Raw genomic sequence first — 56516 nt, forward strand, 5'->3', positions numbered from 1 at the left:
ACGTAGGCCGCGCGCTCGGCATCGAAGCGGTCCAGCGCGTTCTCCGCAGCCGCGACCTCGGCATCGGCGCGCTCCAGGGCGGGCTGCAGCTCGCGGACCGCGGCCTCGAGCTCGCGCAGCCGGGCGCGGTTGGAGAATCCGAGCACGTTCGCCCGACCGTGACCGCCGTGCGCGCCCTGGTCGCCGCGTGACATCTGCCCCGTGATCGTGAGCGCCTGATCGTACCGGGCGAGATCCGCCGCAGTGTTCACGCACACGAAGTCGAACCGCTCGCCGAGACGCACCTGCAGCCAGCCGGTGAACGGCGTGTCGGCGTAGTCGAGGCGACCCGGCATCCGGTCCGCCGCTCCCCCGCCGCTGGCGCGCATCCCGGTGTGCACGCCCTGGTAGGTGAGCCGGCGCGGCGTTCGCACGCCGTCGATCGCCGTGCGGAACCGATCGAGGTCGGCCGTGTCGATCAGCACAGTGGTGGCGAAGCCTCCCAGCGCAAGATTGAACGCCTCGCGCCACGGCTCGTACTCGGTGCGCACCTCGATCAGCTCGCCGACGAACGGCAGCTGGTGCGGCTCGAGTCCGGCGGCCTCGGCCAGCAGCTCACGCGAGCGGTACAGGTCGGCGGGGATGTTGCCGGAGAAGGCGGACGCCTCGTCGAGCGCCCGTTCACGCTGCGTGAGCTCACTGCGCAGCCCGTCGCGGGTGCGCCGGGCCTCGGCCCAGGCTTCCCGCGCGCTCCCCTTCGCATCGGCATCCGCCAGTACCGCACGGCCGCGCGCGACGATCTTCTCGAAATCGCCTCGGCTGCCGGCTTCGACACCGAGCACCCGCAGGTCGTCCTCGAGCCGCTCGCGCTGAGCACGAGCCTCGCCCAGCCGGCGCTCCACGCCGCGCAGCTCGCGCTGAGCCGTCTCCAGCCGGTCACCGCCGCGCTCCCTCAGCAGGTCGCGCAGACCGTCGTGCTCGGTCTCAGCGGCATCCGCCTGCACGCGCTTCTCGCGCACCTGGGCATCGAGCTCGCGGCGGCGATCGCGCAGCTCGTCCTCCACCTCGCGGAGCAGGTCCATCCGCCGCTCCGCCTTCCACAGCGAGGCGATCGACGACGGATCATCGAACACGCCGACGGCGTCGATCAGCGTCATCCGCTCGGCGGCGTCCTCGATGCGCCGTCGCAGGTCGCGGATCGGCTCGAGAGCGGCGACCTGCTGGCGTGCGACCAGCATCCGCTGCTTCGTGCTCTCCAGCTCATCGAAGTGCTGCACCACGGCATCCGCGGTGCGCATGGTCTCGGGCTCTTCGAGCACGAGACGCTTGTAGAGGTCGTCGACGGTGGTGATCTGCTGGCCGGCCTGGATGCGGGCGAGCAGGCTCATCGCGTTCGCCCCGGCGCCCGCGGCGCCGATGCCCAGCACCGAGTGCAGGCGTGCGGAGAACTCACGGTCGGTGCCGACCGGCTCGAGGCCGGCGGCCCGGACGGCAGCGTCGGTGAGGCGCTGCGCGGCTGCCCTCTCGAGCTCCGCGAGGTCGAAGGCGCTGTTCACTGTGGCTCGCACGCGCACGGTGTCTTCGAGCACCCGGGCGCCGGCGGGGATGTACCAGGCGCGCACCGCGGTGAAGCGGGAGTCGTCGTGGTCGCGCCAGGTCATCGCGATCGCGGTCCACGTGTCCTCCCCGTCGCCGCGGAGAACCTGCACCTTGGTGCCCTCCTCGGTGCGGGTCTCGTCGAGCTTGCCGCGACCGTAGGAGAGCACGTTGCGCTGCTCGTCGCCGCGCGGACGACCGGTGACCCCGCCGTTGGATGCGCCGTTGAACGGCGTCGTGTGCGGCATCATCAGCGCGATGTAGGCGTCCATGAGCGTCGACTTGCCGGAGCCGGACCCGCCGCAGAGCAGTGTCGCGGCGGGCGAGAACCGCACCCGGTGCGGGCCGCCGTCGTAGCCGCCCCAGTTGACCAGCTGCAGGTCCTCGGCGACCCACTGCTGTCCACGGGAGGCCTCCGGGATGAGACCGAAGAGCGTGTCGATCATCGTCATGAGTAGACGTCCTCCAGCGCCTCGGCAGCATCCGCCGCAGCATCCGATCCTGCGAGCCGCTCGGCGGCGGTCTCGCGCAGCCAGTCGCGCAGCTCGGTGAGCTTCTCGGCGCTGAGCACGACCTCGACGAGCGGCCCGATCCGGTAGCGACCGGTGGTCTCCTCGCTGATGATGCCGTCGTTGGACAGCTTGCGCATCGCGTCGCGCACCGCCTTCTGGCGGCGCGAGATGTCGCCGTCGGCGTCGGTGAAGTAGCTCAGCACGGTCTGCTCGACGTCCTCGATGTCGATGCGCGGCGCCGCCTCCCCGGCGACATTCTCCCGCTCGTAGACGGTGCGCAGATGCACCAGCACGAGGGTCTCGGAGCGCGTGTAGGGCGTGTCGCGCAGCAGGATCGGGATGTCGAGCTCCTCGATGCGGATCTGCTGCTTGTAGGCCAGGCCGTGCTCGTGGTCGACGACCAGCCGGATGTAGAGGTCGTTCAGCCGGGACTCGATCACCGTCTGGTTGTCGAGCAGCGTGCGCCACTCCTGGCGGTTGCGCTCGGCCAGCAGGAACCGCCGGTGCAGGACGAGGGCGAGCGTGCGGCGCACCTCGGGGTCGAGCACGCCCCTGTCGCCGGGGAACAGCTCGGCGAGGTCGTCCTCCATGGCGACGGGAGCGATGAAGCCCGCTTCCTCTGTGCTGTCGCTGGTCATTCCGAGTCCTTCCTCGCGTGCGCGGTCACGGCCTCGAAGGCGAACCGTCGCGCGGTGCCGTCCGGGCGTACTGCCTCGACGATCGAGATCCCCTCTCCGCTGGAGAGGGCTCCGCGGTGTGCGATCTCGAGCAGGCCGAGCAGGTCGACCGGACGGCGGGTGATGTCGGCGGCGCCCTCGAAGGCCTCACCGAGGTCGAAGGTGTCGCCGAGCCTTGCGACGTAAGCCTCGAGCTCCGCATAGTGCGGGCCACCCCAGGCGCGGGTGTCCGCGTCGAGGAACTCGACATCCTGCCCCTGAGACGCGAGCGCCGCGGGTGCTCCGGGCGGGCGGATGTCGCCGAGCGACTGCCTCAGGTGCCCGATGTGCGCGACGGGCAGGCGGCGCAGCGGCTCGACCGGCGTCTCCGGCGCGCGAGTATGGGTCCACGCCTGGAGGCCTGCGATCACGTCGCGCAGCAACTCGTCGACCTGGCGGTCGCGCGCGGGATCGTGCGTGCGCACCTGCCCCGCGATGACGTGCGAGGCACGCCGCTGCGCCGTGAGCACCTCCTGCACGCCGAGTTCCATGCGACGGCCGATCATGTCGAGCTCGGTGCGCTGCGTGGCGTCGAGCATCTCGGCGAACGGTCGCGAAAGCAGGCCGTGCAGCTGCGCGGTGAGGGCGTCGATGCGCTCAGGGTCGCCGATCAGGCGGAGCGCGCCGGCGAACGCCTGGCCCTCACGGGTCGACTGCATCACCTGCTGACCACGCAGCAGGTATTCGCGCAGTACCTCGCCCGTGGGGCGCTCGTCGCGGCGCAGGTCGCGGATCACGTCGCGCTGCATCGCCTTGATCGACTCCGCGACCCGGGTGAAGTCCGCCGGGAGCCCGCGCGAGAGATGCAGAACGTTCTCGGCCTCTTCGAGCAGCTCGTCGTCGGGGACCGGGTCGGCGGCGCCGCTCTCGAGGGCGGCGATCTGGGCGTCGAGCGCATCGCGCTCGGCCTTCAGTCGCCTCAGGCGCCTGGCCGGATCGCCGTCGGCGTTGCCGGCCAGCCGCTCGACGGCCTCGAGCAGGGTGCGAACGCGCGAGTTGGAGACGCGCGACCCGCCGCCGGTGAGGTCGGCGATCTCGAGCGCGCGCACGGCGTGCGCGGTGAGGCGGTACACCTCGGTCTCGCCCTCGATCTGCTGACCGAGCCAGCCGACCTTGACCCAGTAGCGGCACACCTCACGACCGGATGCGGCAGGCAGGCGCCTGCGGTCGTCCTCGTAGCCCTCGGCGCGGAGCTGGTCGAGCATCTCGCCGACCTCGACATGCGCGTCGGCGACGGCCACGGTGGGCCGGTCTGCGGAGAACATCAGACTCAGAGCTGAGACGACGAACGGCGCGTAGCGCCCGTGCAGCAGGTCGAGGGTCGGGGTCTTGAACGCCGCGAGTGCGCGCAGATAGGCAGCCTCTGCTCGAGTACCCGTCACGCTGCTCCCGAAGATCCCTGAAAACCGTGCCGATCCCGCGTGGTCCCGCGTAGAGCAGCACCCTCCAGCCTAGCGGGGCGGTGCCAGGCGCCGAACTCCCCGGCGTCTTCGCGAACACCATCGCACCGGGTGTCGAAACGCCGGGTCGCCGTTCGTGGTCTTGATAGCCGGGCCACAACGGATCCGGCCCGACCGGAAGGGCTTCTCACATGTACATCGATCCGATGGGTCTGCTCCTCATCCACACCGCCGAGACCGAGCAGCGCCTGGCCAGGGCTGAGCTTCGTCGCGTGATCGCCGAACGCGTCGCGCCCGACGAGCGCGAGCAGCCGTCGGCGAAAGCGGCGGCGCACCCGCGGAGCCGCCACTTCTTCCGGAAGACTGTCGAAGCACGCTGACCCTGCTCATAGAACAGATGAGACGACGCATCACACACCCCCGACTCGAAGGATGATCGTGACCTCACACCAGGACGGCATCACGGATGTGGCAGCTGTGATCACGCGAACGCATCGTGAGGAGTGGGCGCGGATCGTCGCCGGCCTGACACGGCGGCTCGGCGACCTCGATCTGGCTGAGGAGATGGCGGCGGACGCGTTCGCAACCGCCGTCGAGCACTGGCCGGCGCACGGCGTGCCACCGAATCCGCCCGGCTGGCTGACGACCACCGCGAACCGCAAGGCGATCGACCGTCTGCGCCGCGAGGCGCGGCGGGAGGACAAGCACCGGGAGGCTCTCATGCTGCACGATCCGGAACCGGCTGAGCCCACCGGGGCGGTCGAGGACGACCGGCTGCGGCTCCTGTTCATCTGCTGCCACCCGGCGCTCCCGCTGGAGGCCCGGGTCGCGCTGACCCTGAGGATGCTCGGCGGGCTCACCGTGGCCGAGATCGCACACGCATTCCTCGTGCAGGACACGACGATGGGTCAGCGGATCAGCCGGGCGAAGGCGAAGATCAAGACCGCCGGCATCCCGTTCTCCAACCCCGAGCCGGACGATCTCCCCGCCCGTGTCGACGGCGTCCTCACGGTGCTGTATCTCGTGTTCAACGAGGGATACCTCGCCTCCGCCCCCGACGCTCCCCCGATTCGGCGCGACCTGACCGCGGAGGCGATACGTCTCACCCGCCTCACGCGTGAGCTCCTGCCCGACGACGCCGAGGTGACCGGCCTGCTCGCCCTGATGCTGCTCACCGAGGCCCGCGCTCGGACGCGCCTCTCCACCGACGGGGAGCTGGTGCGGCTGGATGAGCAGGATCGCGGCGCCTGGGACCGGGCGCTCATCGCCGAAGGCCTGCAACTGTTGGAGACATCCGACACGACGGATGCTCCGCCCGGCCGCTACCGGCTGCTCGCCTCGATCAACGCCGAACACGTCTCGGCCCCGCACGCGCGAGACACGGACTGGGCACGCATCGTGACTCTCTACACCCGGCTCGAAGAGATCGACCCGAGCCCGATCGTCACGCTCAACAAGGCGATCGCCGTCTCAGAGCACGATTCACCGGATGTCGCGCTCGCGATCGTCGATCGACTCGCGGACAGCCTCGATGGCTTCCACGCCTTCCACGCCACCCGTGCGGAACTGCTCCGCGCGACCGGCCGATCCGCCGATGCGCGGATCGCCTACGACCGCGCGATCGACCTCGCAGGGAACACCGCCGAGACGGCACACCTCAGCCGCAGACGCAATCAACTCGCCGCACCGAATGGAGCACGCTCATGAGCAGCAAGTACCTCGTCATCCACATGTCCGACCCGACCGGCGCCGACCTGCCGCAGTCCGAGGATCAGACGATCCTCGAGAACTGGGCCGCCGAGGGCAACGCCGCCGGCCGCCTCGAGATGGGCGCCCCGGTCGCCGGCCCCGAGTCGGCGAAGTCCGTCGCCGTCCGCGGCGGCCGGACCCTCATCACCGACGGGCCGTTCCCGGAGTTCAAGGAGTGGTTCGCCGGCTACGACCTGATCACCGCCGAATCGATCGAGGAGGCCGCGGAGTTCATGGCGAAGCATCCGATCGCCCTCAGCGGACGGATCTACATCCTGCCGCTGGTGAAGCTGCCGTGGGACCAGGACTGACAGGCGAGGCTGTGCGACCGCGACGCCCGCAGGTCAGTCGCGGTTCGGCCCGTGCCACCGAGTTGAGTGCGACCTTGTTCCGATTCTTCCGGCGGGAGCGTTCGGCGTGCAGGTCACACGAAGCCCTCCTCGACCAGCACGCATCCGCTCTCGGTGATGACGTGGGCCTGTCCGGAACCCCCGACGACGCGTGACCAGCTCTCCACGAAGAGACGGCCCCGATGAATCGACATGCCGAAGCCGCCGTACATGCCGGGATAGCCGAACCACAGGGTCTCGAACGTCTCGAGGGCGATGACCTCCGTCGGCACCGCCCGGAATCCGACCGGATCGAGCCTCTCGGTGCGCTCGGCGATCAGCGCGGCCAGGTGCCGATCCCACGCGGCGAATCGTCGCCTCTCCTGATCGCTGGGTGTGTGCGTGGCAAGGGCTTCCCGTAGGTGATGATGCCCGTTCCTCTCGGCGAGGTCGATCGGGCGATCACCGTCGGCGGTCGGGAGCGATCGCCACGCCCCGCGCCGCACGAGCTCCTCGACGACATCGACCGGTGCACCGAGAAATGCGGCCTGATGCAGCGGCGTGAACCAGGACTGACCGCCGATCCGCCACTGATTCACCGTCGGGCGGCCTGCGTCCAAGAGCCCGAGCACCGCGGCCCAGTCCCCTGCCTTCGCCGCATCCGCGAGTCGCTCGCCATCATCGAGGTGGGTCGGGTTCAGCACCTCGGGGTCGAGAATGCCGGGCCACTCAGCGTTCAGCATCGGCTCCTCCCTCGCAACCAACGGAAAAAGCCCCCGGATTCCGGGGGCTTTCTTGGTGGACCTGAGGGGACTCGAACCCCTGACCCCCTGCATGCCATGCAGGTGCGCTACCAGCTGCGCCACAGGCCCATCTTCGTCTCGGATCTCTCCGCGACAACTCATTCAGCTTACAACACCGATCCGGACGATCGCGAATCGTGCCCGCATCCCGGGTGTTTCGCGCTCAGGCGCCGGGACGCACCGTGAGATCGGTGATCTCCGCGTCGCGCGGAAGGTCGAGAGCGGTGAGGATGCTGGTGACGACGGACTCTGGGTCCATGAACCGCTCAGGGCGGTAGTCCTGCCCCTCCTGCTGGTGCACCCTCTCCTGCATCGGCGTCGCCGTGCGTCCCGGGTACACCGACGTGACCCGCACACCGTTCTCGCGCTCCTCGGCTCTGAGTGCGTCAGCCAGCGCCTTCAGCCCGTGCTTCGAGGCGGCATAGGCCGCCCAGCCGGCGTGCGCGTGCAGGCCTGCGCCCGAGTTCACGAACACGACCTGTCCGCGCGAGACGCGCAGCACCGGCAGAAGCAGCCGGGTGAGCTCAGCGGGGCCCGTGAGGTTCACGGCGAGCTGCTGCTCCCAGAGCGCCACAGGCAGATCGCCGACGGAACCGAGATCGACGACGCCCGCCGCATGCACGACCGAATCGATCCGCTCGGGGAGGTGCTGTTTGGACAGCGCCCACGACAGCCTGCCCGGCTGCGCGAGGTCTCCGACGAGCATCGAGGCGTCCGGAAAGTCGTGCGCGATCTGGCGCGCCCGGCCGGCATCCCGTGCCAGCAGGACCAGTTCGTCACCGCGGTTCTGCAGTCGTCGCGCGAGCGCCGCACCGATGCCGGATCCGGCGCCGGTGATGAGGTGGACGGCCATCCTCAGCTGCGCTCGGCCGTCTCCGCGACCTCGATCGGAACGATCGGGCAGTCCTTCCAGAGCCGCTCCAGGCCGTAGTAGGTGCGCTCCTCGGAGTGGAACACGTGCACGATCAGATCGCCGAAGTCCAGCAGCACCCAGCGCGCCTCGGCACGGCCCTCACGGCGCACGCGTCGATGACCGGCCTCGAGCAGGCGATCCTCGACCTCGTCCGCGATCGCGGCGACGTTGCGCTCGCTGTTACCGGTGACGAGCAGGAAGATGTCGACCAGCGGCAGCGGCTGGGAGACGTCGAGGGCGACGAGGTCCTCACCGCCCTTGTCGACCGCGGCCTCGGCTGCGACCTGCAGCATCTGCACCGAGTTCTCGAACGCCTGCATCAGCCGAACACGTTCGTGCTGAAGGCGATGACCAGCGCGGCTCCCAGCAGGAGCGCGAGACCACCGGCGACGATCGCCAGAGTCATCATGAGGCGGTTGCCCTTCTCGGGTGCCGGGGGTCGGATGACCTCGCCGGCAGGCTTGGACGTGCTCACCGCGGCACTCGCGGCGATCGGAGTCGGCGACGACGTCGGCGGCAGTTCGCCGTCGATCAGCACGACGTCGACCTCCTTGCCGTCCGCGGTGCCGGCGTGGCCCTGCGAGCCGAGGCCGCGGGGAAGGTCGTAGGTGCCCGTCACGAGCACCTCGCCCGTCGAGGCCACCGGCCCCGACAGCGACGCCTCGGTCGGCTGGGTGTAGATGAGGGCGCTCGGTGCAGAGTGCTGCGAACCGGCGGAATCACCGACGATGTCGTCGAACGTGCCGGAGAACGCCGGGATGTCGGACGCCTGCTCCGCCACGGCGCGACCGAAGTCGGGGTTCACCTGCGGGCGCACGTTCTCTGCGGGCGCCGCCTGCGGGGCGGGAGCCTGCTCGGCCACGGGGGTCTGCACGGGCGCGGCCTGCTCCACGTACACCTCGACCGGGGCGGGAGCATACTCCTCGACCGGGGCAGGCTCGACCGGGGCGGGAGCGACCGGAGCCGCAGCGGCGGGCGCGTCGAACATCGCGGCGAGGGCATCCCTGTCCCCCGCATAGGCGGTGCGAGCGGATGCCGCGGAGGTCTCGGCCACCGGGAACAGCGGAACGTCCGAGACCAGCTCCGGCATCGGCTCGCGGATCGGCGCGACCGGCACGGGAGCGATCGGAGCGGGTGCGACCGGCGCGCCGCCGGCGGCGATGGTGGCCGGCACCTGCGCGGCGACCGGCTGGACCGATGCGATGACCGGCACCGATGCTGTTCGGATGCGCTCCTGATCGCGCATCTGCCGCCGGGTCAGCGGCGCTGCGGCGAGGTCGACGGCGGCATCCGGCACGGGTGCCGGCGGCAGCGGCACCGGCTCGGCCGCGCGCGGCAGGACGGTCGTGACAGGCGCCGCGGGCGCGACAGACGCCTCTTCGATGACCGGCGTCGAGCCGGTCAGCCGGAGCTCCCGCATCTGCTTGCGCGTCAGCGGTGCCCCTCCGTTCTGATCCGATGTACTCATGCCCTGCTCCGATACAGATGATGCTTCGCGATGTATTGGACGACTCCGTCGGGAACGAGGTACCAGACGGGTTCGCCGGAGCGCACCCGTTCCCGGCAGTCCGTCGACGAGATCGACAGCGCCGGAACCTCGAGCTGGCTCACGTCGTCACTCGGGAGTCCGTCCGTGCTCAGAACGTGTCCTGGGCGCGAGACGGCGACGAAGTGGGCCAAGTCCCACAACTCATCATGGTCTCTCCAACTGAGAATTTGCGCTACGGCATCTGCACCAGTGATGAAAAAAAGCTCGGCATCAGGTCTTTCGCGCTGGAGATCCTTCAGAGTATCGATGGTGTACGTCGGTCCGTCGCGGTCGATGTCGACCCTGCTGACGGTGAAATCAGGGTTGGAGGCCGTCGCGATGACGGTCATCAGGTACCGGTGCTCGCTGGGCGAGACATCCTTCTTCTGCCACGGCTGCCCGGTCGGCACGAAGACCACCTCGTCCAGATCGAACGAGTGCGCGACTTCGCTGGCCGCGACCAGGTGGCCGTGATGGATCGGATCGAACGTTCCGCCCATCACTCCGATGCGCGAGGCGCGCCGTGTGGATGTCTCCATGCGGAAGGTGGCCTCAGTGGCCGTGCCCTGCCTTGTGACCGTCCTTGCCGTGGCGCTGCGCGTAGGCCTCGGCCTTGGCCGAGTGCCGGTTCGCGACGTTCTTGTACGAGAGGGTCACCAAGCCGAGAGCGGCGAACACCACCGCGGCGATGATGCCGTAGATGACGGTCTCGGCAGCGATGTTCCCGCTGTGCTCCGCCTCTGCTGCTGCCATCGCGACCTGTGCGACGAGATTCATCGTGACTCCGTTTCTGACCGGGTTCCCCACCTCGGGGAGAAAGACCACCCCAGTCTAGTGCTCAGGCGCGGATCTGACCCGCCCCGCGGGCGAGCCATTTCGTGCTGGTCAGTTCGGCGAGCCCCATCGGCCCCCTGGTGTGCAGCTTCTGCGTGGAGATGCCGACCTCGGCGCCGAACCCGAACTCCGCACCGTCGGTGAACCGCGTGGAGGCGTTGGCCATGACCACGGCCGAGTCCACCTCGGCGAGGAAGCGCTCCGCGTTGCGGGCATCGGTGGTGATGATCGACTCGGTATGCCCGGTGCTGTAGCGCCGGATGTGCTCGAGCGCGCCGTCGAGATCGTCGACCACGCGCATCGACACGTCCAGGCTGAGGTACTCCGTGGCCCAGTCCTCCTCGGTGGCCGGCACGACGTCAGCGGCCAGTGCCGCGACCGCGACATCGCCGTGCACCGTCACTCCCTGCGCCTGCAGGGCGCCCGTGACCACGGGGACGAGCCGCTCCGCGGCATCCTTCAGCACCAGGACCGTCTCGACGGCGTTGCACACGCTGGGACGCTGCACCTTCGCGTTGACCACGATGTCGCGCGCCCAGTCCTCGGGAGCCGTGCTGTCCAGCACGATGTGCACCACGCCGGCGCCAGTCTCGATCACGGGCACGGTCGATTCGGTGACCACCGTCTGGATGAGCGCGGCGGAGCCGCGCGGCACCAGCACGTCGATGAAGCCGCGGCCGTGCATGAGCGCCTTCGCGCCGTCGCGGCCGAAGTCGTCGACGGTCTGGATCGCCTCCGGCGTCACACCCGAGGCCTCGAGGGCGTCGCGCATGACCTGTACGAGAACCGTGTTCGAGCTGCGCGCCGCGCTGCCGCCGCGGAGCACGACGGCGTTGCCAGCGCGCAGTGCGAGCGCTGCGATGTCGACCGTGACGTTCGGCCGGGCCTCGTAGATCGCGCCGACCACGCCGAAGGGCACCCGCACCTGCTCGAGGGCGACGCCGTTCGGCATCCGGTGGCCGCCGACCACCTGGCCGATCGGGTCCGGCAGGGTCGCGACATCCCGGACGGCGGATGCCAGGGATGCGACGCGCTTCTCGTCCAGACGCAGCCGGTCGATGAGAGCGTCGCCGATGCCGGCATCCGTGCCGCGTGAGATGTCATCGCCGTTCGCCGCGAGGATCCGCGGCGCCTGCGCCTCGATCGCGTCGGCGATCGCGTGCAGGACGCGCGCCTTGTCGGCGCTGGTCAGCCGGGCGACCTCTCGGGCGGCCTCCTTGGCGCGCGCCAGGCGATCCTGAGCGGTGTCGGTGAGGGTGTCGGCACTCATCCGCTCAGTCTAGGACCAGGCGGATGCGGCGAAGGCCGGTGTGACGCCGGGCTACGCCGGCTCGAACCAGGTGCCGATCGGGTCGCCCTGAAGCGCCTGCGCCACGAGGTCCGCGCTCGTCACGAGCACGCCGATCCCGGATGCCGCGGCGAGGCGTGCCGCGGAGACCTTGGTGGCCGCTCCCCCGGTACCCACGCTGTTCACGACGGTCGCACCGAACTCGAGACCGGTCAGATCCGCCCCCGCCGCGATGACGTCGATCGGCTCGGCGGAGGGGTCCGTGGGCGGCTTCGTGTACAGCGACTCGATGTCGCTGAGCAGGACCAGCGCATCCGCCTGCACGAGCTGGGCGACCAGCGCCGCCAGTCGGTCGTTGTCGCCGAACCGGATCTCCTGGGTCGCCACGGTGTCGTTCTCGTTGACGATCGGCAGCACTCGCAGACCCAGCATCCGCTCCACGGCGCGACGGGCGTTGCTGCGCGAGGTCGGAGTGTCGAGGTCGCCGGTGGTGAGGAGCACCTGCCCTGCCACGATGCCGAACGGCCTCAGCGCCTCCTGGTAGCGGTACACCAGGATGTTCTGGCCGACGGCCGCGGCGGCCTGCTGAGTGGCGAGGTCGGTGGGACGCGCATCGAGGGAGAGGAACGGGATGCCGCTCGCGATCGCCCCCGAGGAGACCAGCACGATCTCGGCGCCGCGACCATGCGCCGCTGCGAGGGCGTCCACGAGCATCGGGATACGCCAGGACGCCTCACCGCTGATCGATGACGAGCCGACCTTCACGACGATGCGCTCGGCCGTGGCCAGCCCGTCGCGCGTACGGACCGTCATTCGTCTTCGCTGCCGGAGTGCGCGGCGTTTTCCTTCAGGGCGATCCGCTCGGCCTCGAGCTCGGCGCGGGCGGCGGCCTTCGCATCCATCCGCTCGTGATAGCGCTCGCGGCGCTCGCTCGTCGTGCGGCGGGTGTTCGGATCCAGGCGCGCGTCCAGGCCACGCGGCGTGGTGATCAGCTCGGCGGCGGAGGCGATCGACGGCTCCCAGTCGAACACGACGCCGTCGCCCTCTCCGATGACGACCGTCGCGCCGGCGGTCGCGCCGGCCTTCAGCAGCGCGTCCTCGACGCCGAGACGCTCAAGACGGTCAGCCAGGTACCCGACCGCCTCCTCGTTCTGGAAGTCGGTCTGCTGCACCCAGCGCCACGGCTTCTCTCCGACGATGCGGTACAGATTGCCGTAGGTGCCGCCCTCGACGCGTACCTTGAACGCGGCCTCGGACCCCTTCGGACGGATGACGATGCGCTCGGCGGGGACCTCGACGGCCACCTCCGCGCGGTGCTTCTCGACGATGTCGGCGAGAGCGAACGTGAGCGGCCGCAGGCCCTCGTGCGAGACGGTGGAGATCTCGAAAACGCGGAAGCCCCGCGCCTCGAGGTCAGGACGCACCAGCTCTGCCAGATCGCGCGCCTCTGGCACGTCGACCTTGTTCAGGGCGACGAGCTGCGGACGCTCCAGCAGCGGGATCTGCCCCTCCGGCACCTCGTAGGCTGCGAGCTCGGCGAGGATCACGTCGAGGTCGCTGAGCGGGTCACGGCCCGGCTCGAGGGTCGCGCAGTCGAGAACATGCAGCAGCGCCGAGCAGCGCTCGACGTGTCGCAGGAACTCCAGTCCGAGCCCCTTGCCCTCACTGGCACCCTCGATGAGACCGGGCACGTCGGCGACGGTGAAGCGGCTCTCGCCGGCCTGCACGACGCCGAGGTTCGGGTGCAGCGTGGTGAACGGGTAGTCGGCGATCTTGGGCCGGGCGGCCGAGATGGCGGCGATGAGGCTGGACTTGCCGGCGGACGGGTAGCCCACCAGCGCCACGTCGGCGACGGTCTTCAGCTCGAGGACGACCTCGCCCTCGTATCCGGGAGTGCCCAGCAGGGCGAAGCCCGGGGCCTTTCGCTTCGGCGAGGAGAGCGCCGCATTGCCCAGGCCGCCGCGGCCGCCCTCGGCGACGACGTAGCGCTCGCCCGGCACGATCATGTCGTGCAGAACCTCGCCGGACACGCTCTTCACGACCGTTCCGACGGGCACCGGCAGCTCGAGGTGCTCCCCCGCTGCGCCCGAGCGCATGTCGCCCATGCCGAAACCGCCGTTGCCGGCGTTGCGGTGCGGGGCGTGGTGGTACGAGAGCAGCGTGGTCGTCTGCGGGTCGGCGACCAGGACGACGTCGCCCCCGTCACCGCCGTTCGCGCCGTCGGGGCCGGCGAGCGGCTTGAACTTCTCGCGGCGCACCGACACGCAGCCGTTGCCGCCCTTGCCGCCCTTGACGTGCAGCGTCACGGTGTCGACGAACGTGACCATGGGGACTCCTCTGCCTGAATACGCGGACGGGGCGAGCCGAAGCCCGCCCCGTCCGGAATGCCTGCTGCGATTACTCGGCAGCGGCGACGATGTTGACGACCTTGCGGCCGCCCTTCGCACCGAACTCCACCGAACCGGCGGCGAGGGCGAACAGAGTGTCGTCCCCACCACGGCCGACGTTGACGCCGGGGTGGAAGTGCGTGCCGCGCTGGCGGACGATGATCTCGCCGGCGTTGACGGCCTGGCCGCCGAAGCGCTTCACGCCGAGGCGCTGTGCATTGGAGTCACGACCGTTGCGGGTCGAGCTCGCACCCTTTTTGTGTGCCATTTGTCAGCTCCTCTTGGTGCTTACTTGATGCCGGTGATCTTGACGCGCGTGAGCTCCTGACGGTGGCCCTGGCGCTTCTTGTAACCGGTCTTGTTCTTGTACTTCTGGATGACGATCTTCGGGCCGCGCAGGTTGCCGATGACCTCAGCGGTCACCTTGACCTTCGCCAGCTTGTCGGCGTCGGTGGTCACCGTTGCGCCGTCGACGAGCAGCACAGCCGGCAGCTCGATCTTCTCGCCCTGGGCAGCCTGAACACGGTCGAGCTGAACGATCGTGCCGACCTCGACCTTCTCCTGCCGCCCACCGGCGCGCACAACTGCGTAAACCACTTCGTACCTGTTTCGTCAGGGAGCCCAACGGGCTCCGGAATCTCTCACGGGAAGACTGTTGCCTGCGATCGTCGCGCTGCGACGGATGCGGATGCAGGACTTGCCCCTGTCATGCGGGGCGCAGACAGGGATCGCGCACCAAGGGACTACTTTACCGGATGCCGCACCCTGTCGCAAAGCGAGCCGGCGGGTGTGTCTCCGCCGAGCCCGCGCCGGCCATCCGGTCCTAGGATCGCGACATGGCTGTACTCGTCGACGACCCCCGCTGGCCTGCGCACGGACGACTGTGGGCGCACCTGGTCAGCGACAGCAGCCTGGACGAGCTGCACGCGTTCGCGCTCGCCAACGGCGTTCCTGCACGCGCGTTCGACCGCGATCACTACGACGTCCCCGAGGAACTCGTGCCGAAACTCCTCGCCGCCGGCGCGGAACACGTCGGCGGCAAGGAGCTCGTCAGGAGGCTTATCGCGTCAGGACTGCGCGTCCCCGCCCGCGACCGGCGCTGACGTATCGGCGACGGGCTCGGGGCGCACCACCGGCGTGCCGGAGAGCGCGGCGGTCGTCACGCGACGGCGATTGCGGCCCTGCCCTGGTGCCTTCGGCTCCGGCAGCGCATCGAGCACAGAGTCCAGCAGCTGCTCGGCTTCGGACTTCGGGCCCTTGCGCTCGGAGGAGCGCTTCTTGCGCTTCTTGCGCTCCGGTGCCGGCTCGGCGGCCTGTTCGCGTGCGGGTTCGACGTGCACACCTTCGGCGTTCGGCGCGATCGTCGAGGCGGCGATGGCCGCAAGGGCGGACTTCGCGCCCTCGGTGATGCTGTGCGTGCCGCCGCTGACAGCAGCAGGAGGCTGGGAGGACTGGCCGCCGTTGCCGCCACCACCGTTGTTGTTGCTGCCGCCGCCGTTGCCACCGCGGGAGCGACGGCCCTGGCCGCCGCCACCGGAGGCGCTGCCGGCCGAGCGGTGCTTGACGACCGGATCGTGGTGCACGATGACGCCACGGCCGGCGCAGACCTCGCAGGCCTCGCTGAAGGTCTCCAGCAGGCCGAGCCCGAGCTTCTTGCGGGTCATCTGCACGAGACCGAGCGAGGTGACCTCGGCGACCTGGTGCTTCGTGCGATCGCGGCTCAGGCACTCCACCAGACGGCGCAGCACGAGGTCACGGTTGGACTCGAGCACCATGTCGATGAAGTCGACGACGATGATGCCGCCGATGTCGCGCAGCCGCAGCTGGCGGACGATCTCCTCAGCCGCCTCGAGGTTGTTCTTGGTGACCGTCTCCTCGAGGTTGCCGCCCGAGCCGACGAACTTGCCCGTGTTGACGTCGACGACGGTCATCGCCTCGGTGCGATCGATCACCAGCGAGCCACCCGAGGGCAGCCAGACCTTGCGGTCGAGGGCCTTCTCGATCTGCTCGGTGATGCGGAACGCATCGAACGGGTCGATCTCGTCCTCGTAGGCCTCGACGCGCTCGAGCAGGTCGGGTGCGACGCTCTCGAGATACGCCCGGATCGTGCGCTGCGCGTCCTCGCCCTGGATGAGCATCTTGGTGAAGTCCTCGTTGAAGACGTCACGGACGATCTTGACCAGCAGGTCGGGCTCTGCGTGCAGCAGCGACGGGGCCGACTGCGACTCGACCAGCTTCTGGATGTGCTCCCACTGCGAGGTCAGGCGCTGCACATCGCGGGTGAGCTGCTCCTCGGTGGCGCCCTCGGCCGCGGTGCGGACGATCACGCCCGAGGACTCCGGCAGCACCTCCTTGAGGATGCGCTTCAGTCGCGCCCGCTCGTTGTCGGGCAGCTTGCGGGAGATGCCGTTCATCGAGCCGCCGGGCACGTACACCAGGTAGCGGCCGGGCAGCGAGATCTGGCTGGTCAGGCGGGCGCCCTTGTGTCCCACCGGGTCCTTGGTGACCTGCACCAGGACGCGGTCGCCGGGCTTGAGTGCGAGCTCGATGCGGCGCGGCTGGTTGCCGGTCTCTACGCCGTCCCAGTCCACCTCGCCGGAGTACAGCACGGCGTTGCGGCCGCGGCCGATGTCGACGAACGCCGCCTCCATGCTCGGCAGCACGTTCTGCACGCGGCCGAGGTACACGTTGCCGATCAGCGACGCGTCCTGGTTGCGGGCGACGTAGTGCTCGACGAGCACGTTGTCCTCGAGCACGCCGATCTGGGTACGGCCGTTCTTGGCGCGCACGACCATCATCCGGTCGACGGCCTCTCGGCGGGCGAGGAACTCCGCCTCGGTCACGACAGGGCGACGGCGACCGGCGTCACGGCCGTCGCGGCGCCGTTGCTTCTTGGCCTCGAGCCGGGTGGAACCCTTGATCGCCTTCGGCTCGGTGATGTACTCGACGACGCGCTGACGCTGACGCGGCTCGGAGCGCTCGTCGTCACCCTCTCCGCGGCGGCGACGGCCACGACGACCGCCGGACTCGGTGTCCTGCTCGTCGTCGCGACGTGCCGGCAGCGGGACGATCTCGGGCGCGTAGAAGTGCAGCTGCGTCGACACCTTCGACACGAAGACCTCGGGCAGCAGCCCCAGGCTCACGGCCGTGACGGGCTGCGGCTCGGTCTTCTCAGGCTCGGAGGCCTTCTCGGGCTCGGCCTTCTCGGACTCGGCCTTCTCAGGTGCCGCCGTCTCGGACGCCGGAGCCTCGGACGCCGGAGCCTCGGATGCCTCGTCCGCGGACGCCGGCTTCCCGGTCTGCTCCTCGGAGGCGGTCTGCTCGGCCGCAGGCGCCGGCTCTGCGGCATCCTGTGTCTGCTCGGTCGCAGGCGCCGGCCCGTCAGCGGGCGCGCTCTCCTCGGCCGCGGGCAGGGTCTCCTGCCCCGCAGCATCCGCCTCGATCGCGGAGTCGGCCGCTACCGGCTGCTCCGGCCGTGCGTCGAGGATAGGGGTCTGGTTGTCATCGTTCTCATCGGCCATCTCTGGCGTACTCCCTGCGCAGAGCACTGCGTGCTCCGCGAAAACTCGTGCGGCACTGGCTGCCGCGAACTCACAGACGGTCGGCGTGTGCGCGGACCGCGTTGGGGCTGTGCCCCGAAGTCTCTTCGATGCGAGTGTGTCGCATCTGCATGTCATTATCGCACTTCGGCGCGCCGGCCGCGGCATCGGACGATTCGCGCGTCATCGACGATTCACGCCGCGGCCATAGCGACCGCTGAGATAATCGCGACATGACCGAGCAGCGCACCCGATACACGGGCTACGGCATCTGGCTGATCATCGCGAGCGTCGTGGGGTGGTGGGCGGCGTTCCAGCTCACGGTCGAGAAGATCGTTCTGGCGGAGAACCCGGAGGCCGATCTCAGCTGCGATGTGAGCATCATGCTGCAGTGCGGCAAGAACCTCGACTCCTGGCAGGGTTCCGTGTTCGGGTTCCCCAATCCGATCATCGGCCTCACCGGCTGGATGGCCGTGCTCGTGATGGGTGTCGCAGTCGTCGCCGGCATCCGCTTCCCGCGCTGGTGGTGGGGCCTGTTCGGGCTCGGCATCGCCGGGGCCTTCGTCTTCATCTGCTGGCTGATGTACCAGAGCATCTACAACCTGCACACGCTGTGCCCGTGGTGCATGGTGACCTGGTCGGTGGTCATCCCGACCTTCCTCGCGACGCTGGTGCATCTGCTCCGCAACGGCACCCTGACGCGATCCGCCGGCGCCCAGGAGCGCGCGGGCCGTCTCATGGTCTGGGTGCCGCTCGCGACGATCGTCGCCTACGCGATCGTGATCGCGATGGCCCAGCTGGCGGGTCTCGACTTCCTCGGCGAGATGAGCGGCATCCTGTTCGGCTGAAGATCGCGGAGAGCATGAAAGAGGGCGCCTCCGGCAGGAGGCGCCCTCTTTCATCACGAGATCAGCCGAACCAGATGCCCAGCTCGCGCGCAGCCGACTCGGGGCTGTCCGAGCCGTGCACCAGATTCTGCTGCACCTTCAGTCCCCAGTCGCGACCGAAGTCACCACGGATGGTGCCCGGGGCCGCGGTGGTCGGGTCGGTGGTTCCCGCGAGCGACCGGAAACCCTCGATGACGCGGTTGCCGGCGAGGCGGATCGCCACCGACGGACCGGACATCATGAACTCGATCAGCGGCTCGTAGAACGGCTTGCCCTCGTGCTCGGCATAGTGCGCGGCCAGCACGTCACGGTCGGGCTCGACCAGACGGAGGTCGACGAGCGCGTAGCCCTTCGCCTCGATGCGGGCGAGGATCGCGCCGGTCAGGCCGCGGGCGACGCCGTCGGGCTTGACCAGGACGAGGGTTTCTTCGGTAGCCATGTCATTCGCTCTCTGTCGGAGTTTCGGCTTCGGCCCGCGCTGCGCGGTTGTCGATGCGGGCCCCCACGATCGTCGCATACGCCCACATCCCGCCGAAAATCAGCACGACGAACAGGATGGCCGGAACGAGGATCGCCGACAGCGCGACGACGCCCTGCAGCACCCAGCCGGCGGCGATCGCCCATGGGCGCGTGATCATGCCGGCGAGGGCGATCATCAGCACAGCCATCACGGCACCGAAGACGATCCCCCACCATGCGGGAACGCCCGGCGGAAGGGCGTTCAGGCCGAAGATGGTCAGTCCCGCGAGGAACACGACGATCGCCTCGAAGCCGAGCACGATCGGCGCGAGCTTCTGGACGAGCGTGCGCGGAGCTCGTGCCATCACGCGGTCCACCCCGACTTCCAGTCCTCCGCCTCGGAGAGTGCGATCGCCTCTCCGGCCAGAACCACGGACCCGGCGATCACGACGGCGCGACGGTCGGACGACGCGGCCCACTCCCGTGCAGCATCCGCGGCCTCGGCCAGGGTCGGATGCACGCTGGCGCGACGTCCGCGTTCCTCCACCAGATCGGCGATGGCGTCGGCGTCGTTCGCCCGCTCCGAGTCGGGTGCGGTCGCGAACACCTCGGACACGGCGGGAAGCAGCACGTCGACGATGCCCGCGGCATCCTTGTCGCCGAGCACGCCCAGCACCAGACCCCACTCGTCGAAGTCGAAGCTGTCCGACAGCGCCTGCGCCAGCGAGCGGGCGCCGTGCGGGTTGTGCGCGGCGTCGACGACGACGGTCGGTGCGATGCCGAGCAGCTGCAGGCGGCCGGGCGAGGTCACGTTCTGCAGGGCGTCCGAGAGGATGTCGCCGGCGATGCGCTGCGTGGCGTCGCCGATCAGCGACTCGACGGCGGCGATCGCGAGGGCGGCGTTGTGTCCCTGGTGCGCGCCGTACAGCGGCAGGTACTCGTCGGCGTACTGACCGGCGAGGCCCCGCACCGTGATCAACTGCCCGCCCACCGCGAGCTTCTGCTCGGCGAGACCGAAATCCGATCCCGCGAACGAGATGCGCGCGCCCCGGTCGGCCGCCACGCGGCGCAGCACGGCCTCGGCCTCGGCGGGCTGCTCGGCCGACACCACGGAGGCACCGTCCTTGATGATGCCCGCCTTGACCTCGGTGATCGCCGCGATCGTGTCGCCCAGCCGGTCGGCGTGGTCGATGTCGATGGGGCTGAACACCGCGACATCGCCGTCGGCGTTGTTGGTGGAGTCCCACTCGCCGCCCATGCCCACCTCGAGCACGAGCACGTCGACCGGAGCATCCGACGCCGCGACGAAAGCGAGCACGGTGAGCAGCTCGAAGAACGTCAGCGGCGCGTCGTCCGCGGCTTCGAGCTCGGCGTCGACCATGCCGATGAACGGCTCGATCTCCTCCCAGGCGTCGGCGATCGCGGCATCCGCGATCGGCTCGCCGTCGATCATGATCCGCTCGGTGAAGCGCTCCAGGTGCGGGCTGGTGAACAGTCCGGTGCGCAACCCGTGGGCGCGCAGCAGACCCTCGATCATCCGCGCCGTCGAGGTCTTGCCGTTCGTGCCGGTGATGTGCACCACGCGATAGTTGCGCTGAGGGTCGTCCAGCAGCGTCAGGATGCGCGCCACGCGCTCCTTGCGGGGCTGCACCCAGCGCTCACCGGCGCGCTCGAGCAGCTGCTCGTAGACCCTGTCGGCCCGCTGCCGATCGCTCATGCCCCTGCTCCGATCCGGGTGACCGCGACGGTGAAGTCGGCGGTGTTCGCATACGTGCCCTTGGGCACGGTGGTGTCGAACTCGGACTCGCCGGGGAGGATTCCGAAGTCCGTGTAGACGGCGCTGCCTGCGCGCACCTCGTAGGCGAGGGCGAGGGTCTCCCCCGCGACGTCCGCGGTCTCGAAGGCGGATGCCACGGCCTCGGCCTCGGCCGCCTCGGCGAAGTCCAGCACCAGGCTGATCCGGTCGCTCACGTCGAAACCCGCCTTCTTGCGGGTGTCCTGCACGGCGCGGATCACGTCGCGGGCCAGGCCCTCGGCCTCGAGCTCGGGCGTGGTCGTGGTGTCCAGCAGCACGAAGCCGCCGGTCGGGACGACCGCCAGCGCCTCACCCTCGGGACGACCGGTGGTCTCCAGGGCAAGTTCGTACTCGTGCGGCTCGAGCACGATGCCGTCGGCGGTCACGACGCCGCCGTCCTCGGTCCAGAAGCCGTCCTTCGCGGCCCGGATCACGCGCTGCACCTCCTTGCCCAGGCGCGGGCCGGCGGCACGGGCGTTCACGCTGAGGCGGTGACTGATGCCGTACTCGGCGGCCGTGCCCTCGCCCTGCGCGACGAGCTCGACGCTCTTCACGTTGAGCTCCTCGCGCAGGATGTCCTCGAAGGGCGCGAGCGCCGCGGCATCCGGGGTGACGACCGTGAACCGCGCGAGCGGAAGGCGCACGCGCAGCTTCTCCTTCTTGCGCAGCGCGTTGCCCACGCTGGACAGCTCGCGGACGGCGTCCATCGCGTCGCGCACGTCATCGGCGTGCGGGAACGCCTCCGCATCCGGCCAGTCGGTCAGGTGCACGCTGCGTCCGCCGGTGAGACCCTGCCACACGCGTTCGCTGATCAGCGGCACGAGCGGAGCGGCGACGCGGCAGAGCGTCTCGAGCACCGTGTAGAGCGTGTCGAACGCCTCGGTCGCCGTGCCCTCCCAGAACCGGTCACGCGAACGGCGGATGTACCAGTTCGTCAGCACCTCGGCGAAGTCGCGCAGACGCGCAGACGCCGTGGTGGAGTCCAGGCCCTCAAGATCCTGCTTCACGTCGCGGATGAGATCGCCGGTGCGGGCGAGGATGTAGCGGTCCAGCACATCGGTGGAGTCCGTGCGCCACGTCGCCTCGTACCCGTCGGCCGCGTTCGCATAGGTGGCGAAGAAGTACCACGAGTTCCACAGCGGCAGGATGAACTCCCGCACGCCCGCACGGATGCCCTCCTCGGTGACCGAGAGGTTGCCGCCGCGCAGCACGGAGCTCGACATCAGGAACCAGCGCATCGCGTCGGAGCCGTCGCGGTCGAACACCTCGGACACGTCCGGGTAGTTGCGCAGCGACTTCGACATCTTGTAGCCGTCGGAGCCCAGCACGATGCCGTGGCAGCTCACCCCGGTGAACGCCGGGCGGTCGAACAGCGCGGTGGAGAGCACGTGCATCACGTAGAACCAGCCGCGCGTCTGCCCGATGTACTCCACGATGAAGTCGGCGGGGGCGTGCGTGTCGAACCACTCCTGGTTCTCGAACGGGTAGTGCACCTGCGCGTAGGGCATCGAGCCGGAGTCGAACCACACGTCGAACACGTCCTCGATGCGGCGCATCGTGCTCTTGCCGGTCGGGTCGTCCGGGTTCGGACGGGTGAGGTCGTCGATGTACGGGCGGTGCAGGTCGATCTCACCGCTCTCGTTGCGCGGCAGCGTGCCGAAGTCGCGCTCCAGCTCCTCGAGCGAGCCGTACGAGTCGACGCGCGGGTACTCCGGGTCGTCGCTCTTCCAGATCGGGATCGGCGAGCCCCAGTACCGGTTGCGGCTGATCGACCAGTCGCGGGCGCCCTCGAGCCACTTGCCGAACTGACCGTGCTTGACGTTCTCGGGCACCCAGGTGATCTGCTCGTTGTTCGCGAGCATCTTCTCCTTGAGGTCGGTGACGCGGATGAACCAGCTCGACACGGCCTTGTAGATCAGGGGGTTCCGGCAGCGCCAGCAGTGCGGGTACGAGTGCACGTAGCTCTGCTCGCGCAGCATCCGGCCCTGCGCGCGGAGCAGACGGATCAGCGGGGTGTTCGCGTCCATCCACAGCTCGCCGGCGACATCCGTCACCTGCGGCAGGAACCTGCCGCCGTCGTCGAGCGAGAGGATCGTCGGGATGCCGGCGGCGCCGGTGACGCGCTGGTCGTCCTCACCGTAGGCGGGCGCCTGGTGCACGATGCCGGTGCCGTCGGTGGTGGTGACGTAGTCGTCGACGAGGATGCGCCACGCGTTCTGGGTGCCCCACGTCTCGGCGTCTGCGTAGTAGTCGAACAGGCGGTCGTAGTGCACGTCCTCGAGGTCGGCGCCGCGGACGGTCTGGTCGACCGCGGCGAGCGCGTCGTCGGCCGACTCGTAGCCGAGGTCCTTGGCGTATCCGCCGAGTAGGTCACGGGCGAGCAGGTACCGGTGCGCGGAGGCCTCGACGGGGTCGTCCCCGTTGTGCACGTCGGCGGCGCCCGCGGGGCCTGCGGGAAGCACGACGTACTCGATCTCGGGTCCCACGACGAGGGCGAGGTTGGTGGGCAGCGTCCACGGCGTGGTGGTCCAGGCGAGGGCGCGGACGGCGGTCAGACCCAGCGACTCGGCCTTCACGCCGGTCAGCGGGAAGGTGACGGTGACGGACGGGTCCTGACGCTCCTTGTAGACGTCGTCGTCCATGCGCAGCTCGTGGTTGGACAGCGGCGTCTCGTCGCGCCAGCAGTACGGCAGCACGCGGTAGCCCTCATAGGCGAGGCCCTTGTCGTGGAGCTGCTTGAACGCCCACAGCACGCTCTCCATGTAGCCGAGGTCGAGCGTCTTGTACCCGCGCTCGAAGTCCACCCAGCGCGCCTGACGGGTGACGTACTCCTCCCAGTCGCGGGTGTACTTGAGCACCGATGCCTTCGCCTTCGCGTTGAAGACGCCGATCCCCATGTCCTCGATCTCGCTCTTCTCGGTCAGGCCGAGCTGCTTCATCGCCTCGAGTTCGGCGGGCAGACCGTGCGTGTCCCAGCCGAACACCCGGTCCACCTTCTTGCCGAGCATGGTCTGGAAGCGCGGGAACAGGTCCTTGGCGTACCCCGTCAGCAGGTGGCCGTAGTGGGGCAGGCCGTTGGCGAACGGCGGGCCGTCGTAGAACACCCACTCCTCTGCGCCGTCGCGCTGGGCGATGGAGGCGCGGAAGGTGTCGTCGGCCTTCCAGAACTCGAGCACCTCGCGCTCGATCTCGGGGAAGCGCGGGCTCGGGGAGAGGTCGGCGGCGGGGCCGAAGGAGGAGGTGCGCGGGTAGGTCATGTCGTCTCGCAGTGATCGTGTCGGATGCTGCTGCGAGGACGACCTGTCCGGATTGTGACCTGACGGGCCGCGGTACCACCTCACTTACTCGCCTCACGGCGAGCCTCTTTCACTGCGGCGATGACGGGCCTGCCCCGCTCGGTTCTAATGAGTCTTGCGACGGTTCTTCCGAGAGCTCCCCGGTGATGGCCGGATCACAGCTGATCGAGCCATTCTACGCGAGTTCAGGGGGCGCGGTGATACCCGTACAGATCGGTCTGGGTGCCGTTGATCCAGACATCCGGATCGGCGATCCTGATCGTGCGGCCGTAGGACTCGTCGATGACGGATGCGGCGAATCCGGCGTGCCTCAGCCTCGCGGCGAGCGCGTCGAGGTCGCCGCGCGCCTCGAAGGACAGACCGAAGCCCTGCCCCTCGCCCTCCGCGCGCCCGGAGGCCGAGTGCACCCCGACCGAGCCCCCGCCCGGAGCCCGCATCTCCGCCCAGCCGCCGCCATCCGACAGGATCACCGCCTGCAGGCCGAGCGCCTCGAGGATCGCGCGCGCCTCGTCGACGTCGTCCTGGAACCAGATCGGCTGCACGGCGACATCACCGGCGCCGGCTTCCCGCGCTCCGGCGAACACCGCGATCGAGAGCCCCGATGCCGCCCGCACCGTGAGCATCTCCCCCACCCCGTCCATGTCTCCGCGCGTGACATCGCGCCCTTCCAGCGCGCGCTCCGCGGCGTCGAGGTCGGCGACCAGCAGGTTCAGGTCGACGCCGCCCGAGGGGTACTCATCAGTCGCATGATGCACGGCGAGCACGCCGTCGCCGTCGAACTCCGCCCACTCGGGCGTCGGCGGATAGGGCGGGACGAAGCCGAGCGCTGCGGCGAGCGCGTGCCAGCGCTCCGGAGCATCCGTGTAGACGATCTGCTGGACGGTGGTCATGCCTTCTCCTCCACATGGGCGCGCAGCGCCGCCTCGACCAGAGCGGACAGGCTCAGGCCGTCGTCGATGGCCCGGTGCTTCACCGCCCGCACGAGATCGGGCGGAAGGTACACGTTGAACTGCACCTTCGCTTCCTTTGCTTGCATGCTAGCAATATAGCCGGGCAAGTGGTGTCGGCACCATCCCGTAGTCTCACGACGTGCCTGTCATCCGCCCTGTGCCTCCCCGCGTGTCCGCTCCCGATCTTCCCGACCACCTGACTCCGGCCCGCGCGCAGCGCCGTGCCGATCTCCTCGAGGCATCCGTGGAGTGCGCAGGCGAGATCGACCTCGCGCACAGCAGTCTCGAGCAGTGCGTGCTCACCGGCTCCGCCGATCGCGTCGACCTCACCGGGGCGACGCTGCTCGACGTGCGCATCGAGGATCTGCGGGCCCCTGTCGTCTCGCTGCGGGATTCGACGATCCGGCGCCTGTCCATCGAGCGCGGACGGATCGGCACGCTCGACCTCTCCACCGCCCGCATCGGCGAACTCGAGATCCGCGGCGCGAGGATCGACTACCTGTCTCTCGGCGCCGCCAGAGCAGAGGACGTCCTGATCGCCGACACGATGCTGCACACCCTCGACGTTCCGCAGGCGACGCTCACCAGGGTCCGCTTCGACGGCAGCCGTGCCGACGAGGTCGACACCCGCGGCCTCACCGCGAAGGACCTCGATCTGCGCGGGCTCGACGCGCTCGCCTACCTCGACGTTCTCTCGCTGCGCGGCGCGACGCTGAGCTCGCGTCAGGTCGAGCTGCTCGCCACTGCCTTCGCCGCCGCGGCCGGCATCGACGTACAGGATTGACGGGCTCAGCGGGCCGCGAGCAGTTCCCTAGTGAACGGGTGCCGCGGATCCGTGAACACGTCCGCGACGGCCCCCTGCTCGACGATCGCACCGTCCTGCATCACCAGCACGTCGTCGCAGACGGCTCCGACCACACCCAGATCGTGCGAGACGAACACCATGGTCAGGCCGTGGTCCTGCTGCACGCGCCGCAGCAGCGTGAGCACCCGTTCGCGCACGGTCGGGTCCAGCGCCGACACCGGCTCGTCGAGCACGAGCACCTGCGGGTCGGCGGCGAGCGCCCGGGCGATGGCCGCACGCTGACGCTGGCCTCCGGAGAGCTCCCTCGGACGGCGGGCGCCCAGCTCGGGCGCCAGCCCCACCTCGCCGAGCAGTTCTGCGATCCGCCCCCGGCGCCGCGCGCGCGGGACACCGGCCGCTTCGAGCGCCTCGCCGAGCGAGCGGGCGATGGTCCAGCGCGGATCGAACGCCCCGAGGGGATCCTGGTGCACGAGCTGCACGCGCTGCGGCGTCACCCAGTCCAGCGTCCCGGCATCCAGCCTCGTGACGCCGACGATCATGCGCGCAAGCGTCGTCTTGCCCGAACCCGACTCGCCCACGACGCCGAGCGTCTGCCCCATCCCCAGCGTGAACGACGCGTCCCGCACTGCGGGGCGGTCGAAACTCTTCGAGACCGCTGACGCGCGCAGCAGTGCGGGCCGCTCCGTGCGGACGACGTCGGCGATCTCATGCCGGGATGCCGCGACGAGATCCTTCGTGTACTGCTCCTGCGGCTGCTCCATGACCTGCACCGTCGTGCCCTGCTCGACGATCCGGCCGTCGCGCATCACGACCACCCGGTCGGCGACGCGTCGCACGGCGGCGAAGTCGTGACTGATGAACAGCACGGCCGTGCCCGCATCGGCGATCTGACGCAGCAGCGCCAGCACCCGCGCCTGCACCGTGGCATCCAGCGCGGTCGTCGCCTCATCGGCGACCAGCACCGCAGGGGCCGTCGAGACCGCAGAGGCGATCAGCGCCCGCTGTCGCAGACCTCCGGAGAGCTCATGCGGGTACTGCCGCGCACGACGCTCGGGCTCCGGCACCGAGACCTGGCGAAGCAGCGACAGCACCCGCGCCTGGTCGGCGGGCATCCCGTGGATGTGCAGCGGCTCAGCGACCTCGGCGCCCACCCTCCGCAGCGGATCCAGCGCGGCGAGCGCATCCTGCGACACCAGCGCGATGCGCCGGCCGCGCAGCGGCCGCCATCCGTTCTCGGTCAGCCCCGCGGCATCCATGCCGTCGATCACCAGCGTCGAGGCGGAGACGGATCCGGGGGCAAGCCCCAGCAGCGCCCGCGCCGTCAGCGACTTGCCTGCCCCGGACTCGCCGACGATGGCGAGGCATTCACCCGGTTCGACCGCGAACGACACGTCGTCGACGACGAGCCTGTCGCCGAACGCTATCCGCAGCCCGCGCACTTGAACCGCGCTCATGACCGGACCCCATCCGCTCTGGCGCGCAGGGTGCGCCCGATCACCGTCGCGCTGATCACCGTCAGCGTGATCGCCAGGCCGGGGAACACCGAGATCCACCATGCCCGGCCCAGCACGTTGCGTCCGCCCGACAGCATGAGTCCCCACTCGGGCTGCGGCTCGATCGGGCCGAGGCCGAGGAAGCTCAAGCCGGCGGCGGCGAGGATGCTCGAACCGATCCCGATGGTCGCGAGCACGCTCAGCGACCCGAGCACGCCGGGCAGAACGTGCCGCCGGAAGGCGCGCACCGGCCCGACCCCGAGGATGCGGGCTGCCTCGACGTGCTCCGCGCCCCGCAGCGTCCGCGTCTGCGTACGTGCCAGCCGGATGTACACCGGCACGGCTGCCAGAGTCACCGCGATCGCGACGTTCACGGGCCCCGGGCCGAGCACCGCCACCACGATGAGTGCGATGAGGAACTCCGGGAAGGCCAGCAGGATGTCTGTGAGCCGCATCGCGACAGCGTCCACCGGCCGCGGCGCGACGCCCGACATCGCCCCGACCGCGAGCCCAGCGACCAGCGCGAGCGTCGTGGCGAGCAGGCCGATACCCGCAGAGCGGGCGGCGCCGTAGATCACCCGCGAGTACACGTCCCTGCCGGACTGGTCTGTGCCGAACAGGTGCTCCGGCCCCGGCGGCAGCAGCGCGCCGCGCACGTCGGTCTGCAGCGGGTCGTGCGTGGCGAGCAGCCCTGGAAGCAGCGCCGCGACCGCGACCAGCGCCAGGAAGGCGACGGCGAACCACATCCCCATCCGGCCCCTCATCGCCGTTCCCCGATCTCGGGAGCCGGAATCGCGGCGGGTACCGCGCGCAGCCGCGGATCGAGCAGCGGATGCAGCAGCTCGACGATCACATTCACGACCACGAACACCAGCGCGCTGAGCATGATCACTCCTGCGACCACGGGCACGTCCCGGTCGACGATCGCCGTGAGCGTCACGCGCCCGAGCCCCGGCCTGGCGAACACCGTCTCGACGAGCACGGCACCCCCGAGCAGCGAGCCGACCAGATAGGCGGCCAGGGTCAAGGCGCTCGCCGCCCCGTGACGCACCGTGTGGTGCAGGGTCAGACGCACCTGTCCCGCGCCACGGGCCCGCACCGTCTCGGCGAACGGCTGCCGCTCGGCCTGGTCCATTCCGTCGCGCAGCACCTGACCGATCAGCGCCGCGATCGGCAGCGCGAGCGTCACTGCAGGCAGCACGATCGTCGCAGGGCTGCGGGTGCCGGCGACCGGGAACCAGCCCAGTCCGAACGCGAACACACCCAGCAGCACGAGCCCGATCCAGAACACCGGTGACGACAGCACGATCAGTTCGGCGGTCACGATGACGCCTCGCGCCACGCCACGGCGCGCGAACAGCGCGACGACGAATGCCAGCACCAGCGCGATGAGCAGCGCGACCGTGGTGAGCTGCACCGTCGGGCCCAGCTGCCGGCCGATCACCTCGGCCACCGGCAGCCGCAGCTGGTACGACGTGCCGAGATCGCCGCGCAGCAGACCGCCGAGGTACGAGAAGTACTGCTCCAGCGGCGGGCGATCCAGACCGAGCTCGGTGCGGATGCCCGCCTTCACCTCTTCGCTCACCTGGGCCTGCGGCCCGAGCATCACCGACACCGCGTCTCCAGGGATGATCCGGAACGCGAGGAAGGCCAGCGTCGCGGCGCCCCAGAGGACGACGAGGACGGATGCCGCAAGCCCGGCGATCCTCGACAGCGCGCGACGGGTCACGTCAGTGAGCGTACGTCAGCGGGCGACGCTCACGCCGTAGAACAGCGGACGGCCGTACAGGTCGTAGGCGAGCCCCTTCACGTCGTCGTTCTGCGCCGTGATCGCGGAGTTCACGTAGAGCGGCACGATCGCGACGTGCTCGGCGTTCCACTGCTGCACCTCGGTGTAGATGCCGTTGCGCTGCGCGGGATCCGACGACGCCAGGCCGTCGGCCAGCAGCTCGTCGACCGCCGGGTCGCTCACCTGCGAGGCGTTCTGGAAGCCGTCGGTGCCCAGGTGGCTGCGCAGCAGGTCAGCGTCGACGCCCGAGAAGTCCCAGTCGGTGATGTCGTAGGTCTTCGGCCCGTACTGCTCGTTGTACGCAGCGGGCTCGAGCGCCTCGCGGGTGATCTCGAAGCCGACCTTCTTCAGGTCCGACTGCACCGCATTGGCGAGCGCCGTGCGGTCTTCGGGGATCGGAGTCCAGGCGATCCAGCGGGCCGACAGGCGCTTCCCGTCCTTCATGCGGATGCCGTCGGCGTCGCGCTCGGTCCAGCCCGCCTCGTCGAGCAGCGCGTTCGCCTTGTCGGCGTCGAAGGCCCAGGTGCCCTCGAGACTCTCGTCGTAGCCCGGCGTCGTCGGTCCGAGAATGCTCCACGCCCGCGGGAACTCGCCGAAGAAGATCTGCTCGACAGCGGCATCCACGTCGATCGCGAGGGAGAACGCCTCGCGCACCTTCTGGTCGGCGAAGACGCCGTACTTCTCGTTCAGGAACAGCGAGTACGGCAGGCCGGGGTACTCCTTCGCCTCGACCGTGATGTCATCGCCGAGGTCTCCGACGGCGTTCGGCGGCAGCTGGCTGGCGACATCCGCCTCGCCGGACGAGACCACGCCGGCGCGCACGGAGGCCTCGGGAAGGATCTCGACACGCAGCGTCTCGATGGCGGGCGCCTTCGCGCCGTCGGGACCCCACGCGTAGTCGTCGTTGCGGGTGTAGACGATCTCCTGATCGGCGGTGTACTCGCTCAGCACGAACGGGCCGGTGCCGACGCTCACGTCTGGGCCGCCCGCGGCGAGCTTGTCGGCCGAGTTCTTCAGCACCTTCGGCGACCAGAACCCCAGCTGTGCGGTGCTCGCGGCCTGCAGGAACGGAGCGTAGGGCTGCGTGAAGCTCACCTCGACGGTGTGCGCATCCTTCACCGCGGTGCCTGCGTACAGGTCGTCGCCGAGCATGGCCTTCGCCTGCGCCGACTTCGTGGCCGGGTCGACGATGCGGTCGAAGTTCGCCTTCACCGCTTCCGCATCGAACGGGGTGCCGTCGGTGAACGTGACGTCGTCGCGCAGCTCGAAGGTGTAGGTCTTCCCGTCGTCGGACACGGTCCACTTCTTCGCCAGCCACGGTGAGAACGAGCCGTCGGACTCCTGGAACACCAGCGAGTCGAGCACCTGACGCTGCACCATGGCGGTCACGTCGAGCTGGCTGACCTGCGGGTCCATCTTGCCTGCGGAGAGGTTCGCGCCCTCGATCGCCCAGACCAGTTCGCCGCCCTCCGATGCGGCGTCGCCGCCGGAAGGTGCGGAGCAGGCGCTGAGAACAAGAGCGGATGCCGCGGCGATCGCCGCGAGGGGAAGAAGACGGCGCGCGGTGAAGGCGGGCATGCGTGACCTCGGAAGGGTGCGGGAACGGGACATTCCAGCTTACCCGGGATTTATGGACGGGGTCGAAGAACCCGGCATCCGGCGTCACCGATAGACTGACCCGACATCCCACACTCAGGCACGCTCACACAGTGCCGCATACATCGCTCAAGGAGACCACCTATGTCCGAGCACGCCGCGTCCGCGATCCCCGACAAGCCCGCCCTCGAAGGTCTCGAAGCGAAGTGGGGTGAGACCTGGGCAGCGCAGGGCACGTACCTGTTCGACCGGGTGCGCGCCGCCGAGAACGGTCGCGCGGGGGTGTACTCGATCGACACGCCCCCTCCGACGGCATCCGGCAGCCTGCACATCGGCCACGTGTTCTCCTACACGCACACCGACATCAAGGCCCGGTTCGAGCGGATGCGCGGCAAGAGCGTGTTTTACCCGATGGGCTGGGACGACAACGGCCTGCCCACCGAGCGCCGCGTGCAGAACTACTACGGCGTGCGGTGCGACCCGTCACTCCCCTACGACCCCGACTTCACGCCCCCGTTCGAGGGTGGCGACAACAAGTCATCCCGGGCCGCGGACCAGCAGCCGATCAGCCGCCGCAACTTCATCGAGCTGTGCGAGAAGCTGACCGTCGAGGACGAGAAGCAGTTCGAGGCGCTGTTCCGCCAGCTCGGCCTCAGTGTGGACTGGACGCAGACCTACCGCACCATCTCGGACGACACCATCCGGCAGAGCCAGCTCGCGTTCCTGCGCGGACTGGAGCGCGGCGAGGCCTACCAGTCGCTCGCGCCGACCCTGTGGGACATCGACTTCCGCTCCGCGATCGCACAGGCCGAACTCGAGGACCGGGAGCAGCCGGCCGCGTACCACACCATCGACTTCCCGTTCGCGGACGGAACCGGCTCGATCACGATCGAGACCACCCGCCCCGAGCTGCTGCCCGCGTGCATCGCGATCGTGACGCACCCGGAAGGGCCGCACAAGCACCTGATCGGCACCAAGGTGAAGACGCCGTTCTTCGGCGCCGAGATCGAGATCCACGGTCACCACCTCGCTCTCGCGGACAAGGGCACCGGAGCGGCGATGGTCTGCACCTTCGGCGACGTCACCGACATCGTGTGGTGGCGCGAGCTGCGCACCACCGACGGCGGCGACCTGCCGAACATGACCACGATCGGCCTCGACGGGCGCTTCCTCGCCGACGCCCCCGCCATCGTCACGGACGCCGCTGCACGCGACTGGTATGCGGCCGAGCTCGCCGGCAAGACCGTGTTCTCGGCGCGCAAGGCGATCGTCGAGAAGCTGCAGGAGACCGGCGACATGACCGCCGTCGGCAAGCCGTTCAACCACGCCGTGAAGTTCTTCGAGAAGGGCGACCGCCCGCTCGAGATCGTCTCCACCCGGCAGTGGTACCTGCGCAACGGTGCACGCGACACCGAGCTGCGCGATCAGCTCATCGCCAACGGTCGCGAACTGGCGTGGCACCCCGACTTCATGCGCGTGCGGTACGAGAACTGGGTCGGCGGCCTGACCGGCGACTGGCTGATCTCGCGGCAGCGCTTCTTCGGCGTGCCGATCCCGGTCTGGTACGCGCTCGACGAGAACGGCGAGCGCGACTACGACCGCGTGCTGGTGCCCTCGCTGGACAGCCTGCCGATCGACCCGACCACCGACCTGCCCGAGGGATACACCGAGGAGCAGCGCGGCGTGCCCGGCGGCTTCGACGCCGAGAAGGACATCTTCGACACCTGGGCCACGTCGTCGCTCACCCCGCAGCTGGCCGGCGGCTGGCAGCGCGACGAGGACCTCTGGAACCTCGTGGCGCCGTTCGACCTGCGCCCCCAGGGCCAGGACATCATCCGCACCTGGCTGTTCTCCACGATGCTCCGCTCGACGCTTGAGGACCAGCGCTCGCCGTGGAGCAACGCGGCGATCTCGGGCTTCATCGTCGACCCCGACCGCAAGAAGATGTCGAAGTCGAAGGGCAACGTGGTCACCCCGGCCGACATCCTCGACAAGCACGGCTCCGACGCGGTGCGGTACTGGTCGGCGTCCAGCCGTCTGGGCATGGATGCCGCGTTCGACCCGCAGAACCCGACGCAGGTGAAGATCGGGCGGCGACTGGCGATCAAGATCCTCAACGCGGCGAAGTTCGTGCTCTCGTTCCCGGTGCCGGAGGACGCGCAGATCACGCACGCGCTGGATGCCTCGATGCTGACCGCCCTCGACGAGGTGGTGCGCGGCGCGACCGCCGCGTACGAGAGCTACGACCAGGCCAAGGCGCTGGAGATCACCGAGGCGTTCTTCTGGACGTTCTGCGACGACTACCTCGAGCTGGTCAAGGAGCGCGCCTACGACCAGACGAACGTCGGCCAGGCATCCGCCGCGCTGGCGCTGCGCCTGGCGCTGTCGACGCTGCTGCGTCTGCTGGCCCCGATCGTGTCCTTCGCGACCGAGGAGGCGTGGTCGTGGTTCGAGGAGGGCTCGATCCACACCGCCGCCTGGCCCGAGCCGCTGGGCACCGACGGTGACGCCGCGGTGCTCTCCGCCGCGAGCGAGGCGCTGATCGGCATCCGCCGGGCCAAGACCGAGGCGAAGGCCTCGCAGAAGACGCCGGTCGCCTCGGCGACCATCGCGGCGCCCGCAGCGGAGATCGCCGCGCTCGAGGCGGCGGCGGACGATCTGCGCGCCGTGGGCCGCATCGCCGAGCTGTCGTTCGCCGAGGCCGACGAACTCGCCGTCACGGCGATCGAGCTGGCACCGGCCGAGGAGGCATGATGCAGCTCGGCACGCGCTGGGCCACGGGCGCTGAGCCGCCGGCATCCGTCCCCGCCTCCCTGCGGCCGGGCATCGCCGAGGTCGAGGCCAAGGGACTGAACGGCCATTGGACGCTCACCTGGCTCGAGGGTCGCCCGATCGCAGAGCTGGACGCCGGGTGGGAGGTCCTGCTCACGGCATCCGGCGACGTGGTCGCCCGCCCGTTCCAGGACTGATGCATGAGACCCCCTGTCGCGATCGCGACAGGGGGTCTCATGCACGGGCGACGTCAGCGCCGGCTCAGCCCGAGCTGTGCCAGCGCGTGGTCCACGGCGCGCGGGTCCTGCTTGCGGGACTGCTGCTCGCGCAGCAGGTCGAGCGCGATCTCACGGCGCTCGATGCGGCGCTCACGTCGGTACGCGACGAAGGCGGTGATCCCGTCGGCGATCCGCAGCAGGGTGCGCTCAGTGGCGGTGGGAGTGGCGATGTGCAGCGTTGCGGCGGTCATGATTGCTCCTCAGTGCTCTGGGCGGAGCCGGACTGGCTCGGCAGGTCGAAGATCTCGGAACGGAGGCTGACGCGGCGTGTGCCGGGCGCTCCCTCCTGGCCCTTGTAGCGCTCGACGACGGCATCGACGAGATCACTGAGCTCCTTGCGCACGTCCGCCATCTGCGCGGGCGTCAGGTCGAGCATCGTCGTCATCACGAGCCCCGCGTCGCGCCATCCCTCGGGGACCGCGGACTCGGGTCGGTTCAGATAGTCCATCAGCGTCTGATGCCTCAGTCTGAAGAACTCGGCGGAAACGATCTGCGCGGCGGCGCGATTGGCCGGCGACATCGTCTCGTCAGGGCCGGGCAGGTTGATGCGCCCCTTGGGACGCTCCCACCACCGCTCACGGGCAGTGCCACGACCTTCCACTTCGCGGATCAGGTCATGGGCGGCGAGAGCCCGCAGGTGGTAGCTGGTCGCGCCGGACGTCTCGCCGATCAGTGCGGCGAGCGTGCTCGCCGTCTGCGGACCGCGTTCGCTGAGCAGGTCGTAGATGCGCACCCGCAGCGGGTGCGCCAGCGCCTTCAGCGCTCCGGCATCCAGCGTGCGAGGCTGGTCGGGCCTGTCGTGCTGCTCTTCTGTGCTCATGCATGCAAAGATACCTATGCAAAGCTCTCTTTGCAAGTATTTCTTTGCAAGAATGTTCGGGCACCGCTACTCCGGCGCTGCAACCTTGCGCTCCAGCACGACTTCCTGCGCGGAATCACGCGGCACCCGCATCCCGTACACGATGCCCGCGGCGATCAGTGCCGCCCCGAGAACCTCGGCACCCCTCACGGGCGCGATCGCGAGAACCGCGGTCGTCACCAGGGCTCCGACCGGCACCAGGCCGGCGAAGAGTCCTGCGCGATCCGGACCGAGCCGGCGCAGCGCGCTGTACCAGAGCAGGAAGGCGACCGCCGTGACCACGACGCCGAGGTACGCGAACGCCGCCGCCTCCACGCCCGTGGGCGCCCGCAGCGCCGTGACCTCGCCGGTGAGCCATCCCGCGACGAGCAGCATCGGCACCGCGGTCACTGCGGCGTAGGCGGACACCCGCGTCGCACCGAGCCGCGGCAGCAGCGGAACCGCGAGCAGCGAGAACAGCACCTCGCACAGCATCGCACCCAGAGCGAGCACGAGGCCGAGCAGATCGCCGCTCCCCCAGCCCGCGGCCACGGCGGTGCCCACGGCGACGACGACCGCGGCGACCACCACGCGCCGGCTCGGCCGGCGCCGCTGCAGCACGGGTCCGGCGAGGGCGAGGACGATCGGCACCGCACCCACGACCGAGCCGATCAACGCGGGGCTGGCGTGCCGTGTCGCCTCGATGAGGAACAGGTTGAACCCGACCAGGCCCGTGGCCGCCAGGGCGATCAGCAGCACGACGTCCCGCAGCGAGAGCCGGATGCGGGGCGCACGCTGCACCGCGACGACGACCAGCAGGATCACCGCGGCGATGGCGAACCGGAGCGCCTGCCCGAACAGGATCGGGAAGTCGGCGATCAGCGCCGCGACGGCCGCGGACGTGCCCACGAGGAGCATCGCCGTGGCAGCGCACAGGATGGACAACACAGGTCGCGTCATGATCACCGTTCCGTCCTCAGCCGCCCCGACCTCCGATGATAGGGGCGGGCGAGGATGACGAGCGGAGTATGACGGGCGGCGTCAGGCCGCGGCTGCGACGGCTTCCCGCGCGGCGACGAACGCCGCGACGCACTGCTCGACCTGCTCGGCGGTGTGCGCGGCCGAGAGCTGCACGCGGATGCGGGCCTTCTCCCGCGGCACCACCGGGAAGCTGAACGCCGTCACGTACACGCCCTGGCGCTGCATCTCGGCGGCGATCCGCGCGGTCAGCGCGGCGTCGCCGAACATCACCGGCACGATCGGGTGCTCGCCCGGCAGCAGGTCGAAGCCCTCTTCCGTCATCCGACGGCGGAACAGCTCGGCGTTCGCACGCAGCTGCGCGCGCAGCGCGGCCGACCCCTCGACCAGGTCGAGAGCGGTCAGCGTCCCGGCGACGATCGAGGGCGCGACGGTGTTCGAGAACAGATACGGGCGAGAGCGCTGGCGCAGCAGGGCGACGATGTCGCGGTGCGCGGCGACGTAACCGCCTGATGCCCCGCCGAGTGCCTTGCCGAAGGTGCCGGTGTAGATGTCGACGCGGTCCGAGACGCCGCAGAGCTCAGGCGTGCCGCGGCCGTTCTCGCCGATGAAGCCGACGGCGTGCGAGTCGTCCACGAAGACCAGGGCGTCGTACTTCTCGGCGAGGTCGCAGATCTCGGGGAGCTTGGCGATGTAGCCATCCATCGAGAAGACGCCGTCGGTCACGATGACGCGGAAGCGCGCGTCCGCCGCATCCTTCAACTGCTGCTCGAGATCGGCCATGTCGCTGTTGCGGTAGCGCAGGCGACGGGCCTTCGACAGCCGGATGCCGTCGATGATCGACGCGTGGTTCAGCTCGTCCGAGATGATGGCGTCCTCGGCGGAGAACAGGGTCTCGAAGACCCCGCCGTTCGCGTCGAAGCAGGACGAGAACAGGATGGCGTCGTCGGTGCCGAGGAACGCCGCCAGGCGCCGCTCGAGCTCGAGGTGCTGCTCCTGCGTGCCGCAGATGAAGCGCACGCTGGCCATGCCGTAGCCCCACTCGTCGAGCGCGCCCTTGGCAGCGGCGAGGATCCGAGGGTCGTCGGCGAGGCCGAGGTAGTTGTTCGCGCAGAAGTTCAGCACCTCGGCGCCGTCGGCGACGATCTGCGCGCTCTGCGGACCGCGGATGCCTCGCTCGTGCTTGGTGAGTCCGGCCTGCTCGATGCCGTCGAGCTCAGCGGCGATGTGCTGCTGGAATGTCCCGTACATGTGCTTCTCGTTCCTGCGGCTCAGAGCCGCGTCCAGTCCAGGATGATCTTGCCGGTGCCGGCGGATGCCGCGGCCGCGAAGCCCTTCTCCCAGTCGGAGGCCGGGATGACGTCGGCGATGATGCGGCCGATCGCCTCGCGCAGCGCCGGGCTGGTCTGCAGCATGGCGCCCATCGCGTTCCAGGTCTCGAACATCTCGCGTCCGTAGATGCCCTTGATCGTCAGCATGTGCGTGACGATCTTGCCCCAGTCGACTCCGAAGGGCGCGCTGGGAAGGCCCAGCATGGCGATCCTGCCGCCGTGGTTCATGTTCTCGATCATGGTCGGCAGCGCCGACGGCGCGCCGCTCATCTCGAAGCCGACATCGAAGCCCTCGCGCATGCCGAGCGCCTTCTGCGCGTCGCGCACGTCCTCGCGGGACACGTCGACCACCTGATCGGCACCCATCAGCGTCGCAAGCTCGAGGCGCGGTGCGCTGATGTCGGTCGCGGTGATGAAGCGCGCTCCGGCGTGGCGGGCGACGGCGATCGCCATCAGACCGATCGGGCCGCATCCGGTGATCAGCACGTCTTCGCCGATCACGGGGAACGCCAGGGCCGTGTGCACGGCGTTGCCGAGCGGGTCGAAAATCGCGCCGACCTCGGGCTCGATGTCGGAGTGGTGCACCCACACGTTGGTCGCCGGCAGTGAGAGGTACTCGGCGAAGGCACCGTCGCGGTGCAGGCCGAGCCCGATCGTGCGGATGCACATCTGGCGGCGCCCCGCGCGGCAGTTGCGGCACATGCCGCAGACGATGTGCCCCTCACCGGAGACCCGGTCGCCCACCTTGATGTCGTGGGCGAGCGCGCCCACCTCGACGACCTCGCCGTAGAACTCGTGGCCCGGGATGAGCGGAGTGCGCACCTCGGAGTCGGCCCAGTCGTCCCACCGCTCGATGTGCAGGTCCGTGCCGCAGATGCCGGTGCGGAGCACCCGGATGACGACCTCGTCGGGTCCGGCGACAGGATCGGGGCGATCCACGAGTGCGAGCCCGGCGTGCGGGCCGTCCTTGAACAGAGCCTTCATACCTCGATCCCACTCCCCTCGACCATGAAGATCAATGGGCACTTCCTGGACTGATCCTTCAGTTGTTCTTCATGGTTGGATGGAGGGATGCACCTTCAGCAGCTGCAGGTCCTCCGCGAGCTCGGCGCGCTCGGCAGCGTCACGGCCGTGGCCGAGACGCTGCACGTCTCGCCGTCCGCCGTGTCGCAGCAGCTCGCCGCGCTGCAGCGCGGCTTCACCACCCCGCTCACCCGCAAGCAGGGCCGCACCCTGGCGCTGACTCCTGCCGGCGAGGTCCTCGCCGACGCCGGCGCGACCGCGCTCGACGCCATGGCGGCAGCCCGCACCGCCGTGGATCGCTTCGAGGCCGCCCCGTCGGGTGTCGTCAGCGTGAGCGGCTTCCTCAGCGCCGCCCAGGCGCTGTTCGGTCCGCTCGTGCGGGAACTCGGCACCGGCGACGACGTCCCGACGATCCGGTTCACCGACGAGGACGTCGCGCAGAGCGAGTTCCCGGCACTCACCGCGCGTTACGATCTGGTGCTCGCACATCGCATGGAGCACAGCGCGCCGTGGCCGCGCAGCGGCATCCGCTCCGTTCCGCTGGCGACGGAACCGCTCGATGTCGCGCTCGCCGCATCGCATCCGCTCGCGGCCAGTCAGACGCTGACGCCGGAGCAGGTGGTCGGCGAGCGCTGGGTGACGAGTCGCACCGGATACTCCCCCGACGACGTGCTGCGCACGATCGCGGCCGTCACGAACAGGCCCGTCGAGATCGTGCACCGCATCAACGACTACGGCGTCGCGGCCGCCGTGATCGCCGCGGGAGGCGTCGTCGGCATGCTGCCGCGCTACACCTCGCTGGCTGCGGGGGTCACAGGGGTGGTGCGCAAGCCGCTTCGGGGTGTGAGCACCAACCGCATGATCGACGTGCTCGCCCGGCCGGAGAACCTGCACCGGCGGTCGGTGCAGCTGGTCGCCGAAGCACTGCAGCGGGTCATGGCCGCACTCACCGCCTGAGCGGACTCGGCGCCCGCTCGGCAAGCCCTAGGCTCGGAGGATGACCGACGACGCCAACCCGCTTCTCGTTCCGTCCGCCCTGCCCTATGGCCTGCCCGACTACGGCGTCATCCGGCCGGAGCACTACCTGCCCGCGTTCGATGCCGCGTTCCGTGAGCATCTCGCCGAGGTGCAGCGCATCACGATGGTGCGCTCGATGCCGACGTTCGAGAACACGATCGAGGCGCTGGAGCGCAGCGGCGAGAGCCTGCAGCGCGTCGCGCACGCCTTCTACACCGTGAGTTCCGCGGATGCCACGCCCGAGATCCAGGAGATCGAGGAGCAGCTCGCACCGCTGATGGCCGCGCACGAGGACGCGATCACCCTCGACGCCGCACTGTACTGGCGCATCTCGCAGCTGCACGAGCGCGTCGACGAGCTCGGGCTCGACGCCGAGCAGCGGTATCTGGTCGAGCGCCGCCACCGCGAGATGACGCTCGCCGGCGCCGGACTCGACGACGAGGCGAAGGCGCGACTGACCGAGCTCAACCAGCGGCTGTCGTCGCTGAGCACCACGTTCGAGAAGAACCTGCTCACCGACACCAACGACCTCGCCGTGCACTTCGAGGATGCCGCGGAGCTCGACGGTCTGAGCGAGGGCGAGCTGTCCGCAGCGCAGCGCGCCGCCGCCGATCGCGACCTCGACGGATACCTGGTCACCCTGCCGCTGTTCACCGGGCACCCGTACCTCGCGTCGCTGCGCGTGCGGGAGAGCCGCCGCCGGATCATGGAGGCCTCGCGCTCGCGGGCCTCCCGCGGCAACGAGAACGACAACGCTGCCGTGCTCACCGAGATCGTGCGCCTTCGCGCCGAGCGCGCGGAGCTGCTCGGCTACCCCACGCACGCTGCCGCGATCACGGCCGACGAGACGGCCCGCGACCCGCAGGCGGTGGAGCGGATGCTGCGCCAGCTGGCCGCCCCCGCAGCCCGCAACGCGGCCGCCGAGCACGCAAGACTGCAGGCGATCGTGGACGAGACCGAGGATGCCCCGTTCGCGGTCGAGGCGCACGACTGGGCGTTCTACACCGAGAAGGTGCGACAGGCCGAGTACGACATCGACTCCGCCGCGCTGCGACCCTGGTTCGAGGCCGAGCGCGTGCTGCAGGACGGCGTCTTCGCCGCCGCCACGAAGCTCTACGGCGTGACCTTCGCCGAGCGCACCGACCTGTCGACCTACCACGCGGATGCCCGGGTGTTCGAGGTGTTCAATGAGGACGGCTCCGCGCAGGGCCTCTACATCCTCGACCTGTACACCCGCGACTCCAAGCGCGGAGGCGCCTGGATGAACTCGATCGTGGACCAGTCGCGACTGCGCGGCACGAAGCCGGTCGTCGTGAACAACCTCAACGTCGCCAAGCCGGGCGAAGGGCAGCCGACCCTGCTCACGCTCGACGAGGTGACCACGCTCTTCCACGAGTTCGGGCACGCTCTGCACGGGCTGTTCGCCACCGTGACCTATCCGCACTTCTCCGGCACCAACGTGTTCCGTGACTTCGTGGAGTTCCCCAGCCAGGTCAACGAGATGTGGATCCTCTGGCCCGAGGTGCTGGACTCGTACGCCCGTCACCACGTGACCGGCGAGCCGCTGGATCCGGCGATCGTACAGCGGCTGCAGGCGTCCGAGACCTTCAACCAGGGCTTCGCCACCAGTGAGTACCTCGCCGCGGCCTGGCTCGACCAGGCCTGGCACCTGCTGCCTGTCGGCGCCACGGTCGACGACGTCGCCGCCTTCGAGGCCGCGGCGCTCGCCGACATCGGGCTGAACGACCCGGCGGTGCCCACCCGGTACTCCTCCACGTACTTCGCGCATGTGTTCTCCGGCGGCTACAGCGCCGGCTACTACTCGTACATCTGGAGCGAGGTGCTCGACGCCGACACCGTCGAGTGGTTCCGCACGAACGGCGGCCTGACCCGGGAGAACGGCGATCGCTTCCGGGATCGGCTGCTCGGCGTGGGCGGGTCGAAGGACCCCCTCGAGGCCTACCGTGACTTCCGCGGGCGCGACGCCGAGATCGCGCCGCTGCTGAAGCGTCGCGGCCTCGATGGCTGAGGTGCCGGGCGCCGCATGCGCGGCATCCGGCGCTGCATCCCCTCGGAGACCTGCCGTTTCTCGGAGCGCTCACGCCGATTCCTCCGAGATCCTGCAGATCTCCGACGAGCTGGCGGCGATCCGCGACGCGTTCGACCTGCGCGCACCCGCGTATGACGAGAGCGAGATGCACCGCAGCCTCGCAGATGCGGTGGCATCCTTCGCAGCGACCTCGAACGTGGGAACCGTACTCGACGTCGCGACAGGAACCGGGCTGGTGCTGCGCGCTCTGCGCGAGCACTTGCCCGACGCGCGACTGATCGGCGTCGACATCTCCCCCGGCATGCTCGCCGTCGCGCGCGAGTCGCTGCCGGCTGCGCAGTTCTTGGAGGCGGATGCTGCGGCGCTGCCACTGCCGGATGCCGCGACGGATCTGATCACCTGCGTGACCGCGCTGCACCTGATCCCGGACATCCGGGGAAGCGTGCAGGAGTGGCAACGCACGCTGGCGCCCGGCGGGCGGCTCGTCACAGCGACGTTCCTCATGCCCGATGACGCGCCCGCCCCCGACGAGCACCGTCACGGACCCTCGGCATCACGGCCCTACGTCCGCGACCACCGCCCGTTCCGCAGCGTCGAGGCGACCGCACAGACGTTCAGCGACCTCGGCTTCGCCCTGAACCGCCATGTCGTGTGGGCCGATGACGTCGACACCGTACTGATCGCCGAGCTGCTACCGGAGGCGTGACCGCGGAGCCGACCGCACGCTCGATGCTCACAGCAGGCCGAGATCGCGGGCGAAGGTACGGACGCGCTCGGCCATCGCCTGCGGCACCTCGGCGACCGCGAAGTGGCCGCCCTCCTCGAGTCTGTCGAAAGTGCGCAGGTCGCGGTAGAACCGGCGTGCCAGCGACTCCGGGTAGTCCCACTCGTGTCGTTGGATGTGCACGGATGCGGGGACGTCGACGGGCGGGATCCCCTCGCCCCCGTCGGCATCCTCGTAGTAACTGCGGAACGACGTGCCGATGCTCTGCGTGACCCAGTAGATCATCGCCTCGGTGAGGATACGCTCGCGCGAGATGCGCCGCTCCACGGCACGGGGATCTCCGTCAGGAGTGTCGCTCCACTCGATCAGCTTCTCCGCGAGCCATGCCAGGAGCCCTGCCGGCGAGTCGTTCAGCGCGGCGGCCAGGGTGTCGGGCCGGGTGCCCTGCACATGCCCGTAGGCGCCGTTCGGCCCACCCCACGCGTCGAGGCGCTGGAAGAACGCGGTCTCTTCGGGCGCCGTCGACGAGCGTCGCTCGTCGGGCGTCGGGAAATGCGCATGCGTGACGACGATGCCCGCCACCGATTCGGGATACGTCGCCGCGATGAGGTCATTGACGTTGGCCGTCACGTCCTCGCCGTACGTGAGGTACCGCCGATACCCGAGGACTTCGGTCATGAGAGCGTGCATCGTCGCGGCGAGACGGACCTCGGTGATCGGTCCGCGCTCGTACGCGGTGGAGAAGCCGAATCCCGGCAGGCTCGGCACGACCACGTCGAACTCGGTCAGCAGATCGGCGAAGTCCAGCTGCAGCGCGAACGTGTGCGGCCAGCCGTGCATCACCAGCAGCGCCGGAGCCCCGAGCCGCTCCGACCTCAGGTGCACGTAGTGCAGCGTGGTGTCGTCGATGTCGACGAGGAACTGCGGATGCGTGTTCAGCCAGGCTTCCCGGCCACGCCAGTCCCACCCGCGCCAGGTGTCGACGAGTTCGCCCAGGTACTCCGCCGTCATCCCCGCCGGAGGGCGGCGCGGTGAGTCGGGCAGCGGACGGTGCCGCTCGAGTCGCCCGCGCAGATCGGCGAGTTCACGTTCGGGCACGGAGATCGAGAAGGCACGCGGTGCGGACATGCGCCGACACTACGCGTGGGCTCCGACATCCCGCTCGGCCGCGAGGCGGCCTCACCGCGCCTGCGGATCGAGCCGGTAGAAGCGCCACAGCGGATGCTCGATCGGCAGCACTGTGCTCCCGCCGAAGCCCGCTTCCGCGGCCCAGTCCCGCACGGTGCCCGCCCGCAGCACCGTACCGTTCGCCACCCGCTCTCCCTCCGCCATCGTCGCAGGCAGGCAGTGCAGCACACTGAAGGCGTAGTTCAGCCGGTCGAGGAAGTCCGCCTGCTCTGTGAACGCATCCGCGACCTTCTCATCTCCGATGAGCACGGCGCCGCCGTCGCGCAGCAGGGACCGTGCGACGGTGAGCGCGGCGACCGGCTCGTTCATGTCGTGCAGCGCCTCGAAGACCGTCACCAGATCGAACCCCTCGGGGGCGAGATCGGCGAAGTCCTCCGGCACCGTCGCGTTCGCGCGACGGACCTCGATGCGCTCATCGAGCCCTTCGGCGTGAACGAGCCGCCGCGCATCGGCCACGGAAGCCGGATCCAGATCCACCGCCACCACCCGTGCCGCAGGGAACGCGCGGGCGAGCGCGACGCTGGACCACCCCGTCCCGGCGCCGAGGTCGAGAATCCGCCCACCGCGGCGAAGCCGATCCCGGACGTCAGGGAGGGCCGCCACCCATCCGTCGAGATCATTGACGTAGCCGGGCCTGTTCAGCTGCTCCAGCCCCTGCCGTACGCCCGTGCCGAAGGCGCCGTAGCGCACGCCGGCGCCCGTTCGCGCAGCGTCGACGACCGCGTCGAATGCCGACGCCGTCCCGGCGAACATCGTTCCCGTCCCGACCGCGTAGAACGGATCATCCGGATCCAGGAACACCGGACGGTGGGCAGCGGGGAGAGCGAAGCGTCGCACCGCCGCAGCCGCTGAGGCGTCATCGACGGTGAGGAAGCCGGCTGCGGTCTGCTGCTCCAGCCATTCCTGTGCGATGCGTCGATCGATGCCCGCGGCGGCCGCGAACTCTTCGATGGTCGCGTCGTCCGCTCGGCCGAGCGCCTCGTACAGCCCGAGCCTTCTGCCGAACTCGATGCTGAGCAGCTCGAGTCCAGGGAGCAGGGATTCGATCAGGCGTTCGGCGAGATTCGCTGCGACGACGGCGTCGTCGCCGTCTGCCGACATGACGATGTCCATGTTCCATTGAACCGCGCGCCGGCCCCGCGCGCACCACCTCGTCCGGCGGTGTCAGGACCAGCGGTCAGGCGCTCTTGCGCTTGCGCGACAGCACCACGGTGGGCGCCGCGCCCTCTTCGACGGCGGCCTTCGTGACGACGACCTTGGTCACGTCCTGGGCCGAGGGGATCTCGAACATGATCGGACCGAGCACATCCTCGAGGATCGCCCGCAGGCCGCGCGCCCCGGTCTTGCGGAGAACCGCGAGATCGGCGATGGAGCGCAGCGCGTCCTCATCGAACTCGAGCTGCACGCCGTCGAGCTCGAACATGCGCTGGTACTGCTTGACCAGCGCATTGCGCGGGCCGGTGAGGATGTCGATCAACGCCTCCTGGTCGAGGGGCGACACCGAGGTGACGACCGGAAGGCGGCCGATGAACTCGGGGATCAGGCCGAACTTGTGCAGGTCCTCCGGCAGCACCTCGCTGAACAGATCGAGGTCCTTGCCCTTGTCGTGCAGCGGGGCGCCGAAGCCGACGCCGTGCTTGCCGACGCGCGCCGAGATGATGTCCTCCAGTCCGGCGAACGCGCCGGCGACGATGAACAGCACGTTCGTGGTGTCGATCTGCAGGAACTCCTGGTGCGGGTGCTTGCGGCCGCCCTGCGGCGGCACCGAGGCGACCGTTCCCTCGAGGATCTTCAGCAGCGCCTGCTGCACGCCCTCGCCCGACACGTCACGGGTGATCGACGGATTCTCGGCCTTGCGCGCGATCTTGTCGATCTCGTCGATGTAGATGATGCCGGTCTCGGCGCGCTTGGTGTCGTAGTCGGCGGCCTGCAGCAGCTTCAGCAGGATGTTCTCGACGTCCTCGCCGACATAGCCGGCCTCCGTCAGCGCCGTGGCATCCGCCACCGCGAACGGCACGTTCAGCCGCTTGGCCAGCGTCTGCGCGAGATATGTCTTTCCGCAGCCGGTCGGGCCGAGCATGAGGATGTTGCTCTTGGCGACCTCGACCTCTTCGGCCTTCTGCTCGGCCGGCTGCAGCGTGCTGCGCGCGCGGACCCGCTTGTAGTGGTTGTACACCGCGACGGCGAGCGATCGCTTCGCGGCATCCTGCCCGACGACGTACTCCTCGAGGAAGGAGAAGATCTCGCGCGGCTTGGGCAGGTCGAACTCCGCGACCGCTCCCCCGGCGGATTCCGCCATCCGCTCCTCGATGATCTCGTTGCACAGCTCGACGCACTCATCGCAGATGTACACGCCGGGGCCGGCGATCAGCTGCTGGACCTGCTTCTGGCTCTTTCCGCAGAACGAGCACTTGAACAGGTCGGCGCTCTCACCGATTCGTGCCATGCGCTTCCTCCTCGAGGCGTTTCAGTCCGGGGGCTCCCGAAAGCCACAGATCGAGCCTAACCGCCGCCGGGGACACCGGGCCGTATTGGAACGACACGGTGTCGCGATGACGCAGGACGAAGCGGGGCGGCCGCGCGGATGGGGGTGCGCGCGACCGCCCCGCTCCCGGGGCATCCGGCCGTCAGCCGGCGTGCTCCGCGCGCCGGGCGGCGCGGGTCTGCGGCGCGGCAGCCGCGTCCTCCCGGATCAGGTCGGCCGCCTTCTCGCCGATCACGATCGACGGCGCGTTGGTGTGGCCGCGGATGATCGACGGCATGATCGACGCGTCGGCGACCCTCAGTCCGGTGACACCGCGCACACGCAGCCGCTCGTCGACGACGGACGCCGCATCCGACCCCATCCGCGCGGTTCCCACCGGGTGGTAGAGGGTCTGGGAGTGCCGCTCGAGGGCGACGGCGTCCCGCTCGGCGCGCTCCATCCGCTCGGCGCCGGCCGGCTGGATGAACGCGCCCGTGGTCCTGCTCTTCAGCGCAGGGGCCTCGAGGATGTCCTCGCACACCGCGAGTCCCGCCATGATCGCCGCCCTGTCCCGGCCTTCCGGGTCGCTCAGGTACTTCGGGTCGATCAGCGGCTTCGCGAACGGATCCGCGCTGGCCAGGGTGATCTCGCCGTGACTCTCGGGACGCACCAGGATGACGCCGACGGTGACGGCGTGGCCGTCATGACCGACGAGGCCCTCGCCGATGAAGGCGACGGGCGCGAAGATCAGCTCGAGATCAGGCGCCGCGAGGCCTGGCTCCGAGGACACGAATCCGTACGCCTCGCCGACGTTGGAGGTGAGCATGCCGCGGTGCCGCACCAGGTAGTTCACGAGCTGCCCCGGCTTCTCCGCCGTGTACAGGGTGTCGTCCTTCGCGCCGACAGCCAGGCCGGTGAGCAGGTGGTCACGCAGATTCCTGCCGACCTCGGGGCTGTGCGCGACGACGGCGATACCGTGCTGCGCGAGCTGTGCGCTGTCGCCGATCCCCGAGAGCAGCAGCAGCTGCGGGGTGTTGATCGCGCCGCCGGACAGCACCACTTCGCGGGTCGCCTTCGCCCGTCGGATCGCGCCGTCCTGGGCGTACTCGACGCCGGCCGCCGTCGTGCCCTCGAACAGCACGCGGGTGGCGTGCGCGCCGGTCGCGATGGTCAGGTTCGAGCGCTTGCGCGCCTCCTTCAGGTATCCGTTGACGGTGCTGAACCGCGACCCCTTGCGCTGGCTGACCAGGGTGCGGCTCATGCCCCGCTGGTCGCGTCCGTTCGCAGGCACACGCGGGATGCCGGTCTGGCCGGCCGCATCGATGAAGGCCTCGGTGTGCGTTCGGGGGCTGCGCTGCTCCTCGATGCGGATCGCTCCGCTGCGGCCGGTCTCGGTCTCGTTGTCGCGCGCGATCGTCGCGTCCACGTTCTCGGCGCGGTCGAAGTACTTCCGCAGCCCCTGCCAGGACCAGTCCTCGCCTGCCGCCTCGCCCCACTCGTCGTAGTCCTCGGGGAAGCCTCGCACCCACATCATCGCGTTCATCGATGAGGATCCGCCGAGCACCTTGCCGCGCGGCCAATACACGCGACGCCCGCCGAGTAGCGGCTGCGGCTCGGTCTCGTAGTTCCAGTCCACATCGGACTTGAACAGCTTGGAGAAGGCGGCCGGGATGTGCACCTCGGTCTTCTTGTCCTCAGGTCCCGCCTCCAGCAGCAGGACTCGCGCCGCCGGATCCTCACTGAGCCGGGCCGCCACCGCCGCTCCTGCAGAACCTGCGCCGACGACGACGTAGTCGTAGGTGTTGTCGTTCATTGTTCTCATTCCTCGTGTCGGATGTCGGGGATCGCTCAGGCGCGGAACGCCGCGGCGAACACGGCGGGCATACCGCCCCAGCTGGGGTGCGCGGCGAAGCCGGCGAGCCGGCGGCCGGTGAGCGCGGCGCTTCGCGCGGTGACGAACCACGGCGGGGTCGGGAACAGCGCGAACTCGCCATGCATGACCGACCGCGGGAAGGGCCGGAACGGTCCGGTCACGACCGTGCGCTCGGTGCCCTCCAGCAGCAGGGCGTTGTGCACCACCCCGCGACCGGACTGGATGTCGTCCAGGGTGTGTCCGGGGAACGCGCCCCAGGTCGCGGCCGCCGTGAGGAAGCCGACGCCGGTCCATGCGTTGATCGCCACGGTTCCGTAGCGCAGGTCGGCGATCAGTTCGTCGAAGCGGCCGCCCATGGCTTTGCGGGCCCGTGGATCGACGAGCACGTTCGCGCCGAGAGTTCCGGTCAGCCTCTCGTTGGCATGGACGACGGCGTCCTCCAGGAAGCGTGCGCCGCCGCCGCGCAGCTGCACGACGCCGAGCACCGGGGAGAAGTACTCGGTGTTCTGCACAGGCACGGCATCCGCGGCATCCGTCTCGACCAGCAGGCGGCAACCCCCCTCGCCGAGCCGCGTCGCCCCGGGATACGAAGCCAGCGCGCCGGCGAAGCGCTCATCGCTGCCGGGGTACCACGCCGGGCGTGCGGGAGCGCTGTCGAACGCGGTGCGCAGCGCGGCGAGGAACTCTTCCTTCTGCGTCCAGTCCGCGCTGATGATGACGACCTGACCGGCGATGCAGTTGTACCCGCCGTTGTGCAGGCGCATCGTGGCGATGTGGGCGGCCTGGTACTCGAGATCCTTCTTCGACCACTGACCGGGCACGACGATGACTGGCGCCACGCCGCCGAGCTCGCTGGTGATCGGCTTGTCCAGCAGTGGCGTTCCTGCCGCCTTGCGCGCGCGACCCTCTTCACCAGGCCCGTACACGATCACGTCGTGGGTGATGGCGCTGCCGGTGATGTGGATGTGGGCGATGTCGGGATGCGCGGTGAGGTACGCGCCGGCGGCGGCGCCGCCCTGCACGATCTGCAGCACGCCGAGGTCGATGAGCGGTGCGAAGGCCGTGCGGTAGACGCTCTCCAGCTCGCGCATCACGGGATTGAGCTTGAGCAGCACGACGCGGTTGTTCGCCACCAGTTCGTAGAGCGCATCGAGAGGCGCGATCGACGTGATGTTGCCGGCACCGAGCACGAGGCCGATGCCTTCCGTGCGCTCCGGATGCTTCGCGGCGAGGCCCGCGTCCGCGACGACCTGCCCGGCGGAGATTCCCGGCTGCATCCACACCTCCGCGTGGAAGCCGTGCATGAGCAGCGCCTCGTAGGCGTTGTGCGGCAGCACGGGAACGGCGACGCGCCCGCCGGGTGCGCTGCGCAGATGCGCACCGGCGGCCGGGCTCGTGCCCTGCGCCATCGCCCTGAGCGACGCAGCCAGCGCGCCCAGTCCGGTCAGCACCGGGTACGGGCCGGAGATCCACTCCTCCCCGACCAGCGGCGAGTCGGCGGGCAGCCGCTTGATGCGGGCTGCGGTCGTGGCCCATTCCTCGGATGCGGCGGCGACACGACTGTGCACTTGCATCAGCGACGCGGCACGCTCCGCGAGAGGCATCGCGGCCCAGGTCTGCTCTCCGGCGCGGAGAACGCGGATCGCCTCGTCGAGCGCGGCGCGCTCGCTGTCGTCGAGCTGCGCCTGGTTCGCTGTGGCCGACGGCGATTCGGGTGTGACGGTGCTCATGGATCTCCCTTGATCGTGAATCCAGTCTCAGCGCTCATGAGACTGCGTGCAATGTGCGGGCGCCCCGACTTGACGCCGGTGGATTGTGCGCCAGCACAACGACTGTGGATCAGCTCGGGTTAGACTCAGGCCATGACGAACAGCGCCGTTCTCGCCCTTCCCGCCGCCTCCGCCCTCTTCGCCGGGCTGCGTGAATCGGTCGACCAGCTCTCTGACCGCATCCTCGCGCAGATCCTCGCCGAGGAGGATGCGTATGCGGGCGCACAGATCCCGGCCGCGCTGCTGCGCCATATCGTCGAGATCAACGTCGAGGCGCTTTTGCATACGATGTCCGGCGGCGAGGAGTCGCTGGATGCCGCACGCGAGGCCGGCCGGGAGAAGGCCGAGCACTCCGTGCCGCTCGAAGGACTGCTGCACGCCTACCGGATCGCCGGGATCACACTCTGGGAACGCGTGGTCGAGCTCTCGGTGTCGACCGATCGCACCGAGTTGCTGCTGCGCGCGTCGTCGGATGTCTGGGGCGTGATCGATAGATTCTCCAATGCAGCCGCCGACGCCTACCGCGAGGTCGTCGATGCCCGCGATCGCCAGGACGAGAACCGGCGCGGAGTTCTGATGCTCGCTCTGCTGGACGAGAGCACGTCCCCCAGGGATGCCGGTGCCGCGCTGCGCGGTCTCGGGCTGCCCGAGGGCGGGCGCTACGCGGTCGTCGCGGCGGAGCGCACGCCCAGTGGCGCGGATCCGATGCCGGGGATCGAACAGCGTCTGCGTCAGCGCGGACTCGCCTCGGCCTGGTCGGTATGGAGCACCGAGCACGTCGGCGTGATCGCATTGAGCGCCGCCGAGGAAGTCACCGAGGTCGAGCGCGTCGTGGCCGCCGTCGCGGCATCACGGGTCGGGATCAGCCGTTCGTTCGCGGAGATCGCCAACGGCGCACGTGCACTCGACCAGGCCCGGCTGGCGCTGGCGTGCCTGCCGCGTCGGGCGATCGGGGTGCACTCCTACGACAGTGCCCCGCTGGACGTACTGCTGACCGCCGGCGCCGGCGCGGCTGAGGAACTGGGCACTCAGGTGCTCGGCGCTGTACGCGCGCATGCAGACGGCGATCTGCTGCTGGACACCCTGGAGACCTGGTTCGCCGCGAACGGCTCGACCGCCGAAGCCGCAGCCCGGCTGCACTGCCACCGGAACACGGTCGGCTACCGGCTGGCTCGGATAGCCGAGCTCACCGGCCGATCGGTCTCGATCCCGGCGGACTCGGCAGAGCTGTACGCCGCGCTGCGGGCGGTGCGGCTGCTGGCCTGAGCGACGAGACCCCGCCTGACGGAATGTCGTTCAGGCAGGGTCTCTGCACTGCAGATCGAAGCAGGGCGTCAGATCATGCTCTTGGTGTGCCAGACCGTCTTCGTCTCGACGAACGCGGTGATCCGCTCGAGCGATGCGCCCACGGCATCCGTACCGGGAACCGGCGACAGCACGCGCTTCAGTGTCTGCGCCGCATCGATCTCGAGGTCGATCCAGTTCAGGTCGCCGGCGCCCGCCAGGTCGAGGGCGTTGACGTCGGCATGCGAGGCCAGCCACGGGGCGATCTCGGCCGGAGAACCGGTCAGCACGTTCACGACGCCGCCGGGGACGTCGCTCGTCGCGAGCACCTCGGCGAGGCTGATCGCCGAGAGCGGATGCCGCTCGCTGGCGATCACCACGACGCTGTTGCCGGTGACCAGCGCGGGCGCGATCACCGAGACCAGCCCGAGCAGCGCGGTGTCCTGCGGTGCCACGACCGCCACGACGCCCGTGGGCTCCGGCACCGAGATGTTGAAGTACGGACCCGCGACGGGGTTGGCGTTGCCGGCGACCTGCGCGTACTTGTCGCACCAGCCCGCGTACCAGACCCACAGGTCGATGGCGGCGTCGACCTGTGCCCCGGCGGCAGCAGCGGAGACGCCCTCCTGGGCGGCGATCTCGTCCACGAACTGGGCACGGCGACCCTCGAGGATCTCGGCCACGCGGTAGAGCACCTGGCCGCGGTTGTACGCGGTGGCGCCGGACCAGCCCTTCACCGCCGCACGCGCGGCTACGACGGCATCCCTGGCGTCCTTGCGCGACGCCTTGGCCGCGTTCGCGAGGAAGTCGCCCTTCTTCGAGAGCACCTCGTAGGTGCGACCGGACTCGCTGCGCGGGAACGCACCGCCGATGGCCAGCTTGTAGGTCTTCGGAATCGTCAGCCGCTTGCTCATGCCGCTGCTCCCTTCAGGTACGCGGTCAGGCCGTGCCGGCCGCCCTCGCGGCCGTATCCGGACTCCTTGTAACCGCCGAACGGACTCGACGGGTCGAAGCGGTTGAAGGTGTTCGCCCACACCACGCCGGCGCGCAGCCGGTCGGCCACGGCGAGGATGCGGGAGCCCTTGTCGCTCCAGATGCCGGCCGACAGGCCGTAGGGCGTGTTGTTGGCCTTGGCGATCGCCTCGGCCGGCGTGCGGAAGGTCAGCACCGAAAGAACGGGGCCGAAGACCTCGTCACGGGCGATCCGGTGAGACGCCTCGACGCCGGTGAAGATCGTCGGGGCGAACCAGAAGCCCTTCTCGGGGATGGCGCAGTCCGCGGTCCAGCGCTCGGCGCCCTCGGCCTCGCCGATGTCGCTCAGCTCGCGGATGCGGGCCAGCTGGGCGGCGGAGTTGATCGCGCCGATGTCGGTGTTCTTGTCGAGCGGGTCGCCCAGGCGCAGGGTGGACAACCGGTGCTTGAGCCGGTCGATGACCTCGTCGTGGATGGATTCCTGCACGAGCAGTCGACTGCCCGCGCAGCACACGTGGCCCTGGTTGAAGAAGATGCCGTTGACGATGCCCTCGACGGCCTGGTCGATCGGCGCATCGTCGAACACGATGTTCGCGGCCTTGCCGCCGAGCTCGAGCGTCACCTTCTTGTGCGTACCGGCGACGGCCTTGGCGATGTCGCGGCCGACACCGGTCGACCCCGTGAAGGCGACCTTGTCGACATCCGGATGCCGCACGAGCGTCGCTCCGGTGGCGCCGGCACCGGTGACGATGTTCACCACGCCGGCGGGAAGGTCGGCCTGCTGCAGGATCTCAGCGAAGATCAGCGCCGTCAGCGGAGTGGTCTCGGCAGGCTTCAGTACAACGGTGTTCCCTGCAGCGAGCGCAGGCGCGAGCTTCCAGGCCAGCATGAGCAGCGGGAAGTTCCACGGGATGATCTGCCCTGCCACGCCGAGCGCCTTCGGGTTCGCACCGAGGCCCGCGTAGTCGAGCTTGTCGGCCCAGCCCGCGTAGTAGAAGAACCAGGAGGCGACCAGCGGCACGTCGACGTCGCGGCTCTCCTTGATCGGCTTGCCGTTGTCGAGGCTCTCGGCCACGGCCAGCTCGCGGGCGCGCTCCTGCACCAGGCGGGCGATCCGGAACAGGTACTTGCCCCTGTCGCGTCCGCTCATCTTCGACCAGGTCTTCTCGTACGCGCGGCGGGCGGCGGCGACGGCACGGTCGATGTCGTGCTCGTCCGCCGCGGCGACCTCGGCGATGCGAGTCTCATCTGCCGGCGAGATCGTGACGAAGCTCTTGCCGCCCCCGTCGGTGAACTCGCCGTCGATGAACAGCCCGTAGCTGTCGCGCAGGTTCAGGATCGCCTTCGACTCGGGCGCCGGCGCGTATTCCAGGAATGACATATTAAATCCTCGGTTGCTGAGCTCGACGAAGTATCAGTCGATGGTGACGTAGTCGGGGCCGGAGTAGTGTCCGGTCGTGAGCTTCTGACGCTGCAGCAGCACGTCGTTGAGCAGGCTGGAGGCGCCGAAGCGGAACAGGTGCGGCTGCAGCCATTCCTCGCCGGCGGTCTCGGCGACGGTGACGAGGTAGCGCACGGCATCCTTCGACGAGCGGATGCCGCCGGCCGGCTTGACGCCGATCTTCTCGCCGGTGGCCCGGTGCCAGTCGCGCACCGTCTCGAGCATGAGCAGCGTGGTGGGCAGTGTGGCAGCCGGCTGCACCTTGCCGGTCGATGTCTTGATGAAGTCGCCGCCTGCGAGGATCGACAGCCACGACGCGCGCTTGATGTTGTCGTAGGTGTTCAGCTCACCGGTCTCCATGATGACCTTGAGCGAGGCGTAGCTGCCGTCCGGGCGGCGGCAGGCCTCCTTCACCCGGGCGATCTGGTCGAACACCAGCCCGTAGTGCCCGGAGAGGAATGCCCCGCGGTCGATCACCATGTCGATCTCGTCCGCACCGGCGGCCACCGCATCGGCGGTGTCGGCCAGCTTCACATCCATCGATGCGCGGCCGGACGGAAACGCCGTCGCCACGGCGGCGACCGAGATGAGCCCGTCGTCGGGGTCTCCGTGCGCAGCGCCGAGAGCCTCGACCGCGTGCGGGACCATGTCGCCGTACACGCACACCGCCGCCACACGCGGTGTGCTCGGATCAGCGGCATCCGGCGTCTTCGCCTTCGACACGAGCGAGCGCACCTTGCCTGCCGTGTCGGCGCCTTCCAAGGTGGTCAGGTCGATCAGCGAGATGATCTTGTCGAGCGCCCAGGCCTTGGACGTGGTCTTGATCGAACGGGTCGCGAGGCCCGCCGCGCGCTGCTCCAGGCCGACGGCGTCGACACCGGGCAGGCCGTGCAGGAAGCGCCGCAGGGTGGCGTCGTCGGGCTCGGCGCCCAGCACGTCGACAGCCGTGCGGCGGCTGAGTTCAGTAGTCGTCACTTCTCCTCCAAGAGGGCTCGGGCAGTGGTCTCATCGGTCACCAGCACGGTGCAGAGCCCGGTGCTGACGACTGTACGCGCGATGTCGTGCTTCGTCTCGCCTGCGGAGACGAAGATCGCCCGGTCTGCGGCACGCAGCCGGTCCAGGCCGATGCCGACGGTCCGCTCGTCGAGCTGCGGGTCGACGATGTTCCCGTCGGCGTCGATGTAGCGCCCGAGCACGTCGCCGACGGCGCCGCGTCGGGAGAGCTCCGCGATGTCGCCCTCCGACAGGTAGCCGTTCTCGACGTGGGCGGACGCCGGATCGCAGGCGCCGGCGGTGAAGAGATAGGTCTGCGCGTGCGCAGCCTGGTCGAGGATGCCTCCGACGGTGCGGTCCGCCTCGATGGCCTGCTTGGTCTCGACGCGCTCGAGGATGGCGGGGCTCGGCAACAGCACCGCGTGTCCGCCGCCGCGCTGGGCGATCGTGGATGCCAGCGACGCGGCGTTGCCGGAGCGACGGTTGACCGTCACTCCCCCGTTGGTCTGCACGACGGTGACGCCGCGGGCCCATCCCTCGGGCAGCGCGTCGGCGACAGCGGTCAGGGTTCGGCCCCAGCTGACGGCAAGGGTGCGCGGCACCGGGCGGAGGGCGGTCAGGTAGTCGGCGGCGGCCTGCGCCACCCGCTCGAGCTCCTGACCGTCGGATGCGGGGGCCACGATCGCGTCGGTCAGTCCGTACCGCGCGCAGAGCTCGCGCTCCAGCCCGAGCCGCCTGGCGCGCGGATGGACGATCTCGATGCGCACGATGCCGCGCTCACGGGCCTGGACGAGCAGCCGACCGGCCTTCCAGCGGGAGATGCCGAGCAGGGCGCCGACTTCGTCCTGGGTCTTGCCCTCGTCGTAGGTGAGTTCGGCGACACGCACCATCAGCAGTTCGTCGTCCACGGCATCCTCCCTTCCTGGAATCCAGGGTACTGAGAATGCGCGCTGCGCGCGCCGTTGTGCTCAGATGAGCAGCCTTCTTCGCTCCCCTGCGCAACCGCGCCGGCCGGGCCCGGTTCGGATCGCCGGCGGCATCCGAGGACGACGAAGGGCGGCCCGGCGATTGCCGGACCGCCCCTGCGAACGGATGCCTCAGGCGCGCTTGCGGCTGGTGAGCACCTGGTCGACGATGCCGTACTCCTTGGCCTGCTCGGCCGAGAGGATGTTGTCGCGGTCGATGTCCCGGTTGACCTTCTCGACGGGCTGGCCGGTGTGACGTGCCATGGTCTCCTCGAGCCAAGTGCGCATGCGCAGGATCTCGGCGGCCTGGATCTCGATGTCGGACGCCTGGCCGTGACCGGCCTCGCCCATCGCCGGCTGGTGCATCAGCACGCGGGCGTTGGGCAGCGCGAGGCGCTTGCCCGGCGCACCGGCGGCGAGCAGCACCGATGCCGCGGACGCGGCCTGGCCGAGCACGACGGTCTGGATCTGCGGCGCGACGTACTGCATCGTGTCGTAGATCGCGGTCATGGCCGTGAAGGAACCACCGGGCGAGTTGATGTACATCGTGATGTCGCGCTCGGAGTCCTGGCTCTCCAGCACGAGCAGCTGCGCCATGACGTCGTCGGCGGACGCGTCGTCGACCTGCACGCCGAGGAAGATCACGCGATCCTCGAACAGCTTGTTGTACGGGTCCTGGCGCTTGAAGCCGTAGGCTGTGCGCTCCTCGAACTGCGGGAGGACGTAGCGGCTGGAGGGAAGGTTGCCGGCAGCGCGGAAAGTGGGTGTGTACATGTGTGTGCTCTCCTGCTTACTTGTCCGCACCGGTGCCACCGCCGCCGTGCACGTCACTGGCGTGCTCGCGGATGTGGTCGACGAAACCGTACTCGAGCGCCTCGTCCGCAGTGAACCAGCGGTCGCGGTCGCCATCCTCGTTGATCTGCTCGACAGACTTGCCGGTCTGCGAGGCGGTGATCTCAGCGAGGCGCTTCTTCATCGACAGGATGAGCTGCGCCTGCGTCTGGATGTCGCTGGCCGTTCCGCCGAAGCCGCCGTGCGGCTGGTGCAGCAGCACGCGGGCGTTCGGAGTGATGTAGCGCTTGCCCTTGGTGCCGCTGGTGAGCAGCAGCTGGCCCATCGACGCGGCCATGCCGATGCCGACGGTCACGATGTCGTTCGGCACGAACTGCATGGTGTCGTAGATCGCCATGCCCGCGGTGATCGAACCACCGGGCGAGTTGATGTAGAGGTAGATGTCCTTCTCGGGGTCCTCAGCGGCGAGAAGGAGGATCTTCGCGCAGATCTCATTCGCGTTCTCGTCGCGCACCTCCGAGCCCAGCCAGATGATGCGGTCCTTCAGCAGCCTGTCGAAGACACTCGTCGCGACCAGGGGTTCAGCCATTTCAGCTCCTGTTTCCGTGTTTCGGTGATTCGAATCTACCGGCGACAACGTCGCGCGAAGGCGCTGTTCGCCGTCGGCATATCAGCGCGCCCCGCCGAGCTCCCGCGCGTAGGCGGCCACCGACCTCCGATACTGCGGCAGGTGCGGCGCCAGGGTCTCCAGCGCGACGGATGCCGCACCCGTCGCATCGCCCGCCGAGGCCAGGGCGAGCGCGTAGAAGGCTGATGCGGCATCCGCCAGCTCTCCCCCTCGCTCACGCTCCTCACGCAGCATCCGCACGGCCTCGTCGACCTTGCCGAGGTTGCGCAGGGTGCTGGCGAGCTGGATCGTCGCCTGTGCGCGACGCGACTCGTCCAGCCCGCCGCTCAGAGCCAGCCGGTAGAGGACCTCCGCCTCCCCCTCGAGACCTGCCGCGTCGCGTGCGCCGGCGCGTTCGAACTGCGCGACCGGCTCGTGCATCCCGCGCTCCATCGCGAGTGCGTCGATCCGGCGGATCCGCTCACGGTCCGACAGCGCGTCGTCGTCCCAGACC

General features: G+C 69.6%; 54 protein-coding genes and 1 tRNA gene (2 of these 55 running past the window's edge). 12 read left to right on the forward strand and 43 right to left on the reverse strand.

Annotated features, from left to right (window positions below; genetic code table 11):
* The 3 genes in view from DY023_RS13815 to DY023_RS13825 are tightly spaced (each overlapping or abutting the next) and all read right to left on the reverse strand, a layout consistent with a single transcriptional unit that may run on beyond the window.
* Positions 1 to 2027, reverse strand: the 5' portion of a protein-coding gene (locus tag DY023_RS13815) for an ATP-binding protein (protein WP_116242918.1). Its footprint begins 1354 nt before the window's first position; only the first 2027 of its 3381 coding nucleotides appear in the window; the start codon lies at positions 2025 to 2027; its stop codon lies off the left edge, out of view.
* A complete protein-coding gene (locus tag DY023_RS13820; protein WP_116242919.1) occupies positions 2024 to 2725 on the reverse strand; it encodes a DUF4194 domain-containing protein in 702 nt (233 codons plus the stop codon). The genes DY023_RS13815 and DY023_RS13820 overlap by 4 nt, the downstream gene beginning before the upstream one ends.
* Positions 2722 to 4185: a DUF3375 domain-containing protein gene (locus tag DY023_RS13825; RefSeq protein WP_116242920.1), complete on the reverse strand. Its 1464-nt coding sequence runs from the start codon at positions 4183 to 4185 to the stop codon at positions 2722 to 2724. The genes DY023_RS13820 and DY023_RS13825 overlap by 4 nt, the downstream gene beginning before the upstream one ends.
* A 209-nt stretch (positions 4186 to 4394) precedes the next feature.
* Between DY023_RS13825 and DY023_RS13830 the strand changes: the two genes are divergently transcribed.
* Genes DY023_RS13830 through DY023_RS13840 form a run of 3 tightly spaced genes read left to right on the forward strand, consistent with a single transcriptional unit; the run spans position 4395 to position 6263 of the window.
* On the forward strand, positions 4395 to 4583 hold the full coding sequence (locus DY023_RS13830) for a hypothetical protein (RefSeq protein ID WP_116242921.1): 189 nt from the start codon (positions 4395 to 4397) through the stop codon (positions 4581 to 4583).
* A 58-nt stretch (positions 4584 to 4641) separates the two neighbouring features.
* Positions 4642 to 5910 carry an RNA polymerase sigma factor gene (locus DY023_RS13835; RefSeq protein ID WP_245958715.1) on the forward strand — a complete coding sequence of 423 codons (1269 nt, stop codon included), beginning with the start codon at positions 4642 to 4644 and terminating at the stop codon, positions 5908 to 5910.
* The gene (locus DY023_RS13840) at positions 5907 to 6263 is read left to right on the forward strand and encodes a YciI family protein (RefSeq protein ID WP_116242922.1); all 357 of its coding nucleotides are present in this window, start codon (positions 5907 to 5909) and stop codon (positions 6261 to 6263) included. The genes DY023_RS13835 and DY023_RS13840 overlap by 4 nt, the downstream gene beginning before the upstream one ends.
* A gap of 113 nt (positions 6264 to 6376) precedes the next feature.
* Here the strand turns inward: DY023_RS13840 and DY023_RS13845 are convergent, their stop codons facing one another.
* The 12 genes from DY023_RS13845 to rplU form a co-directional block, all read right to left on the reverse strand.
* Entirely contained in the window at positions 6377 to 7024 is a 648-nt protein-coding gene (locus tag DY023_RS13845; protein ID WP_116242923.1) for an ankyrin repeat domain-containing protein, read from the reverse strand.
* Positions 7025 to 7077: 53 nt separating this feature from the next.
* Positions 7078 to 7153, reverse strand: a tRNA-Ala gene (locus DY023_RS13850).
* A 94-nt stretch (positions 7154 to 7247) separates the two neighbouring features.
* Positions 7248 to 7937, reverse strand: coding sequence for an SDR family oxidoreductase (locus DY023_RS13855; protein ID WP_116242924.1), 690 nt, complete (start codon positions 7935 to 7937; stop codon positions 7248 to 7250).
* A gap of 2 nt (positions 7938 to 7939) precedes the next feature.
* Positions 7940 to 8317, reverse strand: a complete 378-nt coding sequence (gene rsfS / locus DY023_RS13860; RefSeq protein ID WP_116242925.1) for a ribosome silencing factor — start codon at positions 8315 to 8317, stop codon at positions 7940 to 7942.
* A complete protein-coding gene (locus DY023_RS13865) occupies positions 8317 to 9465 on the reverse strand; it encodes a hypothetical protein (protein WP_116242926.1) in 1149 nt (382 codons plus the stop codon). Before DY023_RS13865 ends, rsfS begins: the two co-directional genes overlap by 1 nt.
* Positions 9462 to 10064, reverse strand: coding sequence for a nicotinate-nucleotide adenylyltransferase (gene nadD / locus DY023_RS13870; RefSeq protein ID WP_116242927.1), 603 nt, complete (start codon positions 10062 to 10064; stop codon positions 9462 to 9464). Before nadD ends, DY023_RS13865 begins: the two co-directional genes overlap by 4 nt.
* A 13-nt stretch (positions 10065 to 10077) precedes the next feature.
* Positions 10078 to 10302, reverse strand: coding sequence for a hypothetical protein (locus DY023_RS13875; protein WP_116242928.1), 225 nt, complete (start codon positions 10300 to 10302; stop codon positions 10078 to 10080).
* Between the two features lie 61 nt (positions 10303 to 10363).
* The gene (locus DY023_RS13880; protein ID WP_116242929.1) at positions 10364 to 11629 is read right to left on the reverse strand and encodes a glutamate-5-semialdehyde dehydrogenase; all 1266 of its coding nucleotides are present in this window, start codon (positions 11627 to 11629) and stop codon (positions 10364 to 10366) included.
* A 51-nt stretch (positions 11630 to 11680) separates the two neighbouring features.
* Positions 11681 to 12460, reverse strand: coding sequence for a glutamate 5-kinase (proB, locus tag DY023_RS13885; RefSeq protein ID WP_116242930.1), 780 nt, complete (start codon positions 12458 to 12460; stop codon positions 11681 to 11683).
* Positions 12457 to 13974 (reverse strand): GTPase ObgE, encoded by a 1518-nt coding sequence (gene obgE, locus DY023_RS13890; RefSeq protein WP_116242931.1) that lies wholly within the window; start codon positions 13972 to 13974, stop codon positions 12457 to 12459. Before obgE ends, proB begins: the two co-directional genes overlap by 4 nt.
* 70 nt (positions 13975 to 14044) lie before the next feature.
* The gene (gene rpmA / locus DY023_RS13895; protein WP_116242932.1) at positions 14045 to 14302 is read right to left on the reverse strand and encodes a 50S ribosomal protein L27; all 258 of its coding nucleotides are present in this window, start codon (positions 14300 to 14302) and stop codon (positions 14045 to 14047) included.
* A gap of 20 nt (positions 14303 to 14322) precedes the next feature.
* Complete coding sequence (gene rplU, locus DY023_RS13900; RefSeq protein WP_067200357.1) at positions 14323 to 14631, reverse strand: 50S ribosomal protein L21; 309 nt, start codon at positions 14629 to 14631, stop codon at positions 14323 to 14325.
* Positions 14632 to 14870: 239 nt separating this feature from the next.
* Between rplU and DY023_RS13905 the strand changes: the two genes are divergently transcribed.
* The gene (locus tag DY023_RS13905) at positions 14871 to 15137 is read left to right on the forward strand and encodes a DUF4031 domain-containing protein (protein WP_116242933.1); all 267 of its coding nucleotides are present in this window, start codon (positions 14871 to 14873) and stop codon (positions 15135 to 15137) included.
* Here the strand turns inward: DY023_RS13905 and DY023_RS13910 are convergent.
* Positions 15102 to 17555 carry an Rne/Rng family ribonuclease gene (locus DY023_RS13910; protein ID WP_116242934.1) on the reverse strand — a complete coding sequence of 818 codons (2454 nt, stop codon included), beginning with the start codon at positions 17553 to 17555 and terminating at the stop codon, positions 15102 to 15104. The two genes, DY023_RS13905 and DY023_RS13910, sit on opposite strands and share 36 nt — an antisense overlap.
* Positions 17556 to 17806: 251 nt before the next feature.
* Between DY023_RS13910 and DY023_RS13915 the strand changes: the two genes are divergently transcribed.
* The gene (locus DY023_RS13915) at positions 17807 to 18421 is read left to right on the forward strand and encodes a vitamin K epoxide reductase family protein (protein ID WP_116242935.1); all 615 of its coding nucleotides are present in this window, start codon (positions 17807 to 17809) and stop codon (positions 18419 to 18421) included.
* Between the two features lie 61 nt (positions 18422 to 18482).
* Here DY023_RS13915 and ndk read toward each other — a convergent pair whose 3' ends face one another.
* The 6 genes from ndk to DY023_RS13945 all read right to left on the reverse strand — a co-directional run bounded on the left by ndk (position 18483) and on the right by DY023_RS13945 (position 25046).
* A complete protein-coding gene (ndk, locus tag DY023_RS13920; protein WP_116242936.1) occupies positions 18483 to 18899 on the reverse strand; it encodes a nucleoside-diphosphate kinase in 417 nt (138 codons plus the stop codon).
* 1 nt (position 18900) lies between these two features.
* Positions 18901 to 19284: a DUF4233 domain-containing protein gene (locus DY023_RS13925; protein WP_116243105.1), complete on the reverse strand. Its 384-nt coding sequence runs from the start codon at positions 19282 to 19284 to the stop codon at positions 18901 to 18903.
* Positions 19284 to 20636 carry a bifunctional folylpolyglutamate synthase/dihydrofolate synthase gene (locus DY023_RS13930; protein WP_116242937.1) on the reverse strand — a complete coding sequence of 451 codons (1353 nt, stop codon included), beginning with the start codon at positions 20634 to 20636 and terminating at the stop codon, positions 19284 to 19286. Before DY023_RS13930 ends, DY023_RS13925 begins: the two co-directional genes overlap by 1 nt.
* A complete protein-coding gene (gene ileS / locus DY023_RS13935) occupies positions 20633 to 23971 on the reverse strand; it encodes an isoleucine--tRNA ligase (RefSeq protein ID WP_116242938.1) in 3339 nt (1112 codons plus the stop codon). Before ileS ends, DY023_RS13930 begins: the two co-directional genes overlap by 4 nt.
* Positions 23972 to 24195: 224 nt before the next feature.
* Positions 24196 to 24900: a VOC family protein gene (locus tag DY023_RS13940; protein WP_116242939.1), complete on the reverse strand. Its 705-nt coding sequence runs from the start codon at positions 24898 to 24900 to the stop codon at positions 24196 to 24198.
* On the reverse strand, positions 24897 to 25046 hold the full coding sequence (locus DY023_RS13945) for a ribbon-helix-helix domain-containing protein (protein ID WP_116242940.1): 150 nt from the start codon (positions 25044 to 25046) through the stop codon (positions 24897 to 24899). The genes DY023_RS13940 and DY023_RS13945 overlap by 4 nt, the downstream gene beginning before the upstream one ends.
* A gap of 53 nt (positions 25047 to 25099) precedes the next feature.
* On the opposite strand from DY023_RS13945, the gene DY023_RS13950 reads away from it, so the two are divergent.
* Entirely contained in the window at positions 25100 to 25744 is a 645-nt protein-coding gene (locus DY023_RS13950; protein WP_116242941.1) for a pentapeptide repeat-containing protein, read from the forward strand.
* 5 nt (positions 25745 to 25749) lie between these two features.
* Here DY023_RS13950 and DY023_RS13955 read toward each other — a convergent pair whose 3' ends face one another.
* From DY023_RS13955 to DY023_RS13970, 4 genes are read right to left on the reverse strand one after another with little or no spacing between them, the layout of a single operon-like run.
* Positions 25750 to 27219 carry an ATP-binding cassette domain-containing protein gene (locus DY023_RS13955; protein WP_116242942.1) on the reverse strand — a complete coding sequence of 490 codons (1470 nt, stop codon included), beginning with the start codon at positions 27217 to 27219 and terminating at the stop codon, positions 25750 to 25752.
* Positions 27216 to 28010 (reverse strand): ABC transporter permease, encoded by a 795-nt coding sequence (locus tag DY023_RS13960; protein ID WP_245958716.1) that lies wholly within the window; start codon positions 28008 to 28010, stop codon positions 27216 to 27218. The genes DY023_RS13955 and DY023_RS13960 overlap by 4 nt, the downstream gene beginning before the upstream one ends.
* A gap of 8 nt (positions 28011 to 28018) precedes the next feature.
* Entirely contained in the window at positions 28019 to 28987 is a 969-nt protein-coding gene (locus DY023_RS13965) for an ABC transporter permease (protein ID WP_116242944.1), read from the reverse strand.
* Positions 28988 to 29002: 15 nt separating this feature from the next.
* Positions 29003 to 30625 carry an ABC transporter substrate-binding protein gene (locus DY023_RS13970; protein WP_116242945.1) on the reverse strand — a complete coding sequence of 541 codons (1623 nt, stop codon included), beginning with the start codon at positions 30623 to 30625 and terminating at the stop codon, positions 29003 to 29005.
* Between the two features lie 162 nt (positions 30626 to 30787).
* Between DY023_RS13970 and valS the strand changes: the two genes are divergently transcribed.
* Positions 30788 to 33397 carry a valine--tRNA ligase gene (gene valS, locus DY023_RS13975; RefSeq protein WP_116242946.1) on the forward strand — a complete coding sequence of 870 codons (2610 nt, stop codon included), beginning with the start codon at positions 30788 to 30790 and terminating at the stop codon, positions 33395 to 33397.
* The gene (locus DY023_RS13980) at positions 33397 to 33612 is read left to right on the forward strand and encodes a hypothetical protein (protein ID WP_116242947.1); all 216 of its coding nucleotides are present in this window, start codon (positions 33397 to 33399) and stop codon (positions 33610 to 33612) included. The genes valS and DY023_RS13980 overlap by 1 nt, the downstream gene beginning before the upstream one ends.
* 53 nt (positions 33613 to 33665) lie before the next feature.
* Here the strand turns inward: DY023_RS13980 and DY023_RS13985 are convergent, their stop codons facing one another.
* The 5 genes from DY023_RS13985 to tdh form a co-directional block, all read right to left on the reverse strand.
* Positions 33666 to 33884, reverse strand: coding sequence for a hypothetical protein (locus tag DY023_RS13985; protein ID WP_116242948.1), 219 nt, complete (start codon positions 33882 to 33884; stop codon positions 33666 to 33668).
* Positions 33881 to 34513, reverse strand: a complete 633-nt coding sequence (locus DY023_RS13990) for an ArsR/SmtB family transcription factor (RefSeq protein WP_116242949.1) — start codon at positions 34511 to 34513, stop codon at positions 33881 to 33883. The genes DY023_RS13985 and DY023_RS13990 overlap by 4 nt, the downstream gene beginning before the upstream one ends.
* Before the next feature lie 66 nt (positions 34514 to 34579).
* The gene (locus DY023_RS13995) at positions 34580 to 35491 is read right to left on the reverse strand and encodes a DMT family transporter (protein WP_116243106.1); all 912 of its coding nucleotides are present in this window, start codon (positions 35489 to 35491) and stop codon (positions 34580 to 34582) included.
* Between the two features lie 81 nt (positions 35492 to 35572).
* Positions 35573 to 36760: a glycine C-acetyltransferase gene (locus DY023_RS14000; RefSeq protein WP_116242950.1), complete on the reverse strand. Its 1188-nt coding sequence runs from the start codon at positions 36758 to 36760 to the stop codon at positions 35573 to 35575.
* Between the two features lie 20 nt (positions 36761 to 36780).
* On the reverse strand, positions 36781 to 37824 hold the full coding sequence (gene tdh / locus DY023_RS14005) for an L-threonine 3-dehydrogenase (protein ID WP_116242951.1): 1044 nt from the start codon (positions 37822 to 37824) through the stop codon (positions 36781 to 36783).
* Positions 37825 to 37911: 87 nt separating this feature from the next.
* Between tdh and DY023_RS14010 the strand changes: the two genes are divergently transcribed.
* From DY023_RS14010 to DY023_RS14020, 3 genes are read left to right on the forward strand one after another with little or no spacing between them, the layout of a single operon-like run.
* Positions 37912 to 38820: a LysR family transcriptional regulator gene (locus DY023_RS14010; protein ID WP_116242952.1), complete on the forward strand. Its 909-nt coding sequence runs from the start codon at positions 37912 to 37914 to the stop codon at positions 38818 to 38820.
* A 40-nt stretch (positions 38821 to 38860) separates the two neighbouring features.
* Positions 38861 to 40909, forward strand: coding sequence for a M3 family metallopeptidase (locus DY023_RS14015; protein ID WP_116242953.1), 2049 nt, complete (start codon positions 38861 to 38863; stop codon positions 40907 to 40909).
* Positions 40902 to 41636, forward strand: coding sequence for a class I SAM-dependent methyltransferase (locus tag DY023_RS14020; RefSeq protein WP_116242954.1), 735 nt, complete (start codon positions 40902 to 40904; stop codon positions 41634 to 41636). The genes DY023_RS14015 and DY023_RS14020 overlap by 8 nt, the downstream gene beginning before the upstream one ends.
* 27 nt (positions 41637 to 41663) lie before the next feature.
* On the opposite strand, the gene DY023_RS14025 is transcribed toward DY023_RS14020, so the two are convergent.
* The 5 genes from DY023_RS14025 to DY023_RS14045 all read right to left on the reverse strand — a co-directional run bounded on the left by DY023_RS14025 (position 41664) and on the right by DY023_RS14045 (position 48909).
* Positions 41664 to 42782: an epoxide hydrolase family protein gene (locus DY023_RS14025; RefSeq protein ID WP_116242955.1), complete on the reverse strand. Its 1119-nt coding sequence runs from the start codon at positions 42780 to 42782 to the stop codon at positions 41664 to 41666.
* Between the two features lie 51 nt (positions 42783 to 42833).
* Entirely contained in the window at positions 42834 to 43955 is a 1122-nt protein-coding gene (locus DY023_RS14030; protein WP_116242956.1) for a class I SAM-dependent methyltransferase, read from the reverse strand.
* 64 nt (positions 43956 to 44019) lie between these two features.
* Positions 44020 to 45288: an ATP-dependent Clp protease ATP-binding subunit ClpX gene (clpX, locus tag DY023_RS14035; protein ID WP_116242957.1), complete on the reverse strand. Its 1269-nt coding sequence runs from the start codon at positions 45286 to 45288 to the stop codon at positions 44020 to 44022.
* A 181-nt stretch (positions 45289 to 45469) separates the two neighbouring features.
* Complete coding sequence (locus tag DY023_RS14040) at positions 45470 to 47119, reverse strand: GMC family oxidoreductase (RefSeq protein ID WP_116242958.1); 1650 nt, start codon at positions 47117 to 47119, stop codon at positions 45470 to 45472.
* A gap of 35 nt (positions 47120 to 47154) precedes the next feature.
* On the reverse strand, positions 47155 to 48909 hold the full coding sequence (locus tag DY023_RS14045) for an aldehyde dehydrogenase family protein (RefSeq protein ID WP_116242959.1): 1755 nt from the start codon (positions 48907 to 48909) through the stop codon (positions 47155 to 47157).
* A 132-nt stretch (positions 48910 to 49041) separates the two neighbouring features.
* On the opposite strand from DY023_RS14045, the gene DY023_RS14050 reads away from it, so the two are divergent.
* Positions 49042 to 50214, forward strand: a complete 1173-nt coding sequence (locus DY023_RS14050) for a PucR family transcriptional regulator (protein ID WP_116242960.1) — start codon at positions 49042 to 49044, stop codon at positions 50212 to 50214.
* Positions 50215 to 50282: 68 nt separating this feature from the next.
* Here the strand turns inward: DY023_RS14050 and DY023_RS14055 are convergent, their stop codons facing one another.
* The 7 genes from DY023_RS14055 to DY023_RS14085 all read right to left on the reverse strand — a co-directional run.
* Complete coding sequence (locus DY023_RS14055; RefSeq protein WP_116242961.1) at positions 50283 to 51146, reverse strand: aldehyde dehydrogenase family protein; 864 nt, start codon at positions 51144 to 51146, stop codon at positions 50283 to 50285.
* Positions 51143 to 52585 carry an aldehyde dehydrogenase family protein gene (locus DY023_RS14060; protein WP_116242962.1) on the reverse strand — a complete coding sequence of 481 codons (1443 nt, stop codon included), beginning with the start codon at positions 52583 to 52585 and terminating at the stop codon, positions 51143 to 51145. Before DY023_RS14060 ends, DY023_RS14055 begins: the two co-directional genes overlap by 4 nt.
* 33 nt (positions 52586 to 52618) lie before the next feature.
* A complete protein-coding gene (deoC, locus tag DY023_RS14065) occupies positions 52619 to 53620 on the reverse strand; it encodes a deoxyribose-phosphate aldolase (protein WP_116242963.1) in 1002 nt (333 codons plus the stop codon).
* Complete coding sequence (locus DY023_RS14070) at positions 53617 to 54546, reverse strand: sugar-binding transcriptional regulator (protein WP_116242964.1); 930 nt, start codon at positions 54544 to 54546, stop codon at positions 53617 to 53619. Before DY023_RS14070 ends, deoC begins: the two co-directional genes overlap by 4 nt.
* A 189-nt stretch (positions 54547 to 54735) precedes the next feature.
* Positions 54736 to 55377 (reverse strand): ATP-dependent Clp protease proteolytic subunit, encoded by a 642-nt coding sequence (locus tag DY023_RS14075; RefSeq protein WP_116242965.1) that lies wholly within the window; start codon positions 55375 to 55377, stop codon positions 54736 to 54738.
* A 16-nt stretch (positions 55378 to 55393) separates the two neighbouring features.
* Positions 55394 to 56032, reverse strand: coding sequence for an ATP-dependent Clp protease proteolytic subunit (locus DY023_RS14080; RefSeq protein WP_281271942.1), 639 nt, complete (start codon positions 56030 to 56032; stop codon positions 55394 to 55396).
* Between the two features lie 33 nt (positions 56033 to 56065).
* A protein-coding gene (locus DY023_RS14085) for a tetratricopeptide repeat protein (RefSeq protein WP_116243107.1) crosses the window boundary here: on the reverse strand, positions 56066 to 56516 show its 3' portion. 38 nt of this gene lie beyond the right edge of the window; 451 of the gene's 489 nt are visible here — the last part of the coding sequence; its start codon lies beyond the right edge, outside the window — the gene reads right to left on this strand; it ends in the stop codon at positions 56066 to 56068.

Source organism: Microbacterium bovistercoris (assembly GCF_003387575.1).
Taxonomy (GTDB): Bacteria; Actinomycetota; Actinomycetes; order Actinomycetales; family Microbacteriaceae; genus Microbacterium; species Microbacterium bovistercoris.

Coding starts and splice junctions, on each gene's coding strand:
- DY023_RS13905 (WP_116242933.1), top strand. CDS start 14,871: ATGGCTGTACTCGTCGACGACCCCCGCTGGCCTGCGCACGGACGACTG.
- DY023_RS13915 (WP_116242935.1), top strand. CDS start 17,807: ATGACCGAGCAGCGCACCCGATACACGGGCTACGGCATCTGGCTGATC.
- DY023_RS13945 (WP_116242940.1), bottom strand. CDS start 25,046: ATGCAAGCAAAGGAAGCGAAGGTGCAGTTCAACGTGTACCTTCCGCCC.
- DY023_RS14050 (WP_116242960.1), top strand. CDS start 49,042: ATGACGAACAGCGCCGTTCTCGCCCTTCCCGCCGCCTCCGCCCTCTTC.
- DY023_RS14010 (WP_116242952.1), top strand. CDS start 37,912: ATGCACCTTCAGCAGCTGCAGGTCCTCCGCGAGCTCGGCGCGCTCGGC.
- DY023_RS13875 (WP_116242928.1), bottom strand. CDS start 10,302: ATGAATCTCGTCGCACAGGTCGCGATGGCAGCAGCAGAGGCGGAGCAC.
- DY023_RS13855 (WP_116242924.1), bottom strand. CDS start 7,937: ATGGCCGTCCACCTCATCACCGGCGCCGGATCCGGCATCGGTGCGGCG.
- DY023_RS13970 (WP_116242945.1), bottom strand. CDS start 30,625: ATGCCCGCCTTCACCGCGCGCCGTCTTCTTCCCCTCGCGGCGATCGCC.
- obgE (WP_116242931.1), bottom strand. CDS start 13,974: ATGGTCACGTTCGTCGACACCGTGACGCTGCACGTCAAGGGCGGCAAG.
- tdh (WP_116242951.1), bottom strand. CDS start 37,824: ATGAAGGCTCTGTTCAAGGACGGCCCGCACGCCGGGCTCGCACTCGTG.
- clpX (WP_116242957.1), bottom strand. CDS start 45,288: ATGGCACGAATCGGTGAGAGCGCCGACCTGTTCAAGTGCTCGTTCTGC.
- DY023_RS14055 (WP_116242961.1), bottom strand. CDS start 51,146: ATGAGCAAGCGGCTGACGATTCCGAAGACCTACAAGCTGGCCATCGGC.
- DY023_RS14025 (WP_116242955.1), bottom strand. CDS start 42,782: ATGTCCGCACCGCGTGCCTTCTCGATCTCCGTGCCCGAACGTGAACTC.
- DY023_RS13880 (WP_116242929.1), bottom strand. CDS start 11,629: ATGAGTGCCGACACCCTCACCGACACCGCTCAGGATCGCCTGGCGCGC.
- DY023_RS13845 (WP_116242923.1), bottom strand. CDS start 7,024: ATGCTGAACGCTGAGTGGCCCGGCATTCTCGACCCCGAGGTGCTGAAC.
- DY023_RS13930 (WP_116242937.1), bottom strand. CDS start 20,636: ATGAGCGATCGGCAGCGGGCCGACAGGGTCTACGAGCAGCTGCTCGAG.
- DY023_RS14045 (WP_116242959.1), bottom strand. CDS start 48,909: ATGAGCACCGTCACACCCGAATCGCCGTCGGCCACAGCGAACCAGGCG.
- DY023_RS13990 (WP_116242949.1), bottom strand. CDS start 34,513: ATGAGCACAGAAGAGCAGCACGACAGGCCCGACCAGCCTCGCACGCTG.
- DY023_RS14075 (WP_116242965.1), bottom strand. CDS start 55,377: ATGTACACACCCACTTTCCGCGCTGCCGGCAACCTTCCCTCCAGCCGC.
- DY023_RS13980 (WP_116242947.1), top strand. CDS start 33,397: ATGCAGCTCGGCACGCGCTGGGCCACGGGCGCTGAGCCGCCGGCATCC.
- DY023_RS13995 (WP_116243106.1), bottom strand. CDS start 35,491: ATGACGCGACCTGTGTTGTCCATCCTGTGCGCTGCCACGGCGATGCTC.
- valS (WP_116242946.1), top strand. CDS start 30,788: ATGTCCGAGCACGCCGCGTCCGCGATCCCCGACAAGCCCGCCCTCGAA.
- proB (WP_116242930.1), bottom strand. CDS start 12,460: ATGACGGTCCGTACGCGCGACGGGCTGGCCACGGCCGAGCGCATCGTC.
- DY023_RS13830 (WP_116242921.1), top strand. CDS start 4,395: ATGTACATCGATCCGATGGGTCTGCTCCTCATCCACACCGCCGAGACC.
- ndk (WP_116242936.1), bottom strand. CDS start 18,899: ATGGCTACCGAAGAAACCCTCGTCCTGGTCAAGCCCGACGGCGTCGCC.
- DY023_RS13960 (WP_245958716.1), bottom strand. CDS start 28,010: ATGGGGATGTGGTTCGCCGTCGCCTTCCTGGCGCTGGTCGCGGTCGCG.
- rpmA (WP_116242932.1), bottom strand. CDS start 14,302: ATGGCACACAAAAAGGGTGCGAGCTCGACCCGCAACGGTCGTGACTCC.
- DY023_RS13840 (WP_116242922.1), top strand. CDS start 5,907: ATGAGCAGCAAGTACCTCGTCATCCACATGTCCGACCCGACCGGCGCC.
- DY023_RS14040 (WP_116242958.1), bottom strand. CDS start 47,119: ATGAACGACAACACCTACGACTACGTCGTCGTCGGCGCAGGTTCTGCA.
- rsfS (WP_116242925.1), bottom strand. CDS start 8,317: ATGCAGGCGTTCGAGAACTCGGTGCAGATGCTGCAGGTCGCAGCCGAG.
- DY023_RS13925 (WP_116243105.1), bottom strand. CDS start 19,284: ATGGCACGAGCTCCGCGCACGCTCGTCCAGAAGCTCGCGCCGATCGTG.
- DY023_RS13820 (WP_116242919.1), bottom strand. CDS start 2,725: ATGACCAGCGACAGCACAGAGGAAGCGGGCTTCATCGCTCCCGTCGCC.
- nadD (WP_116242927.1), bottom strand. CDS start 10,064: ATGGAGACATCCACACGGCGCGCCTCGCGCATCGGAGTGATGGGCGGA.
- DY023_RS14000 (WP_116242950.1), bottom strand. CDS start 36,760: ATGTACGGGACATTCCAGCAGCACATCGCCGCTGAGCTCGACGGCATC.
- DY023_RS14015 (WP_116242953.1), top strand. CDS start 38,861: ATGACCGACGACGCCAACCCGCTTCTCGTTCCGTCCGCCCTGCCCTAT.
- DY023_RS14060 (WP_116242962.1), bottom strand. CDS start 52,585: ATGTCATTCCTGGAATACGCGCCGGCGCCCGAGTCGAAGGCGATCCTG.
- DY023_RS13955 (WP_116242942.1), bottom strand. CDS start 27,219: ATGAGCGCGGTTCAAGTGCGCGGGCTGCGGATAGCGTTCGGCGACAGG.
- DY023_RS13940 (WP_116242939.1), bottom strand. CDS start 24,900: ATGACCACCGTCCAGCAGATCGTCTACACGGATGCTCCGGAGCGCTGG.
- DY023_RS14030 (WP_116242956.1), bottom strand. CDS start 43,955: ATGGACATCGTCATGTCGGCAGACGGCGACGACGCCGTCGTCGCAGCG.
- DY023_RS13985 (WP_116242948.1), bottom strand. CDS start 33,884: ATGACCGCCGCAACGCTGCACATCGCCACTCCCACCGCCACTGAGCGC.
- DY023_RS13865 (WP_116242926.1), bottom strand. CDS start 9,465: ATGAGTACATCGGATCAGAACGGAGGGGCACCGCTGACGCGCAAGCAG.
- DY023_RS13910 (WP_116242934.1), bottom strand. CDS start 17,555: ATGGCCGATGAGAACGATGACAACCAGACCCCTATCCTCGACGCACGG.
- DY023_RS14020 (WP_116242954.1), top strand. CDS start 40,902: ATGGCTGAGGTGCCGGGCGCCGCATGCGCGGCATCCGGCGCTGCATCC.
- ileS (WP_116242938.1), bottom strand. CDS start 23,971: ATGACCTACCCGCGCACCTCCTCCTTCGGCCCCGCCGCCGACCTCTCC.